Origin of the sequence: Moraxella haemolytica (assembly GCF_030177935.1) — a bacterium.
In the GTDB taxonomy this organism is placed as follows: domain Bacteria; phylum Pseudomonadota; class Gammaproteobacteria; order Pseudomonadales; family Moraxellaceae; genus Moraxella; species Moraxella haemolytica.
The window spans coordinates 634,386-692,056 of the sequence record NZ_CP089974.1; the positions used below are offsets into that span (position 1 = coordinate 634,386).

General features: G+C 42.0%; 54 protein-coding genes and 5 tRNA genes (2 of these 59 cut by a window edge). 23 read left to right on the forward strand and 36 right to left on the reverse strand.

Features of this window, described 5'->3' with window-relative positions; genetic code table 11:
• The 4 genes from rsgA to secB form a co-directional block, all read left to right on the forward strand.
• On the forward strand, positions 1-484 hold the end of the coding sequence (rsgA, locus tag LU276_RS02990) for a ribosome small subunit-dependent GTPase A (RefSeq protein WP_284674187.1). It extends 578 nt beyond the left edge of the window; the window shows 484 of its 1,062 coding nt (coding positions 579-1,062); its start codon lies off the left edge, out of view; it ends in the stop codon at positions 482-484.
• Positions 485-629: 145 nt separating this feature from the next.
• Positions 630-1,049: a rhodanese-like domain-containing protein gene (locus LU276_RS02995; protein WP_284674188.1), complete on the forward strand. Its 420-nt coding sequence runs from the start codon at positions 630-632 to the stop codon at positions 1,047-1,049.
• Between the two features lie 126 nt (positions 1,050-1,175).
• Positions 1,176-1,436: a glutaredoxin domain-containing protein gene (locus LU276_RS03000; protein WP_284674189.1), complete on the forward strand. Its 261-nt coding sequence runs from the start codon at positions 1,176-1,178 to the stop codon at positions 1,434-1,436.
• A gap of 89 nt (positions 1,437-1,525) precedes the next feature.
• Positions 1,526-1,963 carry a protein-export chaperone SecB gene (gene secB, locus LU276_RS03005; protein ID WP_284674190.1) on the forward strand — a complete coding sequence of 146 codons (438 nt, stop codon included), beginning with the start codon at positions 1,526-1,528 and terminating at the stop codon, positions 1,961-1,963.
• 146 nt (positions 1,964-2,109) lie between these two features.
• Here the strand turns inward: secB and LU276_RS03010 are convergent, their stop codons facing one another.
• The 11 genes from LU276_RS03010 to LU276_RS03060 form a co-directional block, all read right to left on the reverse strand.
• Positions 2,110-2,841, reverse strand: a complete 732-nt coding sequence (locus tag LU276_RS03010) for a YdcF family protein (protein ID WP_284674191.1) — start codon at positions 2,839-2,841, stop codon at positions 2,110-2,112.
• A complete protein-coding gene (murB, locus tag LU276_RS03015) occupies positions 2,838-3,926 on the reverse strand; it encodes a UDP-N-acetylmuramate dehydrogenase (protein WP_284674192.1) in 1,089 nt (362 codons plus the stop codon). Before murB ends, LU276_RS03010 begins: the two co-directional genes overlap by 4 nt.
• Entirely contained in the window at positions 3,907-4,377 is a 471-nt protein-coding gene (locus tag LU276_RS03020) for a low molecular weight protein-tyrosine-phosphatase (RefSeq protein ID WP_284674193.1), read from the reverse strand. Before LU276_RS03020 ends, murB begins: the two co-directional genes overlap by 20 nt.
• A gap of 300 nt (positions 4,378-4,677) precedes the next feature.
• Positions 4,678-5,103 carry an RNA-binding S4 domain-containing protein gene (locus tag LU276_RS03025; protein WP_284674194.1) on the reverse strand — a complete coding sequence of 142 codons (426 nt, stop codon included), beginning with the start codon at positions 5,101-5,103 and terminating at the stop codon, positions 4,678-4,680.
• A gap of 32 nt (positions 5,104-5,135) precedes the next feature.
• Entirely contained in the window at positions 5,136-5,555 is a 420-nt protein-coding gene (locus tag LU276_RS03030; protein ID WP_284674195.1) for an ASCH domain-containing protein, read from the reverse strand.
• Positions 5,556-5,613: 58 nt separating this feature from the next.
• On the reverse strand, positions 5,614-7,341 hold the full coding sequence (gene argS / locus LU276_RS03035) for an arginine--tRNA ligase (RefSeq protein ID WP_284674196.1): 1,728 nt from the start codon (positions 7,339-7,341) through the stop codon (positions 5,614-5,616).
• A gap of 283 nt (positions 7,342-7,624) precedes the next feature.
• Positions 7,625-9,166 carry a threonine ammonia-lyase, biosynthetic gene (gene ilvA, locus LU276_RS03040; protein WP_284674197.1) on the reverse strand — a complete coding sequence of 514 codons (1,542 nt, stop codon included), beginning with the start codon at positions 9,164-9,166 and terminating at the stop codon, positions 7,625-7,627.
• 325 nt (positions 9,167-9,491) lie between these two features.
• Positions 9,492-10,664 carry an RNA-guided endonuclease InsQ/TnpB family protein gene (locus LU276_RS03045; protein WP_284673747.1) on the reverse strand — a complete coding sequence of 391 codons (1,173 nt, stop codon included), beginning with the start codon at positions 10,662-10,664 and terminating at the stop codon, positions 9,492-9,494.
• The gene (locus LU276_RS03050) at positions 10,661-11,275 is read right to left on the reverse strand and encodes an IS607 family transposase (RefSeq protein ID WP_284673746.1); all 615 of its coding nucleotides are present in this window, start codon (positions 11,273-11,275) and stop codon (positions 10,661-10,663) included. Before LU276_RS03050 ends, LU276_RS03045 begins: the two co-directional genes overlap by 4 nt.
• 383 nt (positions 11,276-11,658) lie before the next feature.
• Complete coding sequence (locus LU276_RS03055) at positions 11,659-12,408, reverse strand: YebC/PmpR family DNA-binding transcriptional regulator (RefSeq protein WP_284674198.1); 750 nt, start codon at positions 12,406-12,408, stop codon at positions 11,659-11,661.
• 42 nt (positions 12,409-12,450) lie between these two features.
• Complete coding sequence (locus tag LU276_RS03060) at positions 12,451-13,365, reverse strand: LysR family transcriptional regulator (RefSeq protein WP_284674199.1); 915 nt, start codon at positions 13,363-13,365, stop codon at positions 12,451-12,453.
• Between the two features lie 101 nt (positions 13,366-13,466).
• Between LU276_RS03060 and LU276_RS03065 the strand changes: the two genes are divergently transcribed.
• The 4 genes from LU276_RS03065 (at position 13,467) to LU276_RS03080 (ending at position 16,556) form a co-directional block, all read left to right on the forward strand.
• The gene (locus LU276_RS03065; RefSeq protein ID WP_284674200.1) at positions 13,467-14,156 is read left to right on the forward strand and encodes a pirin family protein; all 690 of its coding nucleotides are present in this window, start codon (positions 13,467-13,469) and stop codon (positions 14,154-14,156) included.
• A 140-nt stretch (positions 14,157-14,296) separates the two neighbouring features.
• Positions 14,297-14,842: an NADPH-dependent FMN reductase gene (locus LU276_RS03070; protein ID WP_284674201.1), complete on the forward strand. Its 546-nt coding sequence runs from the start codon at positions 14,297-14,299 to the stop codon at positions 14,840-14,842.
• Positions 14,843-14,939: 97 nt separating this feature from the next.
• A complete protein-coding gene (locus LU276_RS03075; RefSeq protein ID WP_284674202.1) occupies positions 14,940-15,773 on the forward strand; it encodes an ion transporter in 834 nt (277 codons plus the stop codon).
• 60 nt (positions 15,774-15,833) lie between these two features.
• Positions 15,834-16,556 carry a rhomboid family intramembrane serine protease gene (locus LU276_RS03080; protein ID WP_284674203.1) on the forward strand — a complete coding sequence of 241 codons (723 nt, stop codon included), beginning with the start codon at positions 15,834-15,836 and terminating at the stop codon, positions 16,554-16,556.
• On the opposite strand, the gene LU276_RS03085 is transcribed toward LU276_RS03080, so the two are convergent.
• Together LU276_RS03085 and LU276_RS03090 are read right to left on the reverse strand one after the other, a co-directional pair.
• Complete coding sequence (locus LU276_RS03085; protein ID WP_284674204.1) at positions 16,540-17,334, reverse strand: UDP-2,3-diacylglucosamine diphosphatase; 795 nt, start codon at positions 17,332-17,334, stop codon at positions 16,540-16,542. The genes LU276_RS03080 and LU276_RS03085 overlap by 17 nt on opposite strands.
• A 102-nt stretch (positions 17,335-17,436) precedes the next feature.
• On the reverse strand, positions 17,437-17,946 hold the full coding sequence (locus tag LU276_RS03090) for a peptidylprolyl isomerase (protein ID WP_373627474.1): 510 nt from the start codon (positions 17,944-17,946) through the stop codon (positions 17,437-17,439).
• 231 nt (positions 17,947-18,177) lie between these two features.
• Between LU276_RS03090 and LU276_RS03095 the strand changes: the two genes are divergently transcribed.
• The 3 genes from LU276_RS03095 to recJ all read left to right on the forward strand — a co-directional run bounded on the left by LU276_RS03095 (position 18,178) and on the right by recJ (position 22,930).
• The gene (locus LU276_RS03095) at positions 18,178-19,935 is read left to right on the forward strand and encodes a glutamine--tRNA ligase/YqeY domain fusion protein (RefSeq protein ID WP_284674205.1); all 1,758 of its coding nucleotides are present in this window, start codon (positions 18,178-18,180) and stop codon (positions 19,933-19,935) included.
• A gap of 234 nt (positions 19,936-20,169) precedes the next feature.
• Entirely contained in the window at positions 20,170-21,105 is a 936-nt protein-coding gene (ispH, locus tag LU276_RS03100) for a 4-hydroxy-3-methylbut-2-enyl diphosphate reductase (protein WP_284674206.1), read from the forward strand.
• A gap of 55 nt (positions 21,106-21,160) precedes the next feature.
• The gene (gene recJ / locus LU276_RS03105; protein ID WP_418001277.1) at positions 21,161-22,930 is read left to right on the forward strand and encodes a single-stranded-DNA-specific exonuclease RecJ; all 1,770 of its coding nucleotides are present in this window, start codon (positions 21,161-21,163) and stop codon (positions 22,928-22,930) included.
• 252 nt (positions 22,931-23,182) lie between these two features.
• Here the strand turns inward: recJ and LU276_RS03110 are convergent.
• The 8 genes from LU276_RS03110 to leuS all read right to left on the reverse strand — a co-directional run bounded on the left by LU276_RS03110 (position 23,183) and on the right by leuS (position 31,493).
• A tRNA-Asn gene (locus LU276_RS03110) sits at positions 23,183-23,258 on the reverse strand.
• Positions 23,259-23,294: 36 nt separating this feature from the next.
• A tRNA-Lys gene (locus tag LU276_RS03115) sits at positions 23,295-23,370 on the reverse strand.
• A gap of 71 nt (positions 23,371-23,441) precedes the next feature.
• Positions 23,442-23,517 (reverse strand) — tRNA-Lys (locus LU276_RS03120).
• 126 nt (positions 23,518-23,643) lie between these two features.
• The gene (locus tag LU276_RS03125; protein WP_284674207.1) at positions 23,644-25,650 is read right to left on the reverse strand and encodes a MacB family efflux pump subunit; all 2,007 of its coding nucleotides are present in this window, start codon (positions 25,648-25,650) and stop codon (positions 23,644-23,646) included.
• A 59-nt stretch (positions 25,651-25,709) separates the two neighbouring features.
• Entirely contained in the window at positions 25,710-27,011 is a 1,302-nt protein-coding gene (locus LU276_RS03130; RefSeq protein ID WP_284674208.1) for an efflux RND transporter periplasmic adaptor subunit, read from the reverse strand.
• A 322-nt stretch (positions 27,012-27,333) separates the two neighbouring features.
• On the reverse strand, positions 27,334-28,362 hold the full coding sequence (gene holA, locus LU276_RS03135; RefSeq protein ID WP_284674209.1) for a DNA polymerase III subunit delta: 1,029 nt from the start codon (positions 28,360-28,362) through the stop codon (positions 27,334-27,336).
• Between the two features lie 9 nt (positions 28,363-28,371).
• Positions 28,372-28,854 carry an LPS-assembly lipoprotein LptE gene (locus tag LU276_RS03140; RefSeq protein ID WP_284674210.1) on the reverse strand — a complete coding sequence of 161 codons (483 nt, stop codon included), beginning with the start codon at positions 28,852-28,854 and terminating at the stop codon, positions 28,372-28,374.
• A gap of 41 nt (positions 28,855-28,895) precedes the next feature.
• Positions 28,896-31,493: a leucine--tRNA ligase gene (gene leuS, locus LU276_RS03145; protein WP_284674211.1), complete on the reverse strand. Its 2,598-nt coding sequence runs from the start codon at positions 31,491-31,493 to the stop codon at positions 28,896-28,898.
• 104 nt (positions 31,494-31,597) lie between these two features.
• Between leuS and LU276_RS03150 the strand changes: the two genes are divergently transcribed.
• Positions 31,598-31,954 carry a Spx/MgsR family RNA polymerase-binding regulatory protein gene (locus LU276_RS03150; protein ID WP_284674212.1) on the forward strand — a complete coding sequence of 119 codons (357 nt, stop codon included), beginning with the start codon at positions 31,598-31,600 and terminating at the stop codon, positions 31,952-31,954.
• 223 nt (positions 31,955-32,177) lie between these two features.
• Here the strand turns inward: LU276_RS03150 and argB are convergent, their stop codons facing one another.
• Both argB and dut read right to left on the reverse strand, forming a co-directional pair.
• Positions 32,178-33,083, reverse strand: coding sequence for an acetylglutamate kinase (gene argB, locus LU276_RS03155; RefSeq protein ID WP_284674213.1), 906 nt, complete (start codon positions 33,081-33,083; stop codon positions 32,178-32,180).
• Between the two features lie 107 nt (positions 33,084-33,190).
• Positions 33,191-33,655 (reverse strand): dUTP diphosphatase, encoded by a 465-nt coding sequence (gene dut, locus LU276_RS03160; protein WP_284674214.1) that lies wholly within the window; start codon positions 33,653-33,655, stop codon positions 33,191-33,193.
• A gap of 335 nt (positions 33,656-33,990) precedes the next feature.
• Here dut and LU276_RS03165 point away from each other — a divergent pair, with 335 nt between their 5' ends.
• Together LU276_RS03165 and LU276_RS03170 are read left to right on the forward strand one after the other, a co-directional pair.
• Entirely contained in the window at positions 33,991-34,359 is a 369-nt protein-coding gene (locus tag LU276_RS03165; protein ID WP_284674564.1) for a CidA/LrgA family protein, read from the forward strand.
• On the forward strand, positions 34,352-35,077 hold the full coding sequence (locus LU276_RS03170; protein ID WP_284674215.1) for an LrgB family protein: 726 nt from the start codon (positions 34,352-34,354) through the stop codon (positions 35,075-35,077). The genes LU276_RS03165 and LU276_RS03170 overlap by 8 nt, the downstream gene beginning before the upstream one ends.
• A gap of 243 nt (positions 35,078-35,320) precedes the next feature.
• Here LU276_RS03170 and htpX read toward each other — a convergent pair whose 3' ends face one another.
• The 4 genes from htpX to lptD form a co-directional block, all read right to left on the reverse strand.
• Entirely contained in the window at positions 35,321-36,226 is a 906-nt protein-coding gene (gene htpX / locus LU276_RS03175) for a protease HtpX (RefSeq protein ID WP_284674216.1), read from the reverse strand.
• Positions 36,227-36,471: 245 nt separating this feature from the next.
• Positions 36,472-37,218 (reverse strand): lytic transglycosylase domain-containing protein, encoded by a 747-nt coding sequence (locus LU276_RS03180; protein ID WP_284674217.1) that lies wholly within the window; start codon positions 37,216-37,218, stop codon positions 36,472-36,474.
• A gap of 215 nt (positions 37,219-37,433) precedes the next feature.
• Entirely contained in the window at positions 37,434-38,747 is a 1,314-nt protein-coding gene (locus tag LU276_RS03185; RefSeq protein ID WP_284674218.1) for a peptidylprolyl isomerase, read from the reverse strand.
• A gap of 156 nt (positions 38,748-38,903) precedes the next feature.
• A complete protein-coding gene (lptD, locus tag LU276_RS03190; RefSeq protein ID WP_284674219.1) occupies positions 38,904-41,555 on the reverse strand; it encodes an LPS assembly protein LptD in 2,652 nt (883 codons plus the stop codon).
• 217 nt (positions 41,556-41,772) lie between these two features.
• Here lptD and LU276_RS03195 point away from each other — a divergent pair, with 217 nt between their 5' ends.
• The 4 genes from LU276_RS03195 (at position 41,773) to LU276_RS03210 (ending at position 43,955) form a co-directional block, all read left to right on the forward strand.
• Positions 41,773-42,789, forward strand: a complete 1,017-nt coding sequence (locus LU276_RS03195; protein ID WP_284674220.1) for an aminoglycoside phosphotransferase family protein — start codon at positions 41,773-41,775, stop codon at positions 42,787-42,789.
• 138 nt (positions 42,790-42,927) lie between these two features.
• Positions 42,928-43,635, forward strand: coding sequence for a nucleotidyltransferase family protein (locus tag LU276_RS03200; protein WP_284674221.1), 708 nt, complete (start codon positions 42,928-42,930; stop codon positions 43,633-43,635).
• Positions 43,636-43,797: 162 nt separating this feature from the next.
• A tRNA-Val gene (locus LU276_RS03205) sits at positions 43,798-43,873 on the forward strand.
• 5 nt (positions 43,874-43,878) lie between these two features.
• A tRNA-Asp gene (locus LU276_RS03210) sits at positions 43,879-43,955 on the forward strand.
• Between the two features lie 358 nt (positions 43,956-44,313).
• On the opposite strand, the gene metG is transcribed toward LU276_RS03210, so the two are convergent.
• The 9 genes from metG to rsmD all read right to left on the reverse strand — a co-directional run bounded on the left by metG (position 44,314) and on the right by rsmD (position 52,497).
• The gene (metG, locus tag LU276_RS03215; RefSeq protein WP_284674222.1) at positions 44,314-46,353 is read right to left on the reverse strand and encodes a methionine--tRNA ligase; all 2,040 of its coding nucleotides are present in this window, start codon (positions 46,351-46,353) and stop codon (positions 44,314-44,316) included.
• A gap of 125 nt (positions 46,354-46,478) precedes the next feature.
• Positions 46,479-46,868: a stringent starvation protein B gene (locus LU276_RS03220; RefSeq protein ID WP_284674223.1), complete on the reverse strand. Its 390-nt coding sequence runs from the start codon at positions 46,866-46,868 to the stop codon at positions 46,479-46,481.
• Positions 46,869-46,870: 2 nt separating this feature from the next.
• The gene (locus tag LU276_RS03225) at positions 46,871-47,518 is read right to left on the reverse strand and encodes a glutathione S-transferase N-terminal domain-containing protein (protein WP_284674224.1); all 648 of its coding nucleotides are present in this window, start codon (positions 47,516-47,518) and stop codon (positions 46,871-46,873) included.
• A 192-nt stretch (positions 47,519-47,710) separates the two neighbouring features.
• On the reverse strand, positions 47,711-48,433 hold the full coding sequence (locus LU276_RS03230) for a cytochrome c1 (protein ID WP_284674225.1): 723 nt from the start codon (positions 48,431-48,433) through the stop codon (positions 47,711-47,713).
• On the reverse strand, positions 48,433-49,650 hold the full coding sequence (locus LU276_RS03235; RefSeq protein ID WP_284674565.1) for a cytochrome b: 1,218 nt from the start codon (positions 49,648-49,650) through the stop codon (positions 48,433-48,435). The genes LU276_RS03230 and LU276_RS03235 overlap by 1 nt, the downstream gene beginning before the upstream one ends.
• Before the next feature lie 23 nt (positions 49,651-49,673).
• Complete coding sequence (petA, locus tag LU276_RS03240; protein WP_284674226.1) at positions 49,674-50,258, reverse strand: ubiquinol-cytochrome c reductase iron-sulfur subunit; 585 nt, start codon at positions 50,256-50,258, stop codon at positions 49,674-49,676.
• Between the two features lie 552 nt (positions 50,259-50,810).
• Positions 50,811-51,197 (reverse strand): 30S ribosomal protein S9, encoded by a 387-nt coding sequence (rpsI, locus tag LU276_RS03245; protein ID WP_284674227.1) that lies wholly within the window; start codon positions 51,195-51,197, stop codon positions 50,811-50,813.
• Positions 51,198-51,207: 10 nt separating this feature from the next.
• Entirely contained in the window at positions 51,208-51,639 is a 432-nt protein-coding gene (gene rplM / locus LU276_RS03250; RefSeq protein ID WP_284674228.1) for a 50S ribosomal protein L13, read from the reverse strand.
• 273 nt (positions 51,640-51,912) lie between these two features.
• Complete coding sequence (rsmD, locus tag LU276_RS03255) at positions 51,913-52,497, reverse strand: 16S rRNA (guanine(966)-N(2))-methyltransferase RsmD (protein ID WP_284674229.1); 585 nt, start codon at positions 52,495-52,497, stop codon at positions 51,913-51,915.
• 251 nt (positions 52,498-52,748) lie between these two features.
• Between rsmD and LU276_RS03260 the strand changes: the two genes are divergently transcribed.
• The 5 genes from LU276_RS03260 to ccmI form a co-directional block, all read left to right on the forward strand.
• On the forward strand, positions 52,749-54,059 hold the full coding sequence (locus LU276_RS03260; protein WP_284674230.1) for a DUF445 domain-containing protein: 1,311 nt from the start codon (positions 52,749-52,751) through the stop codon (positions 54,057-54,059).
• A gap of 190 nt (positions 54,060-54,249) precedes the next feature.
• Entirely contained in the window at positions 54,250-56,262 is a 2,013-nt protein-coding gene (locus tag LU276_RS03265; RefSeq protein WP_284674231.1) for a heme lyase CcmF/NrfE family subunit, read from the forward strand.
• Positions 56,263-56,267: 5 nt separating this feature from the next.
• Positions 56,268-56,846 (forward strand): DsbE family thiol:disulfide interchange protein, encoded by a 579-nt coding sequence (locus LU276_RS03270; protein WP_284674232.1) that lies wholly within the window; start codon positions 56,268-56,270, stop codon positions 56,844-56,846.
• Positions 56,847-56,855: 9 nt separating this feature from the next.
• Positions 56,856-57,359, forward strand: a complete 504-nt coding sequence (locus LU276_RS03275) for a cytochrome c-type biogenesis protein (protein ID WP_284674233.1) — start codon at positions 56,856-56,858, stop codon at positions 57,357-57,359.
• Positions 57,356-57,671, forward strand: the 5' end (the start) of a protein-coding gene (gene ccmI / locus LU276_RS03280) for a c-type cytochrome biogenesis protein CcmI (RefSeq protein WP_284674234.1). Its footprint extends 944 nt past the window's final position; the window shows 316 of its 1,260 coding nt (coding positions 1-316); its start codon is at positions 57,356-57,358; the stop codon falls past the right edge of the window. The genes LU276_RS03275 and ccmI overlap by 4 nt, the downstream gene beginning before the upstream one ends.

Here is a 57,671-nt window from a genome sequence, read left to right on the forward strand (position 1 = left end):
TGTTACTTTGGGTGGATTAAGTGAGTTAAATGCTTACCTACAAGGTAAATTAACCATTTTTGCAGGTCAGTCAGGTGTGGGAAAATCCAGTCTCATCAATCAGTTATTGCCCAACGCCAATCAGTCCACCAACATCATCTCTGTGGGTTCTCGGTTAGGACAGCACACCACTACCACCAGTCGTTTACTGGCTTTTGATGATAGCGAGCTATCAAAGGGCGGTATCATTGACACACCCGGCATTCGTGAATACGGTATTTGGCATTTATCGGACAATGACATCATGGTGGGGTTTGATGAGCTTTATGAACGGCGAGGTCAGTGCCAATTTCGAGATTGTAATCATGCTCAAAATGCCAAAGGTTGTGCGTTTTGGCAGGCGGTATTGGCAGGCGAGATACTTGAACGCCGTGTTGAGAGTTTTAATGAATTGGTAAAAGAAGCAAAAATGAATGCGTCATCTGCCAGAAATCAATTCAAATAACTTGATAATAAAAAGTGGGGTGCTGAACTAAGCATGGCACTGGCTGTGCTAAAAGCCATATAGACATAAAGCACTTAAAAGTAAGTGCAATTTAATGTGGTTATCGGTATAATAAGACTTTTGATTCATTAAATTTGGAGTAACTGTGGAGCGTTGGCTGACTTTTATGGGTAATCACCCAGTATTATTCGGTATTTTGGCGGTACTGATTGTGGCATTTTTTATGGTGGAAGGCAAGCGTAATGGCAAGAAGGTCTCTCCTAATGAGCTTGGGCTACTGGTTAATAACCAAAACGCACACATCATTGATATTCGCCCTGCCAATAAGTTTGCGGTATCGCACATCGCAGGCAGTCGCAACATTCCTTTTACTGAGCTAAAAAATCACCTTGATGAACTAAAAGCCATCAATGAGCCTGTGGTCATCGTCTGTGATTTGGGTATGCAATCAGGGGCTGCGGTCAGCTTAGTAGGGAAACCAAACTTCATGCGTCTAGCAGGCGGTATTCAGGGTTATCAGGCGGCAGGGTTGCCTTTATCAATGGCGAATAAAACCAAAAAATAAGAGAGTTAATGGGTGATTCAATCAATAGTTGCTTGAAAAATCAACGACCATCCCAATATAACTTTTATCTATTGAGGCGGGATTGCCTAAATAGATTGAATTTTTTATCAATACAAGGTTGGTATTATGACCCAAGTAACCCTATACATTAAAGAAGAATGCCCTTATTGTCGTGCCGCTGTACAATTATTGGCAAACAAAGGGGTGTTATATAACGCTATTAGTGTCTATGACATGACCGCTGATGAGAAAGAAGCACTGGCTGTAAAGACCAATCGTTATCGCACTGTGCCACAGATTTTTATTGGTGAGACATTCATCGGTGGCTTTGATCAACTAAACAAGCTAAACCAAAGTGGCGAGCTTGATGCCATGTTGGCAGAGTAATAATATCTCGATGGCGAGTTGATGACTTTTTAGTCTTTTAGTAACCCACTTATCATCTATATTTTGTAATTCTGTAAAAGGAAAATATCATGACAGAACAAACCCAACCACAACTTGGTCTTGAGCGTATCTATATTAAAGACCTATCTTTTGAAGTGCCAACAGCTGAAGTATTTACCAAAGAGTGGCAACCAGAGCTTGATATCAGTCTTGCTACTGCATCGATAGACTTAGATGAAGACCATAAAGAAGTCGTACTTACTGTTAATGTTACTGTAAAAAATGGCGGTTCAACAGCGTATATCGCCGAAGTGCAACAAGCAGGCATTTTCTTATTAAAAAATATTCCAGAAGGGGATTTGGAACACTTGCAACAAGCATACTGCCCAAATATCCTATTCCCATATGCTCGTGAAGCGATTAGCGATTTGGTGTCTCGTGGCAGTTTCCCACAGTTGCTCCTTGCCCCAGTTAACTTTGACCAAGCCTACCTACAAGCCCAAGCAGAAGCAAAGGATAATGCCTAAGCTAGGTATCTAGAACGGGTTTTAAAAATAAGCAGTCTTATGATTGCTTATTTTTTTATTTAGTGTTTGAAGATGGGCCTATCTTGGGTAAAAGACTTTGTATCTGAGTAATTAATCAAATAATTAAAATGCCCATGTAGAGAGTACTAAGAGAAGATTTTTGCCTTGCGTCTAGGGGTGCTGATTTCTTCTAGGGTGATTTGATTAAAACTTCGGCAGTTTGGCTGTGGGCGAAAAATATCACGGGTTAAGGCGGCGATTTCATAGATGGCACGGCGAGAATGTATTAGATTGTTATCAATATTTGTCCAGCTAAGTGGCACAGCAAGCGGTGCAACAGCAGGGGTGGTTGAAATATTCATGCGGGCAAACTGGCGGCGAGCCCGAGCCATGTGGTAGCGGTCGGTGATGAGATGTACATGAGCAGGAAGTTCGTGATAAGAGAGTAGTTTGGCAGTAAAGACGGCATTTTCACAGGTGTTCATGCTGGCATTGTCACTGATGATGATGGGTCTTGGTTTGGCACTAGAGAGTGATAGCTTAAGATAATCTTGTAGCCATGGTGACTCAACACCACTTGTAATGATGGGTAAGTGGGTTTGCTGATAAGTGGTGGCGGTAGCATCAGCACGGCTTTGGCTATAATGGTTTAAGATGATGTGATTATTTTTTTTGGTGAGACCACCACCAAGCACTACCAAAGCCGATGATGCTTGGTGGTCGTCAGACAGCGTAATGGTACTAAAAGCATTAAGAAAAAGCACGCTTAGATTGGCAAAAATTGGCGTAAATGGTGAGATAATAGCAAAGATAACCACCAGTGCCACAATAATGAATGTTCGCCAAATGATTTTTAGTGTTTTTTGCCGTACTGTCATGGAGAGCTTTGACCGTCGGCGGTTATCCATACAGGTTCACGCACAAGTTGAATGCCAAATTTTTGTAAAATGGTGTCAATGATCAAAGATTGTGTCGCCTTGATATCATCTTGACTGGCAGTGTACGGAGTATGATTGGTTAGTACTAGTGCTTGTTTTTCGTGAGTGAGTATTGGAAAAATCCCCTTGCCTTTAAGTCCTGCTTGGTCAATGAGCCAACCTGCAGGGATTTTTATGTTGCCATCATCAATGGGGTAGCTTGGCAGGGTGGGATACTGTGCTTGCAATGTCTTAAAATCACTCATGGCGATGATGGGATTTTGAAAAAAAGAACCGCAGTTTGCTAATATGTTGGGGTCGGGTAATTTATCAGAACGAATCTGCACAACAGCATCAAAGACATTTTTGGGGCTTGGGGTGTCTTTGTACTGAGCTTTGGCAAACTTATGCGATATGACAGCTAGGTCGCCATAGTTGGTGAGTACTTTATCGTTACTTGTATGCAGTTTGAACACAACATGACTAATCAGGTAGCGATTGGGGCTGTCCTTAAAAACACTGTGCCGATACTCAAACTGACAAGCAGTGTTGTCAAATTCAAGTTGCTCACCTGTCGTTAAATCAAAAGCGATAACGTTGATAATAAAATCAGAAACCTGTACGCCATATGCTCCAATATTTTGCACAGGGCACGCCCCCACAAGACCTGGTATGAGTGCCAAGTTTTCAAGTCCATACCAACCTTGATGTAAGCAGTGCTGAATAAAGTGATGCCAATTTTCCCCGCCTGCCACCTTGATATTGACGCCATCGTCATCATACGCAATCACCTCAATGCCTTGGTATCTAGGTAGTAAGACTAGACAGTCCAACCGGCTTGGTAGTAGCACATTACTACCCCCAGACAGCACAAAAATGGCTAGGTCTTGTTGTTTGGCGAAGTTGATGGCATGGGTAATGTCATCTTTTAATGTGTTGGCATCATCTAAAATCATCGCATGACTGGCGATACAGGATAATGCCATGGTGTTATTTTTGGTGAGATTGTACTGCTTGATGATTTTATCATGCGTTGTTTCGGTCATGATTTACCTCTTGTTGCCAGCGGTCTAACCAACGATGGCTGACTTGTTCAATATGCTTGAACATACTTTTAAAATCACTCATGTCGCCATAGTAAGGGTCGGCAACTGCTACATCATCAAACATGGTTACTTGTGCGGTCGCATCGGATGGCATGATTTTTTGCAGGTCTTTTAGATTGTTATGATCCATCGCAAAAATTATATCAAAATCGTAAAAATCATGTTGCTGAACCTGTCTGGCTCTTAGAGTGGATAGGTCATAACCTTGTTGGTTGCCCGTAGTGATGGCTCGTTCATCAGGCGGGCTGCCGATATGATAACTGGCAACGCCTGCTGAATCAAAGCGTATATCAAGCCCTTGTTTTTTGGCGTGCTTAGCCATGACGGCTTCAGCAGTAGGACTGCGACAGATATTACCAAGACAGACAAATAAAATAGATGTTGGATACATAGATATTTTTGCTCAAAAAACCTGCAAAGCAGTATCTAAATTAAGTAGTGGATAATAAAAGTGGCACAAAACCATTAAATGTTCATTTTAACACAAAAAACCCAATCATACAGGTGCTATTGTCGGTATTGAGTGATATGAACCGCTAAATTGCCTAAATATTTTTATGTTTATAAAGTAAAAGATAATCTTGAGTGATTGGCTGTGTCAATCATCCATCTTTTACGCTAACCTAATTTTTGGAATTATATGGCTAGGTAAAAGTATGCTAGTAGGATACACGCATGCTAATTTTATGGCTTACCAACCACTCTTAAAGCGTGCTAAATCTTTGCGTTGTTTCTTGTCAGGCTTGGTGTCGGGGCGAGCAAGGTTTTGTAGTTTTCTTTGCTCGGCAAAAAACTCTCTTGTTGCTATGCTTTCTTGTGTCTCTTCGTACAGCGTGGCGGCCATGGTGGCATTACCACGATTTTCTGATAATGCCTTAATGACTACAATTTTTTCTTCTAACCGAGTGGCATGTCCTTGCCTGATGGCTAAGGTATCGCCCACTTGGAGTTCACGGCTTACTTTAATTTTTTGTCCATTCATGTGTACTTTGCCAGATTCGATGGCTTCTTTGGCAAGAGTGCGGGTCTTAAAAAACCGAGCCGCCCACAGCCATTTATCGGCACGGACTTTGTGTGGGGTGTTTTGGTCGGTGTTTGGGTTTGGTGTTTTTGTCATGGGTTATTATCTTTGATTGACTTGCGATATGGTCATAGGATTTTGATGACTTTAAATATTTCAAACAGTAGCCACATTTTATCATCAAACACCTCAAACTGTTCAAAAAATTGCTGATGAGTATCTTGCCAGTAGGCTAACGACAAATCACCTTCACCCTCTTTTTGTGCCAATTTTTCATCCACATCACAAAAGCGAATGATGAATTGGGCGGTGTTTTGAATAACACAGCGTGGGAGTCCATCTCCATCTGTAATAACCTGTAGACTGCCAACAGGACAAACAGGATCGTCTAAATGCCATTGTAAGGCGGTGCAAGTGGCGGTTTTTGTACCGCTTATTACCAGTTGGCATAACTCATCTGCCATTTGTGGACTGTTACCAAATGACCAGTGGGGCAGGGAGGAGATATCTAGACAGTCTGCTTGAGTGCTATTTAGTTTGTCAAACATGATTTACTCTTATTTTAAAAAATTACCATTAAGGGTTTCTTAATGGTAATTGATGAGTTTACATTTTCTCAACGGTCTTAATGCCCAATAAATCCAATCCTAATTTTAGGGTGTCAGCGGTGAGTTTAGCAAGCAAAAGACGGCTGGTTTTGATGGGTTCATCGGCAGATAAAATCGGACAATGCTCATAAAATGATGAGAAAATCCCTGCCAGTTCATACAGATAAAGTGCTAGAACATTAGGTGTGCCGTCTTTAGCAAGCGTGCGTAACGCATCTTCAAATTGCAGTAGCTTAAGGGTAAGCGTCCGTTCGTGTTCGTCATTAACTAAAATATCGCCTGTCAACTCATCAGGATTGAGTTCTGCTTTAGAAAAAATCGACCGTACACGAGTGTAGGCATACTGCATATAAGGGGCGGTATTGCCTTCAAATGATAGCATATTATCCCAATCAAACACATAGTCAGTGTTGCGGTTTTTGGATAGGTCAGCGTATTTGACCGCACCGATTGCAACCGCCTTAATAAGAGCCTGTTTTTCGCTTTCGCTCAGTTTGGTTTGGCGTTCACTCATCAATGTTGTGGCTCGCTCAATGGCTTCATCAAGTAGGTCGGCAAGTTTTACTGTGCCACCTGTGCGAGTCTTAAAGGGTTTGCCATCTTTACCTAGCATCATACCAAAGGTAAAATGATTCATCTTAAAATCATCAGGAACAAATCCGCCAAGTCTAGCGATTGCCCACGCCTGCTTCATGTGTTGGGCTTGGCGTGCATCAGTAAAGATGATGACTTCATCAGCTCCTAGTGTCTTGTAACGATAATGAGCGGCAGCGATGTCGGTGGTGGTATATAAGAAACCGCCATCATTTTTTTGGACAATCACCCCCAAAGGATTGCCTTCTTTATTTTTGTATTCGTCCATATAGACGACTGTCGCCCCATCATCTTTGGTGGCAATGCCTTTTTCAATTAGGCTATCAACCACGCCTTGTAGTATTGGGTTGTATAGACTCTCGCCCATAATGTCTTTTTTGGTTAAAGTAACATTGAGTCTGTCATAGGTGGCTTGACACTGATTCATGGTAACATCTACCAGTTGCTGCCAGAGTTTTAGGCTGTTTTCATCACCGCTTTGGAGCTTGACGACATTTTGGCGAGCGGTAGTGGCGAAGTCTTCATCGCTATCAAACTTAGCTTTGGCGGAGCGATAAAATTCTTCAATATCGGACAATGCCATCTCGTCAGTGTCGCCAGTTTGTACAAGCTCAAGGTAGGCAATCAGCATGCCAAACTGTGTACCCCAGTCGCCAATGTGGTTGGCACGAATGACGGTATTGCCTAAAAATTCTAAGGTACGCACCATGCTATCGCCAATAATGGTGGAACGCAAATGTCCAACATGCATTTCTTTGGCGACATTGGGAGCAGAATAATCCACGACAATTTTTTTACCGCCTGTGGTATCAATGCCAAGCGTAGGGCTGTTTAGGGCGACTTGAGCAGATTTTTCAAGAAAGTCATTGGCAAGAAAAATATTGACAAAGCCTGGATCTGCAATTTCGGTTTTAGCGATAAGCTCATTGGCAGGTAGATTGTCTAGCACGCTTTGGGCAAGTTCTCTTGGGTTTTTGCCTAGTTTTTTGGCAACTCCCATCATGCCGTTGGCTTGGTAGTCGCCAAATTCTTTTTTGCTTGATGGCTTAATGACGGGGTCGGCACCCATGTCTGCCCCTGCACTGGTCATGGCGGTGGTAAATAGGTCGTGTAGCTTAGATTGAATGTTCATGATGACTCTTATGGTTTATCAAAGTGAATAAAATCAATAATAATGAAAAATAGGAATAAACAGATAATAATACCAAAAAACAATCAATTTTTGGAAAAAATTTATCACATAAATATTGATACGGTCATGATGGTGTTAGATGATTTTTATTTGTCTTAAAGCTGTTGTTGTATCGGTTTTGAAGGGGGTTGGCTGATTTTTGGGTGTGATGATTATTGAGTATCATGATTAAAAGTCTCTTGCAAAAAAAGACGAGTTTTAATAAAGCTCGTCTTTTTGTTGGCTACTTTAAAAACACTCCGTAGCCAATATTGTTCGTTAAATCCTCACATTCATAGCCAATCTCGGTCAAAGCATCTACAATGTGTCGCAATGAGTTTTTACTGGCCTGTAAGCCAACCAGTACTCGACCTTCAGCAGCACCGTGATTGCGGTAGTGAAATAGCGTAATGTTAAAATCTTGCCCTAGCTTTTCAAGGAAATTTAATAATGCCCCAGGGCGTTCAGGGAACATGATGCGAAATAGGCGTTCATCGGTCAGTCGTCCATGCCCACCAATCAGATAGCGGATATGTGTTTTGGCAACTTCATCATCGGTTAGGTCATAAGCTTCATAATTGTCTTTATCAAAAATCCGCATTAAAGTGGTTCGTTCAGCTTGCCCTTCTTTTAAGCCAATACCGACAAAGACTTGGGCGACTGCTGGGTTGGTGGCATCTAGCCGATAGTTAAACTCGGTGATGTTTCGCCCCTCTAGAACACGGCAAAAATCCAAAAATGCCCCTGTCTGTTCTGGTAATCGCACCGCAAAAATTGCCTCTTTGTTCTCACCAATCTCGGTGCGTTCGGCAATATAACGCAAGCGATCAAAATTCATGTTCGCCCCTGATATGATTGCTACGCAGTTTTTGCCTGCTAGGTTATGCTCTTTGGCATATTTTTTAAGACCTGCCAGTGCTAATGCCCCAGACGGTTCAACGATATGGCGATTTTCCTCAAAGATGTCTTTGACGGAGGCACAAATTTCGTCATTATTACAGGTTATCACATCATCAACAACCTTGCCTTGACCATTTGATTTGGTCAAATTGACGACATCAAAAGGAATCTGACCGATTTGGGCGACCGCCACACCATCGGCAAATAAGCTAACCTGTGGCAGTCGAGTTCGCTCGCCATCGGCTAAGGCGACTTTTAGGCAAGCAGAGCCTTCAGATTCTACTGCAATGACTTTGACATGAGGGGCAACCTCGCCTAAAAATGCTGCTACGCCTGCAACAAGCCCACCACCACCGACAGGCACGAAGACATACTCCATCTCTCTCCAGTCTTGCGATAGCTCTAATGCTACCGTGCCTTGACCTGCAATCACAAGCTCATCATCATAAGGGGCGATGTAGGTCATGCCATCGGTATTTGCCTTATCCATAGCAAATCGGTTGGCTTCATCAAAGCTATCGCCATGCAGATAGACATTGCCTCCAAAAGCCTTGACCGCCTGCACCTTGATATCAGGGGTGGTTTTTGGCATGACAATTAGGTTGTTAAGTTTTAAGCGATTTGCTGAATAAGCAACCCCTTGAGCGTGATTGCCAGCAGAGGCACAAATAATCCCCTTTACCTTTTGTTCGTCTGATAGCTGACTGATTCGGTTGTACGCCCCACGCAGTTTAAAGCTAAATACAGGTTGCAAATCCTCTCGTTTTAGGCGAATGTTATTACCAAAGCGAGTGGATAACTTTTCTGCTTTTTCAAGCGGTGTACGAACGGCAACATCATAGACGGTGGCTGTGATGATGGCACGGACATAGTCGGATAGGGTCATAAGGTTTCCTTAGTATCTTATTTTACAAATTTTGGTTAGCGATTTGGCTTGTTGGGTTTTTGTGATGAACTTGCTTGTTTTGACTGATTGGGTTTAAACATGGCTGTTAAAAGTGTGCTTTTAGGACAAATGACAATCTGTAAATTTTGCCTGAGTGTTTATCAATCACTACCGTTCCTTAAAACCTACCTAAACCTACCCAAAGGCAAATTTAGCGTTTAATTCCTACTTCAATGTTGTTTGCCTTATTCGTTTGAACTTGGACTGACATCAACTCCATAGGCGTTTTTAGTTGGGGATAGAACTTACCCACCAACGATTAATATTAAGATAAAGTTAAAACCTTATCTGCCTGATTTAAAATATTGATACTTGCATTAATATCACGGTCATGATTGGTATGGCAACTAGGACAAATCCAATGTCTAACCGCAAGTGTCAAGTTTTCTTTTGTCATCATAAAACCGCAATTTGAACAAGTTTTAGAGCTTGGATAAAACCTGTCCAATTCTTTGATGGTCTTACCCCATTGGTTGGCTTTATAAATCAGCTGTCGCTTAAACTCATAAAACCCTAAATCGCTAATGGCTCGGCTTAAGTGACGGTTTTTAACCATACCTTTAACGTTAAGGTTTTCAATGCAAATCACGCCATAACTTTTGACAAGTTGTGTTGTGAGCTTATGAGTAAAGTCTTTTCTGATACAACTGATTTTGTCATGCAATCGTGATAGCTTGGTTTTCGCTTTTTCACGATTTTTAGAGCCTTTTTGTTTTCGGCTGAGCTGTTTGCTTAGTCGTTTTAATTGTTTGAGTTTGGTTTTTAATGGCTTGGGAGCTTGTGCTTTTGTGCCGTCTGATAATACGGCTAAATCACTTATGCCTAAGTCTATGCCAACTTGTTCGCCTGTTTTGTTTAATGGTTTGTTCATTTCACCAAGTTCAACGGCAACTGAGACAAACCATTTTTCGCCTTGTTTAAAGACTTTGGCGGATAAAATTTTCCCTTGATGGCGTAAGTTTTCACGCATTCTTACCAAACCTAAATTTGGGATTTGAATGTATGGTTTGTTATTGATGGTTTTGAGTTTAAATTGGTCGTTGGATAGGCTAAAACGGTCATTTACACCTTTTTTGCGAAATTGGGGATATTTGCTTTCGCCTTTAAAAAAGCGTTTAAAGGCATCGCCTAGTTGCATAATAGCAAGTTGTGGACTGCACTTGGTTACTTCTAGCATGAATGGGTATTTTTCATGTTTTATGGCGTTAAGTTGTTTTCTTAGTTTACCTTGTGATGGTTTGTTAAGTCGGTTTTCGTCAATGGTTATGCCGTTTGCTTGACAGTCATCACGGTAGTTTTTGTCTTGTTCATATTGCTTTTTCCATTCTGCCAACGCCCAATTATAGGCTAGACGTGCGATACCGCACGCCTTGCTAAAATGTGTGGCTTGTTTATTGGTTGGGTCAAGTCGGATGATGTGTCCACGAATAATCGTCATTCCAATGCTACCTTAACGGCTTCAAGCAGTTTTTTATTCTTTTTACTTCGTGAGCCATATAGTCTTGCTGAAAATACCGTAATGATTTCTAGCACATCTTGAGCAAGCTCTTCTTCAAAGGATAGGTTTTCGCCTTGATTGATGATGATAACTTCAACATTTCTTGCTTCACAGATAGCAAAGACAAGTTCTGCACCAAAGCGTAATAGGCGGTCTTGATGGGTTAAAACCAATCTGCCGATTTCATTGTTTAATATACCGTCAAGCAGTTGTTTAAGTCCTTTTTTATGGTAGCTCATGCCAGAACCTAAATCATTGATGACCTCATAAGTCCAGCCTTGTTTGGCACAGTAGAGTTCTAAAACTTGGATTTGACGCTCTAAATCGTCCTTTTGGTCGTGGCTTGATACTCGTGCATAGGCAATGGTTTTTCGGTCTTTGTTGCCTATGCCATGCAGTAGGTTTGGGTTGATTGTACTAATATCGTACCGTCTGTGTCCTTTAGGTGTTCTTTCGGCAACAAGCACACCACTTTCGTCCCATCTGCGTAATGTTGAGATGGACACGCCAAGTTGTTTGGAAGCTTCGTTGATACTAATTAATCTATTCATTTGGATATTATAAGATAGATTTAGTTAGATTTCAAGGAATAGTTCAAGGCCCTTAATCAGCTGTGTCATGAATCTGCACATCAACCATATGGTTGCCAATCAAGCCAATGTTGCTGTCATTATAAGCTTATTGTAGGCGAGTTTAAAACATTTGCCAATCATCAGTTGATAAAAGTTTTTATTTTAATAAGTTTTGGCGGGCGAAATAATCATAAAATCATTAGCCATCACGCCATCAGTATAAGCCAATGATGAACTGTTACGCCTAAGATTGCAAACTGGTGTGTTGTTTTGTGGGTGTGATGGTGATATTTCTATGTACATAGGGTAAAAAATAAGATTGGCAAAAACCAATCTTATTTTATGTGTTAAGTTATGAAGTTTTAAGCATCTAACTGTGCCATCACTTCATCGCTAAAATTGACATTGGTATAGACTTCTTGGACATCGTCCAAGTCTTCTAGCATATCAATCATTTTTAGTACCTTTTGAGCATCGTCAATGTTATCAATATCAGCAGTTGTGCTTGGCGACATGGTAACTTCAGCACTATCCGCTTTTAGACCTGCTTCTGCTAAAGCATCCACCACCGCACCAAAGTCGTTTGGTTCTGTGATGACCAAAAGGCTCTCGCCGTCATTTTCAATATCACTTGCCCCAGCTTCTAGGGCGATTTCCATGACTTTGTCTTCAAGTGTAACATCATCAAATACAATCTCACCACGCTTAGAAAACAAATATGCCACTGAACCTGATGTACCAAGATTGCCACCATGTTTAGAAAATGCGTGGCGTACCTCGCCAACAGTACGATTGACATTATCGGTCATCGTCTCTACAATGACTGCCACACCGCCTACGCCATAGCCTTCGTAGGTAATCTCTTGAACATTGTCTCCCTCGCCACCACCTTGACCTCGCTCAATGGCACGCTTGATGACATCTTTGGTCATGTTGGCAGCATTGGCTTTTTCTAAAACAGCACGAAGACGGGGGTTGTTGGCTGGGTCTGGATCGCCACCTTTACTTGCAGAGACGATTTCACGGATAATTTTGGTAAAGATTTTGCCTTTTGCGGCATCTTGCTTGGCTTTGCGATGCTTGATGTTCGCCCATTTACTATGACCTGCCATATTACACCTTTAAAAATAAAAATTGAAATGAAAATGGCGACATTATACAACAGTTGTGGGATTTTTTCTATGGTCATTGTGTCCTAGTGCTTCTAATTGCCCAACATTTTCTTTCAAAAAATCAATCATGTATCGCACCTTAATTGGCAGAAGACGAGTGGCGGTCAAAATGATAATTGGCACAGGTTTGCCCTGCCAATCAGGCAATACTGGTATAAGCTCTGCGTCAGCTGCAATATTGGGTAGTAATGCTATCCCAAGTCCTTGTTTGGCCAGTCCACTTAGTAGGCGAAAGCTGTTGGAATGATAGAGCATTTTGGGGTGGGTGGTTAGCACCTGCGTATCACAAGATAGCTCCCAATCCAAAACCCCCAAAAATGCCAAACCGTGATGATGAGCCAGTTCATCAGGTGTTTTGGGTGTACCAAACTTGTCTAAGTAGGCTTTTGATGCAAATAACCGCAAGCTAGATTGGCTTAAAGGGTGGACAATGTAGTGATTTTCTTTTGGTATGCCTGCCCGTATTGCCATATCCACACCGCCTGCCAAAAGGTCAGTTTTTTGGGCGGAGACATCAATGTGGAGTTGGATTTTAGGATATTTTTGATAAAATTTAGGCAAAATGGTCATGAACCAATCTGCAATTTCGTTATTCACAGATAATTTTAATACCCCTTTGGGTTCTATTTTTAGGCCATTCATCGCCTGATGGGTGCGATTAATTTCATCTACGATGGCTGTTGTGCGTTCAAAATAAAATAGTCCTGCTTCAGTGAGTTCTAATTTTCGTGTGGTGCGGTGAATGAGTTTTAGCCCCAGATGATTTTCAAGTTCATTGATTTTTCTGGATAGGGTGGACTGGGGGATATTTAGAGTTTGGGCAGTTTTGCTAAAACTTTTGTTTTTAACCACTGCCACGAACAAAACCAAATTGGCTAATTGTTGAGGATTCTGCATTATTATACCATATATGGATAAATTTTATCTATTATAGCTATTTATTGGATAATAAGAAAGCTCTATAATATCTCATACTTCATAACATATGAGAAAAAAATATGCTCTATATTAGAAAATCTTCTGAGCGTGGTCATGCTAATTACGGCTGGCTAGATACTCACCATAGTTTCTCCTTTGCAAATTACCATGACCCTGCTTTTATGGGTTTTTCTGACCTTAGGGTCATCAATGAAGACCGCATTGCTCCAACCATGGGCTTTGGCACACATCCGCACAAGGATATGGAGATTTTGACCTATGTATTAGAAGGTGCTATTGCCCATCAAGACAGCATGGGGAATGTCAAAGATTTTCAGGCAGGCGAGTTTCAGATTATGTCGGCAGGCACAGGCTTTACGCATTCGGAGTTTAATCCAAGTGATGATACAACCTTGCATCTACTGCAGATTTGGATACAGCCTAATGTGCTTGGCGTTACCCCAAGATATGATCAAAGACGCTTTGCCGATAAGCAAGGGGGCGTGCTGATTTTATCGCTAACAGCTGAGCATGAGTCATTTCAAGTCTATCAAGACATGAAATTATGGCGATATCAATATGCTAAAAACAGTACTGATACCATCACTTTGGATACCAATCGCCACTACTGGCTACAAGTGGTCAAGGGGAGTTTTTCTGTCAATGGCAATACTGTCTATCAAGGCGATGGCATGGCAGTTGGTGAAGAGAGTGTGCTTGATGTTATAATTAATGAGGATTGTGAGTTTTTGTTGTTTGATTTGCGCTGATGATTGTTAATTTTAATCGCTTAATATTCATCTATTATTTTAGACCAAGTGCTAAGAAATTACTTTTTGTCGTTGGTGATACACAGATGGTGCAACCAATGATGAATTTATCAATATGTTAGTTTTTAAAGAGAAAGGTTATGACAAAACAAGTTGCCGTGCTTGTCGGTTCTGCAAGCAAAAGTTCTTTTAATCATTTGGCGGTAAAGTATTTGCAAAAAATCGCTCCAAGTTCGTTGGTATTAAACATCGTTGAGATTGGTGATTTGCCTTTATATGACCGTGATTTTGATGGTATGGATATTCCTGCTTATACTCGTGTGCGTCAAGCAGTCAAGGCATCAGATGCAGTGATTTGGGTGTCGCCTGAGCATAATGGTGGTTATTCTGCGATGCTTAAAAATGCTATTGATGTGGTGTCTCGTAACCCAGAAGGAAGCCTATGGATTGGCAAACCGCTTGGGTTAATGACGGTCAATGCCAGTGGTAGTACAAAAGCGATTGATGCGTTGCGTGTTATTGCGTCTGCACCTTATATCAATATGCCAACTCTGCCGTTTGGGGCGAGCATTGGTGGGATTTTTGCAGGAGCGTTTGATGGTCATGGCGAGCTGGTTAGTGAGCCTGCTAAAGCCACTTTACAGGGTTTTATGACTGCCTATGCAGACTTTGTAGAGAGCTTCTGATTTTATTTTTTAAAAACCACCAGTCAAACTCATTGGCTGGTGGTTTTTTATGAGAATTTGGGCTAAAATACATCAATTTGAAAAATCAAGAGTATTAATGCGTCCCATTCATTCCTATCGTAAGACACTACCCCTAAAAGAGCACATTCATGTCGTCATTGAAGGCACGGACACTCGTGCAGGTAAATTCTTTGATGTCATTTTGCTACTTGGCATTGTGCTAAGTGTGGCGGTGGTTATGCTTGATAGTGTACTGATTTTTAGGTTGCAGTATGGACGGCTATTTCTCTATGCAGAATGGTTTTTTACGGTATTATTTACCATAGAATATATTTTACGGCTATATTCCGCCCCTGACCGCCGCCGTTATGCCTTTAGTTTTTTTGGTGTGGTGGATTTATTGGCACTATTGCCAACTTATTTAAGTCTATTTTTTGTGGGAACGCAGTATCTTTTGGTGGTGCGAATTTTACGCATCTTGCGTATTTTTCGTATATTCAAATTGCGTTCTTATATGCAACAGGCGGGGTTTTTGGCGGCGGCATTTAAGACTTCTCAGCACAAAATCATTGTTTTTTTCATTTCTTTATTGCTTTTGGTTACCATTTTTGGTTCGGTGTTGTATGTGGTTGAGGGTCCAGAAAATGGCTTTACCAGTATTCCTTTGTCTATTTATTGGGCGGTCGTTACCTTGACAACGGTCGGCTATGGCGACATTTCACCAAAAACACCCATTGGTCAAGCGATTGCAAGCATGGTGATGATAACCGGTTATGCCATCATTGCTGTGCCGACAGGTATTTTTACTGCCGAGCTAACCCGCACGATGCGACCGCAGTTACATCCTATCAGTTGCCCAAAATGTGGTAAATTTGGTCATGCTTCTAATGCTAAATTTTGCGACCGCTGTGGGCATGATTTGCACATCTAATCCATCTTTGTTTTTTGCCATGTATTTTGATTTGATGGCTTATCTTAGGGCTTATGCTTGATGAATATCCAAACTTTATCCAAAAAAGCACCCATCACATTAGTCCTAATCGTCTCTTTTGTGGCGGTGGCGTGCTATCAGCTTCTACAAGGCGTAAGTCTTGATAACCCAAGTTCAAAAGATCTAATCGCTTTTGGTGCCAATTTTTTGCCCTTGAGTTTAACTTATGAGCCGTGGCGATTGGTTTTTAGTGCCTTTTTGCACATCGGATTGATTCATCTGTTGTTTAATGGTTTTGCCATGTATTATTTTGGCATGGTGGTTGAGCAGATAGTTGGCAGGCTACAGTTTTTGGCGTTGTTCTTATTATCGGCAGTGGGTGGTAATCTATTAAACCTTTACATCACTTGGCAGGAAGTCTTAGCAGATGGACGCTTTGGTGTATCGGCAGGAGCATCGGGCGGCATCATGGGTTTTGGTATGTTTTTGTTGGTATTGGCAATCACAAAGACACCCACCATGTTTGTACTAAACACCAAAAGTCTGGCAATCATCATGGGGTTAAACTTTGTGATGGGCTTGACTATTGATGGGATTGATCAGGCAGCTCATTTGGGTGGTGCGTGTATTGGGGCATTGTTCGCCCTATTGATTTGGGCGGTGAGTCGATGGCGACTGTCTGGCGTGTGTTTTTGGTTGTTATCTATGGTGCTGTTACTTGTCTATGGTTTGATATGGTGGTATCTTCATAATGAGATCATGGCGGTTATGCACGCCATTTAAATGTCCATAAATCCACTTGATTGCCCACCATCACCCCAATCACCGCTTGCACGCCACCGTCTTGATGTCGCCAATCACCCAAAACTACTCTTTTTTTGTTGGTCATCTCATGAATGGCGGGGTGGTGCGTATGTCCATGTATGAGTACATCGCAGGTCATCAAGGTTTGTTGTACAGCTTGAGAATTGACATCCATGATGTGCTTGGACTTGCCGGATTTGTCATGAGTGGACTTGGCTTTGATTTTGTTGGCAATTTGTCTTCTTTTGGCAAGTGGTTGTTTTAAAATCAGCCAAGCAATAAGGGGGGTTTGGACAATCTTACGGTAGCATTGATATGCTTTATCATCAGTGCAAAGGCGATCGCCATGCTCTAATCTGTAAAGCTGACCAGACTGTAAAAAATAGGGCTCCTTAATCAACCTGCCTTCAAATTCATCGCAGAGTGTCTGACGAATGGCAAAATCACGATTGCCATGCATGACATGAATCTTGGCTGTTGTTGATAAGTGTTGCAGGGCTGATAAAATGGGTGTTAAAAAATGCTGTTTTTTTTCATTATCGTTTAGACTTAGGTAGTCATCATCGCCAATCCAACCATCAAGCCAATCACCCAAAATATACAAATGCGTTAAATTTGGCAAAAAAGACAAATCTTTTAGGAGTGCCAAAAACGCCTGATTTAAAGCAGGTGTGTCTGCTGATAGGTGTAGGTCGCTGACAAAAACCGTGCTGATATCATGCGGACGAGTGGTGATGAGATGATTAAAGTTTTGCATATCTGATGGGGTGGAAAAAAGAAGGGCGAATTATTTTCGCCCTAGTCTTTAAGATGGATTTGGTGGACTGTATCAATAAAATCACCTTAAAGTATGCTAAAATTATTTTGAAATTACTTTAGCAGAGTTAATCACGATTGGCTCGCGTGGCACATCACTGTGATAGCCATAGCGACCGGTTGGTACACCTTTGATTTGATTGACCACATCCATACCATCGGTTACTTTGCCGAATACGGCATAACCCCAACCTTGTGGTGTTGGGCTGCTATAATTTAAAAAGTCGTTATTTTTAACATTAATAAAAAATTGGGCGGTTGCTGAATGTGGGTCGTTGGTGCGAGCCATGGCGATTGTGCCAATGTCATTTTTTAGACCGTTGTCCGCTTCATTCTTAATTGGTGTGCCAGTACGCTTCTCGTTCATGTCGCTATCCATACCACCGCCTTGAATCATGAAGCCATCAATCACACGATGGAAAATCGTGCCATCATAATGACCGCTTTCAACATAGTCAAGGAAGTTGGCAACGGTAACAGGGGCTTTTTCGGCATTAAGTTCAATTACAATCGCACCATGGGTGGTGTCAAGCTGTACAATCGGCATATCCATAGGTATTCCTATTTAAAATTAACAGTGAAATTGACGATATTATAGCAAAGTTTTGGCACAATGGGAAATGCTCAATAAAAATCAGAGTAATTGCATGGAAAAAAATTGTTGACTGCTTGATAATTCTTTATTTAATAAAAATATGCTAGAATAGTGAGATTGACACGACTTGTTTAATTATTTGATGCTTTTTGTTTGATGCTTTAAAAAAATCACCAATTGGAAACTGTTATGACTGAGATGCTATCTGAAAAAAACGACTTTATTCGCCAAATCATCCGTGATGACCTAGCTGTTGGGAAACATGATGGCATCATCACTCGTTTTCCACCAGAACCAAATGGCTATTTACACATTGGTCATGTTAAGTCCATCTGCCTAAATTTTGGTGTGGCAGGTGAGTTTGGTGGTGTGTGTAATTTGCGTTTTGATGATACTAACCCTACCGCTGAAAAGCAAGACTATGTAGATAGTATCAAAGAAGATGTCAAATGGCTTGGTTTTGAATGGGCGGGCGATGTTCGCTATGCGTCCCATTATTTTGATCGGTTGTATGAATGGGCGGTACAGCTCATCAAGCAAGGTGATGCTTATGTTGATTTTCAGACACCTGATGAGATTCGTGAACATCGTGGCGGTTTTGGCAAGCCATCTGTTGAGTCGCCACAGCGTAACGCTACGATTGAAGAGAATCTTGCTCGTTTTGACGACATGAAAAACGGCAAATACAAAGAAGGTCAGGCGGTACTTCGTGCCAAGATTGACATGAATCATGCCAACATGAACATGAGAGACCCTGTCATCTATCGTGTCATGCACGCCCATCATCACCAAACAGGTGACAAATGGTGTATTTATCCAATGTACGACTACGCTCACCCATTATCGGACGCCATTGAGAATATTACACATTCGCTATGTACATTAGAGTTTGAAGATCATAGACCTTTTTATGATTGGGTAGTAGAAAAGGTGGGCTTTGTTAAACCGCCACACCAGTATGAGTTTAGTCGTCTTAATATTGATCATACGCTAACTTCTAAGCGTAAGCTAAAACGCTTGGTGGATATGGGTGTGGTATCAGGATGGGATGATCCAAGAATGCCAACAGTGGCAGGCATGAGACGCCGTGGCTATCCAGCTGAAGGGTTAAGAGACTTTTGTGAGCGAGTAGGTATTTCTAAAACCGATGGCGTGGTGGATTTTCGCCAGCTTGAATCTAGCATTCGTAATGCCCTAGAGAATACAACCGCTCGGGGCATGGCGGTACTTCGCCCATTAAAAGTTACGATTAAGAATTTTGACGAGGCGGTGGCAGATTTTGAGCATCTTAAAAAAGATACGGTTAAAGCTTGCTTGGATAATGGCGTATTATGGCTAACTCAGCCAAAGCACCCAAATGTGGATATGGGCGAGCGTAAAATCCCGTTCACCAAAGAAATCTATATTGACAGAACCGACTTTGAGGTCAGTCCGCCAGCAGGCTATAAGCGACTGTCGCCAGAAAACCCTGAAATTCGTCTGCGTAATAGCTACATTCTAAAAGTGGAAGAATACATCACTGATGAAAAAGGTGAGGTGGTTGAGCTGATTGCAACCATCGATGCTAAGACTTTGGGCAATAATCCAGAAGGTCGTAAGGTTAAAGGGGTGATTCATTGGGTATCTGCCACACATGGTGTTGATGCGATTGTCCGTATGTATAATCATCTGCTATTAGAAGATGATGAAATTCATCCAGAGGTTACTTTGCATGAAAAAGACATGCTAGATGCTGATACCGATGCCGATACACTATGGATTAAACAACACCTAAATCCTAACTCGCTCACTACTTATCAAGCGGTTGTTGAGCCGTCTTTAGCGAATGTTGTGGGCGGTGAGCGGTTCCAGTTTGAGCGTGAAAGCTACTTTGTAGCAGACACTGTGGAATCTACCAAAGATTTGCCTGTGTATAATCAAATTGTTAGTCTAAAAGATGGTTTTTAATCAATATTTGAATGAATAATTACTAATCAAAAAACCGTCAGTGATTGAACCACGCCCCAAAAGTTAGACACTCAGATTCTAACCTTTGGGGTGTTTTTATTTGACCGTTTGCTTAACTAACCAAATAAAACAGCCATAGGATAAATGAAATAAAAATTCTAGCCAGTTAATGCGTAAATGGCGTAAATGTGGTAAAGTAGTCAGCTAAAATGAAGATAAAATAGAGAAGATGATATGAAGATTCTATTGGCTAATCCACGAGGATTTTGTGCGGGTGTGGATAGGGCGATTGCCATTGTGAATGAGGCATTGCGTCGTTTTAATCCGCCGATTTATGTGCGTCATGAAGTGGTGCATAATAAATTTGTGGTGGAAGACCTTGCCAATCGTGGAGCGATATTTGTTGAAGAGCTTGATGAAGTCCCTGATGGGGCGATTGTGATTTTTTCGGCACATGGCGTCTCAAGGGCGGTAGAAGATGAAGCGACTCGCCGAGACTTGACAGTCTTTGATGCCACCTGCCCACTGGTAACAAAAGTACATATTGAGGTGGGTAAATTTGCCCAAGAAGGCATGGATGCTATTTTAATTGGTCATGCAGGACACCCTGAAGTAGAGGGAACGATGGGGCGTTTTGATACCAGTTTTGGCGGTCGCATTCATCTGGTGGAAGATGCTGATGATGTCGCCGGCTTGAATTTTGATGAGGATAAAGAACTTGCCTTTGTAACACAAACAACTTTATCAATGGACGATACGGCAGTGGTCATTGATGCATTAAAACATAAATTTCCTAAAATCAACGCACCCAGAAAAGATGATATTTGCTACGCCACCCAAAATCGTCAAGATGCGGTCAAATCTTTGGCAGAACAATGTGATGTTGTGTTGGTTGTTGGCAGTCCAAATTCATCAAACTCTAATCGCTTAAGAGAGCTTGCTGAGCGTTTGGGGGCATGTGCTTATTTGATTGACAATGCCGGTCAGATGGATAAGGCGTGGTTTGATGGCGTGGCGTGTGTGGGTGTTACTGCAGGTGCATCAGCTCCAGAGATATTGATTCAAGAAGTATTGGCGACTTTGCAGTCATGGGGGGCAGAAGATCCCCAAGAGATATGTGGCATTGAAGAGAATGTTACTTTTAGTCTGCCTAAGTCTTTGCGTACTTGATGAATATAGCATAAGTAAAGCACAATCAAAGAAACTCAATAAAAAGAAGAACAAAATGACAAAACTTAATTTATCGCCACGCCACATGGGTGAAGTGCCTGAGGAGCTGGTGCAACAGTTTGGTTCATTAACGCTGGCTCGTGTCTTTTTGGCACGAGGTGTTGATGATGTGTTACTGCTTGATACTTCGGTGGGCAGTCTATTGCCTGCAAGTGAGCTAGCAGGACTGGATAAGGCGGCAGCCTTGATTGATCACGCCATTGACGACAAAAGAATCTTAATCGTTGGCGATTTTGACTGTGATGGAGCGACTTCGACCGCCTTGATGGTTCGTTGTTTAAAAGAGATGGGTGCTGATGTGAATTTTTTGGTGCCTGATAGATTTAAGTTTGGCTATGGTTTGACACCAGAGATTGTTGAGTATGGCGTAGCACAATTTGACCCAGAGGTTATTATTACGGTGGATAATGGCATTTCAAGCCATGAGGGTGTTGAGCGTGCCAAAGAGCTGGGTGTGCAAGTCATCATCACCGACCACCACCTTACTACCAAAGCATCGCCAGAGGCTGCTGCGGTGGTCAATCCAAATCAGCAAGGTTGTAATTTTGGTAGCAAGTCTTTGGTGGGTGTTGGAGTGGCATTTTATGTGATGGGGCGAGTGGCTCGCATTCGTAGAGAGACTGGAAAAAAAACCACGAGTGTTGCCAAATATTTGGATTTGGTAGCGTTAGGCACAGTAGCTGATGTTGGTACGCTTGACCAAAATAATAGAATCTTGGTAACGCATGGGGTTAATGCCATTCGTGATGGGCGTGCCTGTCATGGGGTGCTTGCCATTCTTGAGCAATCTGGGCGATACCATGAGAAAATCAGTAGTAATGACTTGGGTTTTGCCATCGCACCACGCATTAACGCTGCAGGGCGTATGGATAATATGCAAACAGGGGTGGAATGTCTGCTTGCTGACGATTGGAGTACGGCATATACGCTGGCACTTGAATTAAATAAACTCAACCACTCTCGTCGTGCCATTGAGACGCAAATGCGTGATGAGGCATCGCAGATTATTCAAGACCTGCACCTAAATTCATCTGACGAACCGACCCTACCACGAGGCATTGTCCTACATCAAGATAATTGGCATCAAGGGGTGATTGGTATCGTGGCAGGGCGAATTAAGGAGCGACTATATCGTCCAACGATTGTATTTGCTCCTGCTGATGCGAATAAAGTTGGTGATGAAGATTGGATCAAGGGGTCGGCACGCTCTATAGCAGGCGTGCATATCCGTGATGCCATTGAGTCGGTGGCAATCACACATCCTGAATTAATTGCTCATTTTGGTGGTCATGCGATGGCAGCAGGTCTAACCATTAAAAAACGCCATTTTAACACCTTTAAAACGGCTTTTTTGGCGGTGTTAGACGGTTTTGATGAATCAGTATTTAACGAAGAGTATTTCACTGATGGTGAGCTTGCTCCTCAGGATTTTAGCTTAAATTTTGCTCATCGGCTCAAAAATGCTAGCGTGTGGGGCAATGGCTTTGCACCACCAAGTTTTGATGGGGTGTTTGAAGTGCTGAATTTTCGTGTCATGAAAGACAAGCATCTAAAGCTAACACTCCGCTTGCCAGAAGTTCAGTACCCCATTGATGCAATTTGGTTTAATTTTGATGCGGATAAATGGGATTATCGTGCCAGTCGTGTGCATATTTTGTTCGCCCTAGATATCAATGAATGGCAGGGTAATCAAAGTTTGCAATTACTCATCAAGGATTTAGCGGTTAATCAGATTGCACCGATGGTTGCACCGCACCGTATGTGATAACACCCCTTGTCTTTGGCAAGGGGTTTTTGGCTTGTTTGGGTTGTGATTTTTTGATGATGCTTGCTTGATAGATGTGTTGTAGGGTTGATGGATTAAAGGTTGCTTGGGCTAAAGTATAGTCATCAAGGTTTAAAGTTAATAAGCTAAATGACTGTTGCGACTCTTATTGATATTGCTGTTTTTTTGTGAGTGGTGATAGATAAAATCAAAAAAACAAAAGCCCTTTCTTATGAAAGGGCTTTTTTAATATGGCTCCCCAACCTGGGCTCGAACCAGGGACACACGGATTAACAGTCCGATGCTCTACCGACTGAGCTATTGGGGAATATTAATTCTTTAAATTATCGGTCTATTTAAAGAATGGTGGGTCGTGCAGGATTCGAACCTGCGACCAATTGATTAAAAGTCAACTGCTCTACCAACTGAGCTAACGACCCAATTTGTGTTGAGTATTATACTAGATAATTTCAACTTTGCAAGTATTTTTTTACTTGAATTATTAGGATAATGGTGGGTCGTGCAGGATTCGAACCTGCGACCAATTGATTAAAAGTCAACTGCTCTACCAACTGAGCTAACGACCCTTATCGCTAATGTGGTGCGTATTATACACCATATTTTTAACTTTGCAAGTGTTTTTTCAATTATTATTTAAAAATAATTAAAATAATGGTTTTTTATAAGTTATCTAAAAAACCATTATTTTGGGATTAGTTATGTGATAGAGCTTCCACAGGGTTTAGGCGTGCGGCATTTCTGGCAGGTAAAAATCCAAATATAATGCCGATTAAAGTTGAGCAGACAAAAGCTACGATGATGGAAGTTGGCGAATAAATCACCCCAATATTATCACTGCCAAGACTGTTAATGACTGCTCCGATGCCAAAGGCAAGTAAAATGCCTAAAATACCACCCAATACGCAAACCAACACCGCTTCTATCAAAAACTGCTGCATGATGTCAGACTGTCTTGCTCCGACCGCCATGCGTACACCAATTTCGCTTGTGCGTTCGGTAACAGAAACAAGCATGATATTCATGACGCCAATACCGCCAACAATGAGTGATATGATGGCAATTGATGAGATGAGTAATGTCATGGTGCTTGTGGCGGATTGGACAGTCTCTTTGATGCTGTCGGTATTCATGATATCAAAATCATCTGTACCATGCCTAGATTTGATGAGGTCAAAGATGGCATTCTCTGCGATGTCAGAGGGTGTGTCGGTATCTACGAGTACCACGAACAAATTGATATGGCTTGTGCCTAGCATGCGGTGCATGACGGTTGTGTAGGGCATATAGATGTTTGGGGTGTTGGTATTGTGTCCAAATGATGAATTTTTGGCAGAAAGTACGCCAACGATTTGCCCTGGCATATTACCCACCATCAGCATTTGACCGATGGGATTGCCTTGTCCGTTAAAAAAAGTTTTATAAGCATTTTGATCAATGATGATGTCTTGAGCAAGAGCGGATATGCTAGCATCATTAAAGCCTTGCCCCATCTCAAGTTTTTCGCCTGTTACCGCCAAATAATCCTGACCAATGCCGTTGATATTGCCTGTGGCTTCGGTATTCTTATAACGGATAGAAACGCTGGTATCCACCTGTGGGCTGACAGACTGAGCATAAGGTTGTGCGGCGACGGCATTGGCATCATCAACAGTTAGATTATCGTAGCCATAGCGACGGCGTGGGTCGCCATAAGGATACCCATCAATAACGGTGATGGTATTGGTTCCTAGTGCGTTAATGTCATTTAAAATTTTGGCTTGCGAGCCTTGACCTAACCCCACAATTGACACAACAGAAGCAATGCCAATGATGATTCCTAGCATGGTGAGTAGCGTCCGCATTTTGTGAGCTTTCATGGCATAGATGGACATTTTAAAGGCTTCTTTTAGGCGGTCTAGCACGCCCAGTAGGGCATTGTTTGAGCCAAAGGACTGCTTGCTGATGGCGGTGTTTTGATGGGTGTTTTGTATCTGATGGCTATTATCTTGTTGCTTGGCATTGTCTGTGTAATAATCAGCGATGACATGACCATCTTTTAATTCAATCACACGCTCAGCTTGGCTAGCCAAACTTGGGTCATGCGTTACCATAATAATGGTATGCCCATCATCTTTTAGACGGTGCAAGATATTCATGACTTCCTTGCCTGAGCCACTATCTAACGCTCCTGTCGGTTCATCCGCCAAAATGATATCACCCCCATTCATTAAGGCTCGGGCAATAGAAACTCGTTGCTGTTGTCCGCCTGAGAGCTGATTGGGTCGATTATTGATTTTATTGGCTAACCCTAACTGGGCAAGTAGCTCGGCGGCACGCTTGCGTCTTTTGGCGGTGCTTGTGCCTGCATAGACTGCAGGAACGGTAACATTATCTAAAGCATTGATGTCGCCAAGCAGATGATAACGCTGAAAAATAAAACCAAAATGCTCACGACGCAACTTAGCAAGCTCTTCGCCATCCATGTTATCAACCGATTTGCCAAAGATGGTATAGCTTCCACTTGTGGCTTTATCCAGACAGCCTAAAATATTCATCAGTGTGGACTTGCCAGAGCCTGACTGACCAATGATGGCAACCATCTCACCTTGATAAAGCGTTAAATTAATGCCATGCAAAATACGCACATGATCATCGCCTGCCTGAAAATCACGAATGAGATTTTTCACTTCAATGAGCGGTTTTTTTGGGTGTGTTGTCATATAGTGCCATGTATATTGTGTTGTTTGGTTGGTGGTTTTGATGTCTTTTGCTTATCGCATCATCGGCGGTCTGTTGAGTTTTTATTTTGACCGCCTTTACCTGATTCTCCAATGACGACTTTATCACCTGCTTGTAGACCTGATTTTATTTCAGCGTTAATGCGGTTATTTAGACCAACTTCTACCTCTACAATCTTGGCATGACCGTCTGCATTCACCACTTGTACGGTGTGTTTATTGCCCACGCTTTGTATGGCGGCAGAAGGAATTGTTAGAACATTTTTGACTGAATCGATAATGATATTGACTTGCGTGGTCATGTCAATGCGAAATTTTCTCTCGGTATTGTCCACATCAAGATAGCCAATATAGTATACAGCCGAATCGGTGCTACTACTGGTGCTAATGTTCTCAGGGGCAGGGTTAATCCCAGTTAATACCGCATCAAACTGTTCGTCAGGCTTACCGATGATATTAAAACGAGCAGGGAGACCTGTCTTGACATTGATGACATCAGCTTCTGATATTTGGGCGTTGATGCGTACACGACTTAAGTCGGCTAATGTAACAATCGTAGGGGCGGACTGCATGGCATTAACCGTTGTCCCTTCTTTTTGGGTAATAGAAACTACTGTGCCATCCATCGGTGCGGTGATGGTGGTATAACTAAGGTCCTCTTGGGCGGTGGATAGATCGTTTTGGGCTTTGTTAATGGCGGCTTTTTGACTTTGAATGTTGGCACGAGCAGCATTGACATCATTTTTGGCATTTTGAATGTTAGCACGAGCAGCATTGACATTCTCCTGTGCAACCTCAACAGCAGCTTTGGCATCGTCGTAGTCTTGATGACTGACTGCATTGATTTCTACCAAGCCAGACAAGCGTTCTAGTGCCTTTTTAGCTTTATTAAGTTCGCTTAGGCGTGCATTTAGGATGGCGGTATTACTAATGATACTGCCTTGGGCGGATTGTAGGTTGCTTTGGGCTTGGGCGAGTGATGCGTTAGCTTGTTGTAGGTTTGCCTGTGCGTTTAACACGGTGTTTTTTTGTCCTACTTGGTTGATTTGAGCGATGATATCGCCTTTTTTAACCTCATCACCAATTTCAACATATAGCTTGACTATTCTGCCCGATACCTGAGCCCCAACATCAATGCTTTTGATGGGTTTAACTTTGGCTGATGACATAACCACGCTTTCGATATCGCCCATCGTTGCTTCGGCTGTTAGATAATTAGGCGGAGCATCTTTGGTCTTAAAGAAATGATAAGCTAAGGCTGATGATAATAAAATAACCAGAATGACGATTAGCCATTTTATCATGGGTGGTAATTTGTGTTGCTTGGTGAATATTATAGTCATGACTCGGCTTTCCAATTATAGTATTTAACTAAAATCAATCTTATGCTACTGATAAAACGATGCAAAGATGATTTGAATATAAAATGATGATTTGATTATAACATGATCATCGGTTTTAAGGTTGATAAAATGCTTGGCTTGAATAACAAAAGAGCGATAAGTCTTTTTTGATAAAATTTATGGGCAATGCTTAAAGTGTATAAGTTTTGATTGAGCTACTTAATTTGGCGGTTACTGGCATAAGAGTGGATATTTAAAATGATGATTGTTGCTAGATTGATTAACTGTGAGTGGTTGGGGGTTTTAGTTAGTTTGCCTTAACTTAGTGTATACGGCTTTGTTGTGATGATAAACCGCACATTGATAGACACAGTTGCCTCATCATTAACCAAACATCGGCATCATAAATACCTTTAATGGCACAGTCAATCTCATAAATCCATCTAAGCCAATTACCACTCATGCCATGTGTGCGGTGGGCGGTTTGGGTGTATGATTGAATTTTGCTTTGCCAAATACCCAGATCACCTGCTGATTTGCCTGATTGTAACTGTAAAATAAGCCTTGCGTCTTTATTTAATGCCCATAATATGATGCTCGGGGCAGTGCCAACATCTTGTAGGTGCTGTAAGATATTCAAGGCTTTGGTAGCATTTGCCATGAGTAGTTGTTCGGACAAATCAAATACGCTAAATTCAGCCCCATCAACCAAGCAGGTATTTAGCATGGCAAGGTCAATAGGTTGTGCGTTATTTGGGTATAATAAAGACAGTCGCCACAGGTTCTGATGAGCGGTCAGTAGATTGTTTTCGGTGTGTGATAATAAAAGTTGCCACGCATCGGGTGTTAGGGTGATCCCTAACTGCTTAGCTTGTACCTGCAAAACATCATGACGCATCTGCTCGTTATAAATATTGGCATCAATAATAAGACCATGCGTGTCAAATAGCTTAACCGCTTTGGTGGCTAGAGACTTTTTATCTTGTTTGGGTAAGTACCAAATCAGATGATGGGGGGTGCTTTGGGCAATACGCTCAAGTGTTGCCATAATGTTGGCAAGACCTTCTTTGTCGGCTTTAGGTTTATGATTGCCACTAATAATGATTGCACTGGTATCACCAAATAGACTTAAGCTATCAAGTTCAGTAACCACCTCGCTCCATGACCTAGAGCTACTAAGCTCAATGCGTTTGATGGTTTGTTCATTGGCACGCCAGATGGGACGACAGGCATCAATCAGCCAAGAAATCATGAGTGGCTCATCAGAATGCACCAACCAAAAACCTGTAATGGGTGGTGCATTTTGTGCAGTTAATAACTGCTTAAATAGTGGTAAAAAACGCTGCTGCATGAGCCTATCTTATTTTGATTTGGCGTAATACTGTTCGGCGATACGCTGTGCCAGATGTTCATACAGCCATTGCTTGGTTTTTTCGCCTTGCTGATCTAGCGTGATGATACTAGCTTCGTTATATTGATAGCTTTGTTCTACTTGGATTGGGTGTTTGTGTGTCTGATTGTTAATTGTATAACTGACATCCGCCATCAATACCAAGCGAACCTCTGTCAATGTACCTACCAGTTCATAACGGCGAAAACGCAAGTTGTCCACCTTAATAGTGTTGGTGGCATCAGCTTGGTTTGTGATGCCAAGTAGCTGTAGCTGTTTTGATAAGGGTTGCTTGAGTGCTAACGCTTCTTGATTGTCCGCCAGTATGATACTTGTGGTGGCATATAAGGGGCTGGCTGATACGCTATTTTGGGTGCCACGCAGGGCAAAGCCACAAGCACTAAGGCTTGTTGCTATTGCCATAACTAGGACGGGTGCTAGGGTTTTTTTCATAAAGTTTTCCTAAGCAAATATGACCTACAGTGTGGTTTGTGTTATCCTGCAACAACAAAGCTGACCAGTTTGTTTGGTACTACGATGGCTTTTTTGATGTCGCCTGTTATGAATTTATCCACACCTTCAGCTGATTTGGCAAGTTCAATCAAGCTGTCATTGTCTAAACCAGTAGCAACTTCCATCTTGCCACGCACTTTACCATTGACTTGAATGACCATTGTCATGGTGTCACTTACTAATGCTGATGTGTCAAGTGCTGGGAAGGTAAGTGTGCGACTATCAAAACCAAACGCTTCTAATAGATGCTCTCCCACATGAGGTGCGTATAAAGACAGTATGGTTAGTAGGGCGATGAGTGATTCGTGGCGAGTTGCCAAATCACCATCATCTTTTACTGCAAATGCTCCAATGTCATTAGCAAGTTCCATCAATGATGATACAGGTGTGTTGAGAGTCAAATGTTCACCTAAAGCTGTATCAATCTTAGAGATGGTCTCGTGCGTCTTACGGCGTAGGTCTTTGGCAGGTTTTGATAAATTGGTAGTATCAATGACAAGGGCTGACTTATCCACGCCTTTGATGGCAGTTAGATGCTCATCGCTAAGTCGCCATACTTTCTTGACAAAATTGTAAGGACCTTTTAGGGCAGAGTCCGACCACTCTAGCGTTTGGTCGGCAGGAGCGGTAAACATGGTATAAAGTCGTACTGTGTCCGCTCCGTACTCATTCATGATGGTCTGTGGGTCCACACCATTGTTTTTGGATTTGGACATTTTTTCTATTTTGCCGATGATGACAGGCTTGCCATCTGCTATCAGTACTGCTTCATTGCCACGCACTTCTATCTCGTGGGGGAAGTAATAAGTTTTTGAACCATCATTATTTTCACGGTAGAAAGTCCCTGCTAGTACCATGCCTTGTGCCAGTAGGTTCTCAAAAGGTTCTGCCCCTTTAACCAATCTTTCATCACGCATGACTTTATGGAAAAAGCGAGCATACAACAGATGTAAGATGGCGTGTTCAATACCGCCTACATATTGGTTGACAGCTAGCCACTTGTCTGCACCTTCTCGACCGACCATTTGGGTGTCATCATGGGGAGTGGTGAAACGCTGAGCGTACCAACTACTTTCCACAAAAGTATCAAAGGTGTCGGTCTCACGCTCGGCAGATTGACCGCATTTAGGGCAGGTGCAGTTGACGAATTCTGGCATGGATTTTAAGGGGTTGCCTCGACCATCAGGTACGACATCAGTTGGCAGTACGACAGGCAAATCGCTCTCTGGCACAGGCACTGTTCCGCAATACTGGCAGTTGATCATTGGAATAGGGCAACCCCAATAACGCTGACGACTCACGCCCCAATCACGCAGGCGGTATTGAGTGGTAATCTTGGCTTTCTCTCCCACTAATTCTAGGATTTTGGTGGTGGCGGTGTCTTTGTCCATGCCATCAAGCACGCCAGAGTTTATGCACACACCGTCTTTGTCAGAATACCACTCTTGCCATGCGTCTGTGCTGTACTCTTTATCTTTGAAAGTAATGACTTGTTTGATGGGTAGGTCATACTTTTTGGCAAATTCAAAATCTCGCTCATCATGAGCGGGCACACCCATTACCGCCCCTGAACCATAACTCATCAGGACATAGTTGGCAACCCAAATAACCACAGGATCACCTGTTACAGGATGCGTGGCAGTTAAGCCTGTATCCATGCCGACTTTTTCAGTCTTGGCAAGTTCTGCCTCTGCCACAGAGCCTTGTTTGCATTCGCTGATAAAGGCTTGTAAAGCGAGGTTGTCTTGGCTAGCATAGGTGGCAAGGGGGTGCTCGGCAGACACTGCAAGATAGCTTACCCCCATTATGGTATCAGGGCGAGTGGTAAAGACAGTGAGTTTGTCTACTTGTCCGTCTAATTCATAAACAAAATCAAGCTCCATGCCATGGCTTTTGCCAATCCAGTTATGTTGCATGGTAAGTACTTGTTTTGGCCATTTGTTTTCTAGCAGTTTTAAATCGTCAAGCAACTCGTCTGCATAATCTGTGATTTTAAAATAATACATTGGGATATCATGCTTTTCAACAAGTGCACCTGAACGCCAACCACGACCATCGATGACCTGCTCGTTGGCAAGTACGGTATTATCCACAGGGTCCCAGTTTACGGTGGAAAGTTTTTTATAAACCAAGCCTTTTTTATAAAGTTGTAAAAACAGCCATTGCTCCCATTTGTAGTATTCAGGGGTGCAAGTGGCAAACTCACGAGACCAGTCAATTGATAGACCTAGCGACTTTAATTGACCACGCATATGCTCAATATTTGCCATTGTCCATTTATAGGGAGCGACTTTATTGTCAATGGCGGCATTTTCGGCAGGTAAACCAAAAGCATCCCAGCCCATCGGTTGCATGACATCGTAGCCCTTTTGACGATAATAGCGACTTAGCACATCGGTGATGGCGTAGTTGCGTACATGCCCCATGTGTAGCTTGCCACTAGGGTAAGGGAACATTGAGAGCATGTAACGAGTGGGTTTGCCGTTATCACAGTTATCCGTGTGGTAGCGGTTATCGGCTTGCCATTTGGCTTGTTGTGTCTGTTCAATGGATTTAAAATCGTAATCGTTTAGGCTCATGGCTATCTCAGATAATTATTGGGTAAAATGTTGGAAAATTAACAGGTTATTATAGCGTAATTTTGATATAATTTGCCAATATTTTTATATCTTAAGGGGAAGTCATGCTGACCATTTATGGCATCAAAAATTGCAACACCATGAAAAAAGCATTTGATTTTTTAAATCAAAATGGCATAGCGTATGAATTTTTTGATTATAAAAAGTCGGTACTTAGCCTAGAGCAGTTTAAAAAATTCGTGGCGACTTTTGGTGAAAAGACCATCAATAAACAAGGCACAACTTATCGTAAGTTTGATGACACCATCAAAAATACACTCATGAGTGGTGATGTCTCTGCCATGTATGAGATGGTTAAGAATCATCAAAGTGTGTTAAAACGCCCAATTATCATGGGTGATGATGTGGCTTTGATTGGTTTTGATGAGCATGAATGGGGCAAAGTGCTTGGCGGAGAGTGAGATTGGCCATTATGCTGATTAAAATAAGCATAATGGCAAAATGTATAAAGACACTAGTCATAACAAGATTTTGTGAGTTTTTGACTTTGGTGGTATTTTGGCATTAACCATCAATAGCAATGTTGTCGTCTGTGTGAATCTGTGTGAAGGTGAAGTTTGCCTAATTCATCATTTATTGGAGTTTTTGGTCATTAGCCACCTTCACACAAATGACTTTGTTAAATTAATTGATAAAGTCTGATTCTCTTAAAATCTGTGTGCCTACACCTTCATCGGTAAAGATTTCTAGTAAGCAGGCGTGCGGAACTCGCCCATCTACGATGGTGGCACTTCTAAGCCCTGCTTTAACAGCATCTAAAGCTCCTGCGATTTTAGGTATCATGCCACCACTAATCGTGCCGTCAGCGATGAGATTATCAACATCGGTGGGCGACAAACTGGTCAATACACTGCCCTCTTTATCAAGCACGCCTTTAATGTTGGTCAGTAGCAATAAGCGTTCAGCATTTAAAAACTCTGCCACTTTGCTTGCGACAAGGTCGGCATTGATGTTGTAGGTCTCGCCTTTTTCATCTACGCCAAGTGGGGCAATGATAGGAATAAAATCGCTATGGATTAGCATATTGATTACTTCTGTATTGACATGAGCCACTTCGCCCACAAAGCCCAAATCAATGGCATTGCCATCTTTATCGGTCATGGCAAGTTTGGTTGCTTTGATGAGATTGGCATCTTTGCCAGTCAAGCCAATTGCTTGTCCGCCATGCTTATTGATTAGGTTGACAATGGATTTGTTCACACTGCCACCTAGTACCATCTCTACCACATCCATCGTCTGTTTGTCGGTGACTCGCATGCCGTCTATGCGGTCAGATTCACGACCAAGTTCATTCATGAGATTATCCACCTGTGGACCTCCGCCGTGTACTACCACAGGATGAATGCCTACGGTTTTTAGCAGGACAATATCACGGGCAAATGAGCTTTCTAGCACAGGGTCGGTCATGGCATTACCGCCGTATTTGATGACAATCAATTTATCTTTGTAACGCTGAATATAGGGTAGGGCGGTGGTGATGACCTCACTGGTGTGTTTGGCTTCGTCTAAGGTTAGGGATTTGTGTTGCATGGCTATTCCTTTGAAAGTATTGGTAAATGGATTGGTATCCGCTTTGCTTGATTGAATTGGGATAAATAAAAATTACTACTGGGTAACCAAGTCAATGTCATCATCAATCATTTAATCCCAGAGCTACCAAACCCCCCTGTGCCACGCTCACTATCATCACTAAACTGATCTACAATTTCAAAAGAAGGACGAACGACAGGCACGACCATATACTGAGCCATGCGTTCGGCAGGATTTAGGATAAAATCAGCATCACTTCTATTCCATACTGATACCATAAGTTCGCCTTGATAGTCAGCATCAATCAGACCCACCAAGTTACCAAGTACAATACCATGCTTATGCCCAAGTCCTGAGCGAGGCAGGATAATCCCTGCATAATTTGGATCTTTGATATAAATCGCCATGCCTGTGCCGATGAGTTTGGTCTCGCCTGCACGGATGATAACAGGCTCATCAATGCAGGCACGCAAATCAATGCCGGCCGAACCGTCTGTAGCACGAGTAGGTAGTGGAAAGTTTGGGTCTGTACCGATTTTGGGATTTAGGAGTTTGACTTGGACTGTGTTCATGAGCTGTCTTTTGCTATCTGTTAAAATGAGTTTGAAAAATAATTGACCAAATGGATTGGGTGAAACATAAAAAGCAAGTACATAAAGCAATCTGACAATATGCTAATAACCTGCCTATTATGTGGTTAATGTGGCGTTCAGTGCCATTAGGTTTGCTGTTATTATGAGGTATTTATATACTGATTTACCCCAAAATAAAAAGATGAGCTGATGATACGAGTGATTGACAATGAAATCAAGTAAAAAACACTAAAAAATTGTAAAAAATCCCATAAAGTTTGGTGAATTGATGCCTTTGCGATACAATAGGTGTGTTTTGATTTTGAGAAAATGTGATGCTACTAAAAGCGTTCTTGGTTATCTTTGCGTGTTTATTCCTTGGTCAGGTGATTGTCATGGGATTTGATTTGCCCTTACCTGCCAGTGTAATTGGGCTGCTACTATTATTTATTTCATTACAGATTGGATTGGTTAAGCTAAAGACGGTGGAAAAACTTGCCAAAGTGATGCTTGATCATTTGGTGCTGTTGGTCATTCCTGCGTGTATTTCTATCATGCAATACCTTGATGTCATCGCTGATGATGCGTGGATATTGATAGTAGCGACGGTTATCAGTACTTTAGCTGTGCTGGTGGTTACAGGCAAAAGCTATGAATGGCTAAGGCATCTACAAAAATCAACAAAAGGGGTGAAAAATGGCTGAAAGGTCGGTATTGATGCTGTTTTTTGAGCTAAAAAACAGCCCGTTTTTGTTGATTTTTATAATGGTTGGTGCGTTTGAGCTGAGTGTTTGGTTAAGACAAACCTTAAAGCAACCACTCATTAACCCCACGCTCATCACGACTGTGGTAGTCATCGCATTTTTAAAGCTGTTTGGTATTTCTTGGGAGAGTTTTGAGCGAGCCAGTGGTTATCTTAGTTTTTGGCTACAGCCTGTGGTGGTGTGTATGGCGGTGCCTTTATACATACAGTGGCAAAAAATCCGAGCCCAATGGCTGCCTATTATTGTTTCTCAGTTCATCGGTTCTGTGGTCGGTATCATAACGGGTGTGTGCCTTGTACAGCTTTTAGGTGGTAGTGAGGATAGTGTCATTGCCATTGCCGCTAAGTCTGTTACCATGCCGATTGCTATTGAAGTTACTAAAGTGTTAGATGGGGTGGTGGGTATCAGTGCGGCAATGGTGTTAATTGCAGGTGTGGTAGGGCAGATCATGGGGGTGTATGTGCTACATCAAGCACGCATCAGACGGGCAATGGCTCAAGGGTTATCATTAGGGACGGCGTCGCACGCTTTAGGGACGGTGCGAGCCATGCAGATGAGTTCTCATCATATGGTATATGCAACAGTAGGGCTGATTTTAAATGGGGTATTGACAGCTTTTATCGCCCCTGTGATTGTACCGTGGCTGATTGGATTATAGATAACAAAAGGATAGCAACCTAATATTAAAAACACTTTGGGTGAACCTAAGAGATTTTTTGTCGGTGGTATCAAAGGTTTTAGATTGGCTTTTTTAATACCTAATAATAGACGACCTAAAATAAGTCGTTTATGAGCAATGGGTGTATTTGATTGATGGCAGGATTTTTAGTGGCATTGCATAATACAAGACAAAAACACCGCCAATGACGGTGTTTTGGTTGGTTTTGATGAATACTGCCGATCAATGTGGCAACTTTTGTAAAGAAGCAATGCGATCATCAAGCGTTGGGTGGCTGCGGAACAAGCTGGCAATGCTAAAGCCTTGTGATTGACCGCTTGAAATGGCAAAGGCTTTCATGCTCTCTGGCATTTGGTCTGGGTGGGATTGAGCAGGGCGAAGAGCATTTAGTGCGGCGATCATATTATCACGACCTGCTAGGCGAGCCCCCATTTCATCGGCACGATATTCACGCAGGCGAGAGAACCACATAACAATCGCACTTGCCAAGATACCCAACAAAATATCCATGACAATACTGGTAACAAAGTAAGCGATGCCAGGAGAATCACTTTCGTTCTTAAATATCGCCCGATCGACAAAATTACCGATAATGCGGGCAAAGAACATCACAAAGGCATTGACGACACCTTGAATAAGTGCCAGTGTTACCATATCGCCATTTGCCACATGACCGATTTCATGAGCAAGTACCGCTTCAACTTCTTCTGCTGTCATGGTGTGTAATAGTCCCGTTGAGACAGCAACTAGGGCGTTATTTTTGTTCCAACCTGTCGCAAAAGCGTTTGGCTGTGGGTTATCAAAAATACCAACTTCAGGCATGCCGATACCAACGGCCTTTGCTTGCTTGGCAATGGTATCAACAAGCCATTGTTCTGTACCATTTTTTGGGCTTTTGATAACGAGCGTGCCTGTGGATTTTTTTGCCATCCACTTTGACAAAAATAACGAGATGATAGAACCTACCATGCCATATACAAGACACATAACAGCGAGGCTGACATAGTTTAATCCATTTGAGCCATGCACACTGCCCAAGCCAAAGACGCTAGATAAAACACCAAAAACAATGCTAAATACGATTAGAACCGCTATGTTGGTTAATAAAAACAAACCAATTCGCATCATAGCTAATTTTTCCTTTTTAAAAGAATTTAAAATTGGATGATAAAATTACTGAATAAAAAATCAGATAAACATGAAAAAATCTGATTAATGTTATTATAAGGATAAAACTAAAAATTAAAAGCCTTTTACCACCTGATGCACAAAAAATAAACACAATAAGTTGGTATAATTCACAAAAATGGGTAGTGAATCAAAAGTTTTGGCTTGCATTTGGTTCATTGCTGTGCTTGGCGTTGATGTATGGTTTATTCACCGTCTGTAGTGGTGTTAATGTTAATGCCTGTGGGCCGTTCAATCTTTTTGATGGTGGTTGTCATGCTTAAATCCATATTCATCGCTAGCTGATATCCGCCTTGAGATAGATTGGTGTCGTGAGCATATAGGTTTTGATGGCGACTATTAACCTTGTGTACATAGTTTCGTGTTTCTTTAAATGGTGGAATGCCACCATATCGCTTGACATTGGCATGACCTGCGTTATAGGCGGCGATGATGTGGTCTTGATTTGAAAATTTTTGGCTAAGCCATGCGATATATTTAACCCCACCTTCGATATTATCAGCCGGATCCCAAACATTGACCACGCCCATATCACGAGCGGTGCCAGGCATGAGCTGCATAAGTCCTTGAGCTCCCATGGGTGATTTGGCGTATGGGTTAAATGATGATTCGGTATGTATGATTGCTTTGACTAAGGCGGGATCTACGCCATGACGAGTAGCAGACTCTCTGATGAGAGTATCATAGGTATTATTGCCAATGCTTCCAATATTTTGGCTGTACGGTATGCTATATTGGATGGGTTTGGTGGGCTTTGTGCCATAGTGAATGTCGGAATCGTATTGACCACTGCTGATATAAGTAAATTTACTTGCACCGCTACCGTTAGACTGAATGATTGTTAATAATTTATCATCAATCTGTGCATAAGCAGAAAGGGTGGATGTGCTAAGTGATAAGGCGGTAAGGATAAGCGAAAGGGTTTTTTGCATGATATTTGTTTGGTCAAAAATTGCGTGCATTGTAGCACAGACTTGGTAAATACGCCCAAGCTTCTTTTGTGTGCTTTGGTAACCAAAGTGGGTCATTCTTGCACTCATCTTGATGGCATGATGCAGGCCTTGCTGTATTGTCTTGAAAATATCTAAAAATAAAAGGGTGTTAATAAGCACCCTTTTATTTAAATCATCATCAAAAATCTTAATGCTTACTCAAAAATTTTGATGTAAGCAGAGGCTTTCATTTCTTGAATCCAGTCTTCTTGGGCTTGCGGAGCGATACGCTCAAAGATGATCTCACGAGCAATATTTTTGTGAACTTGTGAGGTAACATCACGCTCTCGTATATTATCTACCTTTAGAATATGCCAACCAAACTGTGAGCGAAAAGGTGTGGAGTAGTCGCCTTTTTCGGTGTTTTTCATCACCGCTTCAAATTCTGGTACCATCTGGTTTTCACTTACCCAACCTAGGCTACCTTGTTGCTGTGCTGAACCTGTATCGTCAGAATAGGTGGCCGCCAATTGAGCAAAGTTTGCCCCTTTTTGTAGTTCATTGTACAGTGCGTTGATTTTTTGTTCAGCAAGTGCGGCATTTTGGTTGTCATCAACGCGTACTAGAATGTGGCTGGTTTGCCATTCTGGCATGATGACTTTTGAGCCATCAGATTTTTCTACCACTTTGACGACATCAATGCCTGTGCTACTAACAATAGGATTGGTTGTTTCGCCTGCTGCCAAAGTGGTGATTTGTGGTGCTAGCTGGCGTGGTATGGCGTTTTGATTGATTAGCCCTGTATCCGCCCCTTGTAATTGTGGCTCATGGTCTTTGAACTGATTGAGTATCATACCAAGTGATTTACCACTTTGTAGAGCGACAGCAACTTCTTTGGCGACATCGTGAGCTTTGGCTTTATCTTGACTGTTGGCATTGTCCCTGTAGGGAATACGAATATGCACGAGATGATATTGCGACTGTTTGATGCTGGCAGCCTCAGGCGACTTCAAAAAAGCTTCAATCTCTTGGTCGCTGATATTGATGCGGTTTGACATTTGGTGTTGCCACAAAGCGGTAATCGCACCATCTTCGATGAGCTGATTGCGTAAAGCGGCATAGCTACCTTTTTGCTTGGCGTCAAGGGTGGCTTGTAGTTCAGATAGTGATTTTAGACCTTGTGCATGAGAGATTTCAAGCAGTTGGCGGTTGATGACTTCTTCATTAGGAGTAACGCCTGCACGATTGATGATACCCATTTGTAGTTTACGGACAATAAGAGCATCTAGGGCGGCGTGTTGAATTTGAGTAGAAGTGGCATTGATGTTATTGGCTCGGTATTGTGCATTTAGAGCGGCGATAGCGGCAACCAATTCACTCTTTAAGATGATTTCGTCATTCACCACGGCGATGATACCATCGGTGCTTTGAGAGATGCTGATATTAGCGAGTGCCATCGGAGTAACACCAAGTGTCGCTGTGGCAAGCATACCCATCAATAAAGGGCGGATTAAAAATTTGCCTTGCATGAAAGTTCCTTTAATTTTTAAAGTAGTTGCTAAAAGGTTATTAACAAAAAATCTCATTAAGTGTAGCATTTGCCACGCTCATCGTCAAACCCATGAGATAAATTTTACCAAAGTGTTTGAATGGGTAACGATTGGGCAAGATAAATCATTTGGTGTTTAGTAAGATTGTTGCCATACAGATTGGGTGCTGTCATAGCCAATTACTTTATCGCTCATTAGGCGATTTAACCGACCGCCACTGGTTATGCCGTTTAGGCGAATCTCCGCCATGATGGCGTTGTTTGCTCTGGCTTCTGGGTTTAGACTATTTCTATAGCGGCGTACATAGACCGACAGCCCATAACAGCAATCTTCGTAGTTGATACCGACTAACGCATCTAATAATCGGTCGTTGCGATAGTCGTACTGAGCTTGGCTTAGGACACGCCAGTGATTGTTGATGGGAAAAATAGCAGCGGCAGTATAAGCGTGCAAAGGCAGTTGATTAAAAGCCGGAGTTTCTTTGCGATTGATGACACCTAGGCTATATAGGCTATGCTCTTTTGGTTGATAGCGTAGTTGTGCATTGATGTGATTTAGGTCATAATTGGGCGTGAATGAACCATCTGATTCTACCCATAGGTTGTTTATTGGTTGTGCACTAACCTGCCAAGCCAATCCTGAGTTGCCATTGTGCTTGGCGATGTTATCCTTTAAACCAACTTTTAAGTTATCCAAATAAAACTGCTGTGCCACACCAGTATGCAGGCGAGTATTGCCATCTTTATCAATGTAGCGATAACTAAGAGCAGGTGTGATGGCATGCAAGTCTTGAATGCGGTCATGACCTAGTAACCATGAGTCAGACAATAGCTGGTCGTAACTGATGGCGGCATAAGCAGCTTTAAAATTTGGAATATTGCGTTGGTCTTTATAGGGGGTATGGTTATATTTGATGCGAGGGGATAGCACCTGATAACCATCCAAGCTACCATCAAACCAACCAAAAGGTGAGCCTGATTTTTCAAAGAAAGTTGCGGTATCTAGGCTAAATTGTGGGGCGAAGACTGAATAAGTGCCTTTTTTGCCTATTAAATTTTGTGCTGTCAAGCTATCTTCATCGTAAGAGGCGTATAGATGGTTAAGGCTTAGTTTTGGCGTAAGATAGCCCCACGAACGCAGCATTGGATAGCTTGCTGAGAGCTGATTGTACATACGCAAACCGCTTTTTTCGCTTTCTGAATTATCATTGATGGATTTTTTGAAATAAGCAATATTATGCGTACCTGTAATATCAAGTTTATCTAGTGAGCTTGGGATACGAAGTTTTTGACCTAAGGCATCATCAGACTTGGGTAGGGTGTAATCTACCATCAGTTGTGGCAATTTTGAATAGGGTTTATCCTTATCGGCAATGGGCGTACCGTTATGATTTGTACCGCCTAGCGTCTGAAAGGTCTCTGCACGAAAATCAGCATTGAGATGTTCGTTATAATAATTCACCCCAATGCGTCGTGGCAGGTTTAAAGGATTGTTTTTAAGCCCTAGTGTGTCAAAGTCATTTAAATAATCAGTATCTGATACATGGCGATAAGTGGCATAGGCAGAGAGATTATTGATGTTTTTGGCATGCCATTCATGATCAAAGAATACATGATAGCGGTCTTTATTGTTGCGTTTGCGGTCGTTGGGTAAATAGGCGACATCAAAAGTACCTGAGCCATATTTTTTGGTCAAATAACGAAATTCAGCACCAAGCATGGGGTTTTTGTTACTAAACAGGGTTGGTGTTAGCGTTGCATCAAAGTTGGGGGCCAAATTAAAATAGTAAGGAGTATCAACCTGCACGCCATCACTAGAATTGATTCCCACATTAGGTAATAAAAATCCACTGCTACGGCGAGCATCAATAGGAAAATTAAAATACGGCAAGTAAAATACAGGTATGTCTTTGATTTTGAGTGTGCTGTTTTTGGCAATGCCACGACCTGTGTTGGTGTCAATTTCAATGCTGTCTGCATTTAGATGCCATTTGCGTTCAGTGGGCGGACAAGTAGTAAACATGACTTCGTCCATCTGATAGTTGGCGTCGTTGATTTTTTTTAGCTCTTTGGCGTGACCGTGTGCACCGATAGTAGTGCTAGCAAAGGCGACATCTTGGGCTTTAGCGGTTTTGTCTTTAGCATTATATTGCAGTTTATTTGCCACGCCAATGATGCCTGCACTGCTTTGATTGGTTTCATTTAGCTTTTGCTGACTACTGGATTGATTGACTGGAGTGTGAGTGGGTGTATCGCCAAAGATGACTTGACCTGTTGCTGTAGATTCGCCTGTTTTTGGGTTGAAAGTGATTTTGTCGGCAAAAACTTGTTGACCATTTTGTTCTAAGATGACATTGCCTGACAATTCGGCATATTCGTCATTGCCATAATAGCCATAGTCTGCTTGGGCGTAATAAGTACCATCAGTAGCGTCTGGCTTGATTTGCCCATAAGCGTTTTGTTCTGATGAGTGCATGATTTGTGCCTGCGACTCATTCGTTACTTGTCGGTCGGCTGGTTGCTCGTGTCCTAGCTCTTGAGTAAGAGATGTGCGTTCTTGTCTTGGGTGCACCCATACACCTTGGCAGCGTGCTTCATCATTAGACTTGGTATGATAGTAGCTAGATAGGCGCTCAAGGCTACTGTTTTTTTTGATAGGCTGACCGGATTGTGGTGTGTAAGCCAAAGCGTTGGTTGGCGACAACGCACCAAATAATGCCATGTGAATGCTGACAGCCAAGCATAGTTTGGCGTGCTTTGGTTTAAGTAGGGTGCTTTTTGGTTTCACAGTCAAAAACCTTGTATGTTGTCTTTTGATGATAAAGTGTCGTGATGATAAAGCATCGTCATGATTTTTTTGGTTATTTTACACCATTTTTTATGAAAGGTTGTAAGATTTTCATCATGAAATATGGCGATTTTAGCAGAAATTTACAGTACGATCACCAAGAAACATGGTAAAATCTGACCCATCTTTACCAATTTTTATGAGTCTGGGGGCTTATATGACAACACGCCATGATGAGATGATGGTTTTTTTGAATGCCAACCTTGCTACAGGGTTTAGAGTAGAAAGTCTAGCAGGCGATGCCAGTTTTCGCCGTTATCATCGCATATATCTGCCAAATGTCGATGAAAATGGCGTACCTGTAACTTACCTGCTCATGGATGCACCACCTGATAAAGAAAGTGTGGCAGAGTTTGTTAATGTCGCTGACATGATGTCGGACACGGTGAATGTACCGCAGATTATTGTTCGTGATATTGAGCGTGGCTTTTTGTTATTACAAGACTTTGGCACGGTTGAATTTGCTCACCTTATCCGTGATGATAAGGCAAATGTTGATGCCTATTATACCAAGGCTTTGCAAACCTTAGTTGGGTTGCAAAGTTTACCCACTAAAGTAAACCTGCCTGAATATAGCAAACAAAAACTGTCTGACGAAATGGCGTTATTCACCGAGTGGTTCTTGCCTTATGTTGGGGTTTTGCTCAGTGATGAAGCTAGAGATATCATGCGTGACTTTACCGCCTATCTGCTAGAGAATATCGTAGCACAACCAAAAGTTGTTGTGCATCGAGATTATCACAGCCGTAATTTGATGGTGGACAAAGGCAGTGATGCCTTGGGAGTGATTGACTTTCAAGATGCGGTCATCGGAGCGTATACTTATGATTTGGTGAGCTTGGTGCGTGATGCTTATGTGGATTTTGATGAATCTTGGGTGAATGCTAAGATTGCCGAATTTCATCAGCTAAAACAGCTTCATGGCGACATTGATGACTTTATCAAGGAAGTAAACATCATGGGTGTACAGCGTCATCTTAAGGTGCTAGGTATTTTTGTGCGCCTCTATCAAAGAGATGGCAAGGCTCGCTATTTGGCGAATATTCCTAAAGTCATGAAAGATTTACTAAATGAGCTTGACTGGCTACAAACACATGGTGAAACAGCGGTTGTGCCATTTAAGAGTTGGTTAAACTCGGTGGTTCTGCCTGCTTATCATGCCAAGTTTTCCTAGCAGACTATACGATGGTGAGAAAGTCTAATGGTGGTTGGCTTTATGGCACATTGATGCAAGAACAGCCATTACAAAAACAACCATTATAGGCAAGTTTGTTTTATCAAAATATTTATTTCATTGATTAAAAAGGAAGTCATGAGCATTACACAAGCGATGATTTTAGCGGCAGGCAAAGGTACTAGAATGCGTCCTTTGACTTTAACGACCCCCAAGCCTTTGGTTCCTGTGGCGGATAAGGCACTGATTTTGTGGCACATTGAGCGACTTCGTAGCGTGGGAATCTGCGATATTGTCATTAATGTGGGATATCTTGGTCGGCAGATTATTGCTGTGCTATCAGGCATGGATTTAGGGGTGAATCTGCGGCTTTCTGATGAAAGCGTGCTTGATGAGCCACTTGAGACAGCAGGGGGTATTAAGTATGCTTTGGCAAATGGGCTATTAAGAGATGAGCCGTTTATTTTAATTAATGGTGATGTGTGGACAGAGTATGATTTTTCTGGCTTGATTAACCATAAACTGTCTGAGCATTTGGCACATTTGATGCTTGTTGAGAATCCAGAACATAATCTGGCAGGGGATTTTTCCCTAACTGGTAATTTAGTACAGCCAAAAAGCGATGATGCACCTAGCCACACTTTTGCAGGCATTAGCGTGCTGTCGCCTAGACTGATTGATGCGGTGGAGGTAGGCGAGATAGCTCCGCTTGCTCCGTTTTTAAAAACAGCCATGCTAAACAATGCGGTAACAGGGGATATCATGATTGATAAATGGGTTGATGTCGGTACTCTGGAGCGGTTGTCTTATGTTGATGCCTATGCCAGAAAACTAAAGATTGATTAAATAGTTAATAAAATCATAATCTTACAAAATATTTTAGATTTTTATGAAAAAAAGAATTGACACTCTGATAAAAATCTATATAATACGCACCACAACGAACGAACAATGAAGTTGCTTAATATAGTATTTACTTAATCAATTTCAAGTAGTTCAACAGAACATGGGCGGTTAGCTCAGTTGGTAGAGCGTCTGCCTTACAAGCAGAGGGTCAGCGGTTCGAATCCGTTACCGCCCACCATGTTCGCAGCGGTAGTTCAGTTGGTTAGAATACCGGCCTGTCACGCCGGGGGTCGCGGGTTCGAGTCCCGTCCGCTGCGCCATCTTATTTCAAACTTATATGAGTTTGACTTTTTTACCCCAAGTCTCCCCTGTCTTGGGTTTTTTTTGTTTATGTTTTTTGTTTGCAAGTTGTGTTTTCTTTGCTGTCGCATATTTGAAGAAAAAAGCATTGCTCAAGTCGTACAAGGCCTGCTTGTTGGGTTAAACCGATGTAGGTAAGTGAGGCGTCTATGGTGGCTGTGTATTTGGTGTGGATGGGCTATAATATAAACTTTTACTGTGCTTGTGGTGTGATGAGCGGTGGTTATCATCAGATATGCAAGGTATGAGTAATTGAAACCTTACTGAATAAATATCCTAAAAAAATCGCTGATGTTTTATCAGCGATTTTTTAAATGCTTAGGCTAGTACTGCTCCTGCGGTCATGCTATCAGGCAATAAAACAACTGTCAGTTGCCCATCTTTTTCGGCCGATAAAATCATGCCTTCGCTGATGCCAAATTTCATCTTGCGGGGAGCAAGATTGGTAACGCAGATGACGGTTTTGCCTTGCAAATCTTCAGGTTTATAAAATTTAGCAATGCCACTAAATACATTTCGTGGGTTATTCTCACCGACATCAAGAGTGAATTGTAATAGCTTATCCGCTCCTTCTACCGCATTGCACTCAAGTACTTTGGCGACTTTCATCTCAACTTTGGCAAAATCGTTAATGCCGATAAAATTGTTTTGGTTGGTATTTTCCATAGCTTTACTTTCTTTTTTGTCTTTTTTGCTGTCAGTGGATTGTAGGTTTTCTTTCGAGTCATCAACCATTGCTTGTACTTTCTTGGGGTCAATGCGTTGTAGAAGCGGTTTAAACTCGTTGATGGTGTGGGTTAATACATTAAAACGGGCATCAAAATTTAAGCTCTCTACATTCAAGAATGCTTGTGATTCATTTGATAATGTTGGTAATACTGGCGATAAATAGACCATGATTTTATGGAATAGATTTAGCCCAACCGAACAGATATCTTGAACATCTTGGCTGTTTGGGTGTTCTTTGGCGATTGCCCATGGTTTTTTGTCGTCAATATACTGATTGGCAAGATCGGCAAGTGCCATAATTTCACGAATGGCGGTGCTAAACTCACGGTTCTCGTAGTGCTTAATAATGCTGTCGCCTGCTTGGATAAATCGGCTTACCAATTCAGGTTCTACGCAAACATCGGACAGCTTATTGTCAAATTGAGTGTTGATAAACTTGGCACAGCGACTGGCAATATTAACGACTTTACCGACCAAATCAGAGTTTACTTTGGCGATAAAGTCATCAAAATTTAAATCTGAATCCTCTACTTTATCGGATAATTTGGACGCAAAGTAATAACGCAAGTACTCAGGGTTTAGGTGTTTTAAGTAGGTCTCAGCTTTGATGAATGTGCCACGAGATTTACTCATTTTTTCGCCATTGACGGTCAAAAACCCGTTGACAAACAGCGAAGTTGGCGTGCGGTAATTTGCTCCAGATAGCATGGCAGGCCAGAACAAGGCATGGAAATAAACGATGTCTTTGCCGATAAAATGATAGACTTCAGCAGTGCTATCAGCTTTCCAATAATCATCAAAAGACAGTTCGGTTCGTTTGGATTTGATATAATTTTCACAGCTAGACATATAGCCAATGGGGGCATCCACCCACACATAAAAGTACTTGTCCTTAGTGTCAGGGATTTTAAAGCCAAAATACGGTGCGTCTCGACTAATATCCCAGTCATTAAGCCCTGCTTCAAACCATTCATCTAGCTTGTTGGCGATAGAGATGGGTAGTCTGCCTTCGTCTCTTGTCCATTTTTGCAAAAATTCAGCAAAGTTTGGTAGGCTAAAAAAGTAATGGTCGGACGATTTTTCCACAGGAGTTGCACCACTTAGGGTGGAGCGTGGATTGATGAGTTCGGTGGCATTATAGGTTGTGCCACACACTTCACATGAATCGCCATATTGGTCGTCTGCCTTGCATTTTGGGCAAGTGCCTTTGATGAAGCGATCAGCTAGGAACATTTGTTTTTCAGGGTCAAAAAGCTGAGTTACAGGGCGAATGGCGATATTGCCTGCTTGCTTATTAGCAAGATAAATCTCTTCTGAACGCTTGCGGTTGGCATCAGAGTGGGTGCTGTCATAGTGGTCAAATGACACACTAAATCCTGCAAAATCTCGTTCATGCTCAACCTGCACGCCTTTAATTTGCTCTTCTGGGCTAATGCTGTTCGCTTCAGCTCGGAGCATGATGGCGGTGCCGTGAGCATCGTCAGCACAGACATAAATGACATCATGACCCATAGACCGCATGGCTCTTACCCAGATGTCGGCTTGGATATAACCTAAAAGATGTCCCATGTGGATTGAGCCGTTGGCATAGGGCAGGGCATTGGTAACTAATATTTGGCGTTTTGTCATGGCATACCTGTTTTTTCGTTTATCAAAAGAAATGGGTAAATTTTACTATAAATGTTTTATAAAATCACATAAGCAATCAAGATAATAGTTTGGTCGCTTCATAATGACAGTCGTTGCTTGATTGTTTAATCCACAAATTTTAAGCCATTGTGTTTTGATGGCTTGGTATCTGACTGGGTCGGTGTTGTATTTGTGTATTCGTTTGGATCAAAAAATAAGCCTTCGTTAGGATTTTCTTTGGCATAAATACCAATAACAGCTGCCATAGGAATCCACAAATTCTGAGAAACACCGCCAAAGCGTGCTGAAAAAGAAATGACATCGTTATCAATGCGTAAATCTTTGGTGGCCTGATAGGATGCAGCAAGTACTAAGCGTCCATCAATGGCATATTCTAATGGGGCAACCAAATCAGGGTGGGTGGCATCGATGAGTAGGTAGGCGGTCAAATCATTGTCTTCCATCCATTCATGTAAGGCACGAACCAAGTGAGGGCGTTTTGGGGTGAAAGTCATGGCTACTCCGTGTATTTATCCAGATAGTTGGGTAGAGGTTTTAGGCTATTTTTGAAACTTTGGCGTAAAAATAGTCGTTGTTGATAGTTGATTAGTGGTTTGCAGATATGAGCTGGCAAATGCACACCCATTTTGGGCAGTCGCCAAAAGAGTGGTGCTAATAAGATATCACACCAGCCGAACTGTTCGGATAAAAAATACTCGTGCTTATTAAATAGAGGTGAAAGCGTAATTAGGGAGTTGGATAGACTTTGTCTGGCAATTTTGGCTTGCATCTCGTCAAAGCTATCAGGATGAGTAAGGAGCGTTCTTCCAAGTGATAGCCAATCTGTCTGCAACCGCCACGCAAGTTGTCTGGTTGAGGCACGCTCTTTTGGTGTGGCTGGTAGCAGTTTGGCTGCTCCGTGCCGTTCTTCTAGATACTCAAAGATGGTATTTATCTCATATAGTGCCAAATCACGATTAACCAATATGGGTAAGGTTGCATAAGGATTTAGTTGTGCCAGTTCTTCAGGTCGTTCGTCTTGGATGTAGGCAAGTTCGTATGACAGCTGCTTTTCTTCAAGCAATAATCTAACCACATGGCTATCATAGCCATCATTACCATACAGAAGGAATTGCGACGGTAAAAGATGAGAAAAGTCTGCCATATGGTTAATTAACAATAAAAAAAGAAGCCCTAGTTTATCAAATTTTATGCTGAAAGTCTTGGGAAATTCTTAGTTTTGTATTTTAATAATCTAAATCGCTCTTTTGATTGATGCTTCTATAAAAACGATAATAAGGTTGGCTGATATAAAAAATGCCAGTGATAAACACTGGCATTTTGGGTTATTGTTAAATTACTTAACATCTTTCCAGAATTCTTTGTTGAGTAGATAAACTGGAATAAGCAGGATAAGTAAAAATAGAATCACCCAAGCACCATAGACTTTGCGGTCGTGGCGGACAGGTTCAGCCATCCATGCCATAAAGTTGACCAGATCGCCTACACGGTTCTTGTACTCTTCTTCACCAAGTTCTTGCTGAAGGTTGTGTAGAACATGTGGCATGGCTGCATTGGCAAGCACCAAGTTGTTTGCACCCCAAGGGCGACTTGGGTCTTCGTAGAATGACAGTAGGTAGGTATATACCCAGTCATCACCACGCAGACGAGTTACCAATGATAGATCTGGTGGTGCTGCACCAAACCAAGCACCTTGCACTTCAGGATCGATACCTGCAGTGATGTGGTTGCCAATTTGATCTGTACTTACCATCAAATATTTTTCAACCAATTCTGGCGGTATATCCAAGTCTTTTGCAATGCGTGAGTGGCGTACATATTGAGCAGAATGACAGCCAACACAATAGTTCATGAACATGGTAGCACCACGCTGCAATGAACCTTTGTTGGTTAGGTCAATGGGTGCTGTACTGCATTCTAGTGTCGTTTTTGTGCCATCGGCTTCGGTATACTCACCACAGCCATGACCACCACCAGCCATCGCTGATGGGCTTGCTACGATACCAGCACCTGCTAAAAGCAGACCTGCACCTAGAGTTTTTAGGTTAAATGCTTTCATTAGTGACCTCCCGTAACACGCTCTGGCGGTTGCTTGCACTTCTCAATTGATGTGTAGAACGGCATCAAGATGAAATACAAAAAGTATAGAATGGTACAAATACGACCCACAATAGTTCCTGTTGGTGTAGAGGAGACGCCACCTAAGTAACCTAAAACCAAGAAGCTGACTACAAAAATAGCAAGAGCAATCTTAGATAGGGTGCCTTTGTAACGCATAGAGCGAACAGGTGAGCGGTCTAACCAAGGTAGAACGAACAAGATAGCGATTGCACCAAACATTACAATGACACCAGGCAAGGCAGAGCCAAACATAGAAGGTGTTGCACGCAACATCGCATAGTAAGGCATGTAGTACCAAACAGGGGCAATGTGTGCCGGTGTTTTCAGGGCATTTGCAACTTCAAAGTTTGGTTTTTCTAGGAAATAACCACCACCTTCAGGGGCGAAGAATACTACTGCAAAGAAGAATATTAAGAATACCACGATACCAACCATGTCATGCACAGTGTAGTAAGGGTGGAAAGGTACGCCGTCTAATGGTACACCATTTTTGTCTTTTAGTTTTTTGATGTCAATACCATCTGGGTTGTTTGAACCAACATGGTGTAGGGCAACCAAGTGCATGAATACAAGTCCAACCAAGATAAGCGGGATAGCGACAACATGCAATGCAAAGAAACGGTTTAGCGTAATGCCTGAGATGATGTAGTCACCTTTTACCCATTCACCTAAAGCATCGCCAATAAATGGAATGGCGGCAGGTAGATTAAGGATAACCTGTGCACCCCAAAATGACATATTACCCCAAGGTAGCAAATAACCAAAAAAACCCTCAGCCATTAAGCATAGGTAGATTGCCATACCGATAATCCACACCAATTCACGAGGTTTTTGATAAGAGCCGTATAGCAAGCCACGGAACATGTGCAAATAAACAACCACAAAGAATGCAGAAGCACCAGTTGAGTGCATATAACGAATTAACCAACCGCCTTTAACATCACGCATGATGTATTCTAGCGAGGCGAATGCACCTTCAGCACTTGGGTTAAACATCATGGTGAGCCAAATACCAGTAACAAGCTGATTGACTAACACCACCATAGATAGGACACCGAAGAAATACCAGAAGTTAAAGTTCTTTGGTGCATAATACTTTGACATATGATATTCATAAGTCTCAGTAGCTGGGTAGCGTGCATCAATCCAGTTCATCAATTTTTTAGCGATACTCATGATTACGCCTCCCCAACAGTCAAGATGCTGCCATCAATGCTGTATTCTGGAATAGGTAGATTTAACGGTGCTGGCATACTGCGATAAACACGACCTGCTAAATCATACATCGAACCGTGGCAAGGGCAGAAGAAACCACCCATCCAATCTGCCCCACCCAAGTCAGCAGCACCGACCTCGGGTCTAAATATTGGTGCACAACCTAAATGCGTACAAACACCCTCAACAACCAAGATATTTGGTTCTCTTGAGCGAGTTTCATTCTTGCAGTATTCAGGCTGAACAGACCCATCAGAATTTGGGTCGGCAAGTTTTGGGGTAACTTTACTTAAGTTTGCCACCATTTCATCGGTACGCTTAACCACAAAGATGGGTTTGCCACGATATTTTACGGTAATCATTTGACCGTTTTCAATACCACTGATGTCTGTAACAACAGCGGCACCCGCAGCTTCCGCCTTTGCACTTGGATACCAAGAACGCACAAATGGGGTAGCGATTGCACCAACACCAACCGCACCAATGGCGGCGGTTGTTGCAATTAGGACTCTACGGCGTTTAATATTCACGCCTTCGGCATGGCTCATTAAAACTTCCTCCAGAATAAAGAATGGGAAAAATCCCATACTGGGTGTGTGGATATGGTAGGAGTTATTCAACGATACCATGTCCACATTTGCTGTGCCTATTTTACTAGTTTCTAAACATGTCTATTTTAAGCTATTTTTGTCATAAAATAAATTGTTCTGTTGCTAAGTTGTGAAAAAAAGTCGCAAAATTTTTAATGAATTAACAAAAAAGTCATTTTTTGGTAAAAATTGCGCAATATCCAACCATTTTGGTGGGAATTAATATGATTTTATTTTTAATTAGATTTAACTTATATTTAAAATAATTTTAATAATTATCAAAAGTGTACTTATATTTTATCTTAATGGGTGCAAGATAGAAGCGAGCGATGATTGGCGATGAACTTTTTTGAGTGACTTGTATGACGAAAGTTATGTAGTTATTAAAAGATTGTTTTTAAGATTAGGTTATCTTAGAAACAATCTTTTTAGTATCACTAGGAGCATAGGACATAAAATATCGGCATAAAAAACTCTCGCGGAACGAGAGTTTTTTTGGGTATTGCGAGATTAACGCTTTGAGAACTGTGGACGACGACGAGCTTTGCGTAGACCAAGTTTCTTACGTTCAACTTCACGAGCATCACGAGTAACGAAGCCAGCTGCTTTAAGAGCAGGTTTTAGGCTTTCATCAGACTCGATAAGTGCACGAGTGATACCATGACGAATTGCACCTGCTTGACCACTTGCACCACCACCAGTAACGGTAATGTATAGGTCATAGTCATTGGTTACTTCTAGTAGTTCTAGTGGTTGACGAACAACCATACGAGAAGTTTCACGACCAAAGTATTCATCTAGGGTTTTGCCGTTGATAACGATGTTGCCAGTGCCTTTAGACAGAAAAACACGGGCAGTAGAAGTCTTGCGGCGACCTGTACCATAATTGCGTTCCATGTTGTTCTCCTTAGATGTCTAAAACTTGTGGCTGCTGAGCTGCGTGTGGGTGTTCTATACCCGCATACAGTTTTAGCTTTTTAATCATCGCGTAGCCCAAAGGACCTTTTGGTAGCATGCCTTTTACCGCTTTGTGTAGCACATCTTCTGGCTTGTGGGCTAGAAGTTTGGTAAAGTTGGTCTCTTTGATGCCGCCTGGATAACCAGTGTGGCGATAGTATTTTTTGTCCTGAGCTTTTTTACCAGTAACGGTAATTTTGTCAGCGTTGATAACGATGATGTAATCACCAGTATCAACATGTGGGGTGTACGATGGCTTGTGTTTGCCACGCAGACGAGAAGCGATTTCGCTCGCTAGGCGACCCAATGTTTTACCTTCAGCGTCCACGACATACCAGTCATGTACAACTTCAGCGGGTTTGGCACTGATAGTAGTAGTCATATAAAACCTATTTAGTTGAGTTTGAGAGTTGACAAATAAAAAGCCGAAGCCTTGATTTTACTTGCTTTAAGAGTTGGGAAACGAAGGGCTCTCAAAAAACAGCGGTAATTATAGCTTAAATTCTAATGATGTGCAATAATAAATTGCGTATTTAATGAATTTGGTTGCTTTGTTAGTATTGGTGATGCTTGCTTGGATTATTAATATTTAGTCTGTTTTATATAATAAAACCTTGAGCGTAGGTTGATATATTGCATTGATGGTGGACTGATATCAATTCATGGTATTGGATTTTATACTAACAAGGTATGCCAAGGCTTGTCCAACTTTGGTATGTTTGATGATGGTGATGGGCGTATTGATGATGTGTTCAATGGGTTTATCGCTTTCTACATATAATTGTGTGCCATGTGTGATAAGCTTATGTTCTATGAGCTTATCAATAATGGGTTGCCATAGATTTAGAGCGTAGGGCGGATCAATGAAAACCACATGAAAAGGCGTGGCTAATGTCGGAATGACGGATAAGCAGTCGCCTTGAAAGATGGTGGTGTTATGAAGTGCTAATTGAGCGGCAGTTTGTTTTAATTGTGATGCTTGTTGTTTATGAAACTCAATAAAAGTAGCGAAAGCAGCCCCTCTTGATAGGGCTTCAAATCCTAATACCCCTGAACCTGCACAGACATCAAGTATATGAGCGGACTGAATGTCAGCCATCAGCCAGTTAAAAATCGTTTCACGCAAGCGGTCTGGTGTGGGTCGCAAACCTTCAGCATCAATAAAGCTAATACTACGGCGTTTATGCTGACCGCCGATGATTCGTATTTGATTGGTTTTTTTTGGGAATTTTGCTTTCATTGATCTATTGATTTGATATAGTAATCTGATAATAAATAAAATAAGATTCGGTGGGTTTTGGAGTTATTATAACATAGTGCTTAGGGTATTATAAAACTGTTTGAAGCTAATTTTAGTTGAATGAAATGCTTAAAAGAGAAGATGATTAAAAATATTAATCATAATGACAACAATTGCAAGATTAAGAAAAACTGACACCCAGTACAAAATATGCTAAAATAATCAACGCTTTTACTGACAATGATTGACCTATGTTTAGTTCCATTTGGCAAGCCCTTGCAGAACACCCAGAATTCATCGCCATGCTTACCATTCCGCCTGTTACTGCTTTTGTAACTTGGGCTCATGTATGGATGGCACTTGAGATGTTATTTTACCCCATTAAGTTTTGGGGTATTCGCATTCGTGGGCTACCATTTGGACTACAAGGCTTGGGTTGGCAGGGTATTGTACCCACCAAAGCAGGTAAAATTTCAGGAATTATTGTTGATCAGACTTTATCTAAATTGGGTAATTTGGATGAGTTTTTTCAGGCGATGGAACCTGAAGAGATGGCACAGTTCATTGCTGATGCAGTGGATAAAAATCTAGAGCATCTGATTGATGAGATTATGCTAGAACGCCATCAAGGATTATGGAATGGTATGCCTTACGCCATTCGTCGTCGTATCTATGCATACACTCATAAAGAGCTATCAAATATTATGAAATCTTTGGTACTGGATTTGACGCATAATGTTGAAAATCTTGTGGACATGCGTCAAATGATTGTACAAAAGATGGAAAATGATCGCAAACTGATGGTGGATATGTTTTTAAGAGTGGGTAGAAAAGAAATTAACTTCATTTGGAAGATTAGTGCCTTAATTGGCTTTGTTTTTGGTATTCTTCAGATGGGGATTTTTTATTTTGTGCCGCAGCATTGGACTGTGCCTTTTTTTGCGGCGATCTGGGGGGCTTTGACTAACTGGATTGCCATTTGGATGGTGTTTAACCCTGTTGAGCCAAGACGCATATCATTTGTACGAGTGTTTAGTCGTGATGAATCGGGTATTCGTTGGCGGTTGCCACACATTCATTGTTATTCTTGGCAGGGCGGTTTTATGAAGCGTCAAGATGAGGTGTCTAGCGTCTTTGCAGAGATTGTTGTTAATGAATTGGTTACCCTAGAAAATATCATGCATGAGATGATGTATGGAATAAAAGCGGATAAAACTCGAGCGTTAGTCAAAAAACACTTGTATGATTTGCTTGAATCACCTGTGGTGTCAGCCAGCCTAAAAATCGGCATGACCAGCCGTGAGCTTGATGAGTTTAAAGATACCATCATTGACAAATCTATTGACGCAACCATGATACCAATCCGAGATCCTAAGCTGAATGTCTCAAGAGCCAGTAAGATTTTTGGATTATTTGAGAGTCGGATTCGTGCCTTATCCCCACAAGAATTTCAAAATCTGCTACGACCCGCCTTTAAAGAAGATGAGATGACCTTGATTGTGCTTGGGGCAGTTACAGGGCTTTTGGCGGGTTGGCTACATCTGATGGTGGTATTTTTTTGACAAGAGCAGGATTAGAGCAGTTGGTTGATGATTGGCAATAAATATTCATCAGCCATCACGATTTACCAGTCTATTAAATATTCGTCTTAGCCAGTGTTCATTAGATTGCCAGCAAAGATGTCTTTCATTTCACTGTTTATTTTGTGCCAATTATCAATACCAAAAGATGGTATATAGAAGGTATGTTGTTATGCTAATTACAGAATTGGGCTATTTTGCCCTGATTTTAGCGCTGGTTATTGCGATTTTGCAAGCCATTTTACCCGCCATCGGCGTTATTAAAAACCAAGTGCAGTGGCAACGCCTAGCACCAAGTTTGGCAACGGCATTGTTTGTGGCAATGGCAGTGTCTTTTGGGGCATTGATGATAGGCTTTCTTTATAATGATTTTAGTTTGGTGTATGTAGCAAGCCATTCTAATAGCTTGCTACCTTGGTACTATAAATTGTCGGCAACTTGGGGTGGTCATGAAGGCTCGCTACTGCTTTGGATGACGATTTTGGCAACTTGGTGTATGTTGGTTGCGGTATTTAGTCGTGGCTTACCACTTGATATGCGTGCTCGTGTGCTGTCAATACTTGCGATGGTGCAGGTCATGATGTTGCTTATGTTGATTTTTACTTCCAGTCCTTTTGAGCGTACCTTGCCAAACATTCCTGTGGATGGTGTGGATTTAAATCCATTATTACAAGACCCTGGTTTAATTTTTCATCCTCCGATGTTGTATATGGGTTATGTGGGGTTGGCAGTGCCTTTTGCTTTTTGTATGGCGGCACTGTGGGCAGGGCGTCTTGATGCGGTATGGACTCGTTGGTCTCGCCCTTGGACGGTAGTGGCTTGGGGGTTTTTGACGCTAGGGATTGCCCTTGGCTCTTGGTGGGCTTATTATGAGTTAGGCTGGGGTGGCTGGTGGTTTTGGGATCCTGTAGAGAATGCGTCTTTGATGCCATGGTTGGCCGTAACCGCTTTGATGCACTCTTTGGCTGTTACCGAAAAACGAGGTGTTTTTAAGGCATGGACAATCATGCTGGCGATTTTTGCCTTTGCTTTATCGCTATTGGGTACATTCTTGGTGCGTTCTGGTGCGATTACTTCGGTGCACTCGTTTGCGGCAGACCCAACTCGTGGCTTGGCGATTTTGGCGATTTTGGGTGCGGTGATTGGCGGTGGTTTGTTGATGTTTGCCTTGCGTGGGTGGCGATTGACCGTTGAGAGTACTTATCAGCTTAAATCTCGTGAAACTGCTTTGGTGGTTAATAATCTTGTCCTGTTAGTGGCGACTTTAGTGGTTCTGCTTGGTACTTTATACCCCATGCTTGCCGATGCCTTTAAATGGGGGCAGGTATCAGTAGGCCCCCCTTATTTCAATGCGTTGTTTGTGCCTGCAACTTGGATCTTACTTGCCTTTATGGGCATTGGTGCGAATCTGCGTTATAAATACGACAGTCGACCACTGTTTGGTATGATGATGACAGGTGCGATGAGTGCTTTGGTGCTTGGTGCAATCATTGCTTACATGATGAGCCTGCTTGAAGAAAGCGTACATTTTGACCATGGTATGTACATTACTGCCATCTTATCAGCGTGGGTGCTTGTCTTGATGGTGCTAGATATCAAAGACAAAACTCGTCATGCCAAAGGGTTTGTGAATGGTCTTAAAAAACTAACACCAAGCTATTATGGTATGCAACTTGCCCATGTGGGTCTTTTGGTTACTGCATTGGGTATTGCAGGGGTCTCTGCCATGAGTCTAGAAAAAGATGTGGCAATGACGGTCGGCGATAGTGTGCATGTGCAAGGCTATGATTTTTATTTGCAGGACTTTGATGTCATAAAAGGATCAAATTATGATGCCACTCGTGCTACCGTACAAGTTAAGAAAAATAATCAGCTTATCGCAACATTATATCCAGAAAAGCGTAACTATGTTGTCTCAATGATGCCAATGACCGAAGTGGGATTGCACCCAAGCCCTTTAAATGAGCTATACATTGCATTGGGTGAGCCGATTGTCAGTGATGATGGCAAAACAGACTTAGATACATGGGCGGTGCGTGTCTATGTGAAGCCGATGATTCGTTGGCTATGGTTTGGGGCGATTTTGATGTCGTTGGGTGGTCTAATTGCCATATTGGATAAGCGTTATCGCATCAAAAAAATAACAACCCATTCTAGTTCTAATCTGAAATCGTTTGTGGAGTAATGCTCATGGCAAAGTCAAATAAGCGTGTGTTTTTTATCATACCTTTGGTGGTGTTTTTGCTTGCGATGGTAATGTTTTATTTTCGTCTAGGAAAAGAAACGGATATTAAAATTAGTACTTCAATGAACAAACCCTTGCCTGAGTTTAGTTTGCCATTGTTGTCAGATACTTCACGCATGATGACCAATCAGGATTTACCCAAAACACCATTTTTGCTTAATATCTGGGGTTCTTGGTGTCCAACCTGTAAAGTGGAGCATCCATTTTTGATGCAGCTGCATGAAAAAGGCGTGCCACTTGTCGGTGTGAATTATAAAGATGAACTCTCTGACGCATTAGGATATTTAAATCAGTATCAAGACCCATTTATCTACTCGGTGCAGGATTTAGATGGGCAGTATGCCATTGATTTGGGATTGACAGGTGCACCTGAGACATTTGTGGTTGATGGTGCAGGCGTGGTATATAAGCATATTTTGGGTGAGGTTAATCAGACAAACTGGACAAATGAGATTCAGCCGTGTTTGATGGCGGTAGGTGATACAACATTATCTGAAGATGCCAAAGTACAGGCGTGTAGCTAAGAGGGTGTGATGAAAAAAATTATATTGGCGGTCATATTGGCGGCAGCGGTCGGTTCGGCATGGGCGGATATTGATGTTCTTGAGTTTAAAACGCCTGAAGATGAAACTCGTTATCGAGCACTGATTGAAGAGTTGCGTTGCCCTAAATGCCAAAATCAAAATTTGGCAAGCTCTGATGCCCCCATCGCTTTAGACTTAAAACAAAAAACCTATCAGATGATCAGTGATGGCAGAAGTGATGCTGAGATTCGTGGTTATATGTTTGAGCGTTATGGCGACTTTATTAGTTACAAACCACCCATTCGCCCATCAACATGGATTTTATGGTTTTTCCCACCAATTTTGTTGATATTGCTTGTATTGGGCTGGGTAATTAAGGCGAAGAGGCAACGCAACCAAGTAATGAATGTATCTGATGAAGATATTGACACCCTAAATAGCCAAGAAGAAGCAGAGTTATCAAGGATTTTAAATACGCACAGCACGCCAAATGATAAGAAGGGTAAGTCATGAGTCAAAGTTTATTATTGTTTTTTACCTTATGTGCTGTTTTGGCGGTGTTGGTGGCTTTGGTGGTGATTTTCCCATGGTTAAAAAGTCGCCGAGCGATGGATAACCGTTTGATGGCGGTTAATGTGGAGGTGTTTCATCATCGTATTGCGGAGCTTGATGCTGATAAGCAAGCAGGTGTGATAGATGAAGCGTATTATCATGCTCAATCTACCGAGCTAAAACGCCAGCTGATAGCCGCCCAAAAACATGAGGATCGATATGCACCTGTAGGCACTAAGTCAAGGCTGATTGTCATGGTGTGGATTCCGCTTT

Excerpts from the sequence above, each read along its gene's own strand:
- LU276_RS03000 (WP_284674189.1), top strand. The coding sequence starts at position 1,176 with ATGACCCAAGTAACCCTATACATTAAAGAAGAATGCCCTTATTGTCGT.
- secB (WP_284674190.1), top strand. The coding sequence starts at position 1,526 with ATGACAGAACAAACCCAACCACAACTTGGTCTTGAGCGTATCTATATT.
- LU276_RS03010 (WP_284674191.1), bottom strand. The coding sequence starts at position 2,841 with ATGACAGTACGGCAAAAAACACTAAAAATCATTTGGCGAACATTCATT.
- murB (WP_284674192.1), bottom strand. The coding sequence starts at position 3,926 with ATGACCGAAACAACGCATGATAAAATCATCAAGCAGTACAATCTCACC.
- LU276_RS03020 (WP_284674193.1), bottom strand. The coding sequence starts at position 4,377 with ATGTATCCAACATCTATTTTATTTGTCTGTCTTGGTAATATCTGTCGC.
- LU276_RS03025 (WP_284674194.1), bottom strand. The coding sequence starts at position 5,103 with ATGACAAAAACACCAAACCCAAACACCGACCAAAACACCCCACACAAA.
- LU276_RS03030 (WP_284674195.1), bottom strand. The coding sequence starts at position 5,555 with ATGTTTGACAAACTAAATAGCACTCAAGCAGACTGTCTAGATATCTCC.
- argS (WP_284674196.1), bottom strand. The coding sequence starts at position 7,341 with ATGAACATTCAATCTAAGCTACACGACCTATTTACCACCGCCATGACC.
- ilvA (WP_284674197.1), bottom strand. The coding sequence starts at position 9,166 with ATGACCCTATCCGACTATGTCCGTGCCATCATCACAGCCACCGTCTAT.
- LU276_RS03045 (WP_284673747.1), bottom strand. The coding sequence starts at position 10,664 with ATGACGATTATTCGTGGACACATCATCCGACTTGACCCAACCAATAAA.
- LU276_RS03050 (WP_284673746.1), bottom strand. The coding sequence starts at position 11,275 with ATGAATAGATTAATTAGTATCAACGAAGCTTCCAAACAACTTGGCGTG.
- LU276_RS03055 (WP_284674198.1), bottom strand. The coding sequence starts at position 12,408 with ATGGCAGGTCATAGTAAATGGGCGAACATCAAGCATCGCAAAGCCAAG.
- LU276_RS03060 (WP_284674199.1), bottom strand. The coding sequence starts at position 13,365 with ATGCAGAATCCTCAACAATTAGCCAATTTGGTTTTGTTCGTGGCAGTG.
- LU276_RS03065 (WP_284674200.1), top strand. The coding sequence starts at position 13,467 with ATGCTCTATATTAGAAAATCTTCTGAGCGTGGTCATGCTAATTACGGC.
- LU276_RS03070 (WP_284674201.1), top strand. The coding sequence starts at position 14,297 with ATGACAAAACAAGTTGCCGTGCTTGTCGGTTCTGCAAGCAAAAGTTCT.
- LU276_RS03075 (WP_284674202.1), top strand. The coding sequence starts at position 14,940 with ATGCGTCCCATTCATTCCTATCGTAAGACACTACCCCTAAAAGAGCAC.
- LU276_RS03080 (WP_284674203.1), top strand. The coding sequence starts at position 15,834 with ATGAATATCCAAACTTTATCCAAAAAAGCACCCATCACATTAGTCCTA.
- LU276_RS03085 (WP_284674204.1), bottom strand. The coding sequence starts at position 17,334 with ATGCAAAACTTTAATCATCTCATCACCACTCGTCCGCATGATATCAGC.
- LU276_RS03090 (WP_373627474.1), bottom strand. The coding sequence starts at position 17,946 with ATGGATATGCCGATTGTACAGCTTGACACCACCCATGGTGCGATTGTA.
- LU276_RS03095 (WP_284674205.1), top strand. The coding sequence starts at position 18,178 with ATGACTGAGATGCTATCTGAAAAAAACGACTTTATTCGCCAAATCATC.
- ispH (WP_284674206.1), top strand. The coding sequence starts at position 20,170 with ATGAAGATTCTATTGGCTAATCCACGAGGATTTTGTGCGGGTGTGGAT.
- recJ (WP_418001277.1), top strand. The coding sequence starts at position 21,161 with ATGACAAAACTTAATTTATCGCCACGCCACATGGGTGAAGTGCCTGAG.
- LU276_RS03125 (WP_284674207.1), bottom strand. The coding sequence starts at position 25,650 with ATGACAACACACCCAAAAAAACCGCTCATTGAAGTGAAAAATCTCATT.
- LU276_RS03130 (WP_284674208.1), bottom strand. The coding sequence starts at position 27,011 with ATGACTATAATATTCACCAAGCAACACAAATTACCACCCATGATAAAA.
- holA (WP_284674209.1), bottom strand. The coding sequence starts at position 28,362 with ATGCAGCAGCGTTTTTTACCACTATTTAAGCAGTTATTAACTGCACAA.
- LU276_RS03140 (WP_284674210.1), bottom strand. The coding sequence starts at position 28,854 with ATGAAAAAAACCCTAGCACCCGTCCTAGTTATGGCAATAGCAACAAGC.
- leuS (WP_284674211.1), bottom strand. The coding sequence starts at position 31,493 with ATGAGCCTAAACGATTACGATTTTAAATCCATTGAACAGACACAACAA.
- LU276_RS03150 (WP_284674212.1), top strand. The coding sequence starts at position 31,598 with ATGCTGACCATTTATGGCATCAAAAATTGCAACACCATGAAAAAAGCA.
- argB (WP_284674213.1), bottom strand. The coding sequence starts at position 33,083 with ATGCAACACAAATCCCTAACCTTAGACGAAGCCAAACACACCAGTGAG.
- dut (WP_284674214.1), bottom strand. The coding sequence starts at position 33,655 with ATGAACACAGTCCAAGTCAAACTCCTAAATCCCAAAATCGGTACAGAC.
- LU276_RS03165 (WP_284674564.1), top strand. The coding sequence starts at position 33,991 with ATGCTACTAAAAGCGTTCTTGGTTATCTTTGCGTGTTTATTCCTTGGT.
- LU276_RS03170 (WP_284674215.1), top strand. The coding sequence starts at position 34,352 with ATGGCTGAAAGGTCGGTATTGATGCTGTTTTTTGAGCTAAAAAACAGC.
- htpX (WP_284674216.1), bottom strand. The coding sequence starts at position 36,226 with ATGATGCGAATTGGTTTGTTTTTATTAACCAACATAGCGGTTCTAATC.
- LU276_RS03180 (WP_284674217.1), bottom strand. The coding sequence starts at position 37,218 with ATGCAAAAAACCCTTTCGCTTATCCTTACCGCCTTATCACTTAGCACA.
- LU276_RS03185 (WP_284674218.1), bottom strand. The coding sequence starts at position 38,747 with ATGCAAGGCAAATTTTTAATCCGCCCTTTATTGATGGGTATGCTTGCC.
- LU276_RS03195 (WP_284674220.1), top strand. The coding sequence starts at position 41,773 with ATGACAACACGCCATGATGAGATGATGGTTTTTTTGAATGCCAACCTT.
- LU276_RS03200 (WP_284674221.1), top strand. The coding sequence starts at position 42,928 with ATGAGCATTACACAAGCGATGATTTTAGCGGCAGGCAAAGGTACTAGA.
- metG (WP_284674222.1), bottom strand. The coding sequence starts at position 46,353 with ATGACAAAACGCCAAATATTAGTTACCAATGCCCTGCCCTATGCCAAC.
- LU276_RS03220 (WP_284674223.1), bottom strand. The coding sequence starts at position 46,868 with ATGACTTTCACCCCAAAACGCCCTCACTTGGTTCGTGCCTTACATGAA.
- LU276_RS03225 (WP_284674224.1), bottom strand. The coding sequence starts at position 47,518 with ATGGCAGACTTTTCTCATCTTTTACCGTCGCAATTCCTTCTGTATGGT.
- LU276_RS03230 (WP_284674225.1), bottom strand. The coding sequence starts at position 48,433 with ATGAAAGCATTTAACCTAAAAACTCTAGGTGCAGGTCTGCTTTTAGCA.
- LU276_RS03235 (WP_284674565.1), bottom strand. The coding sequence starts at position 49,650 with ATGAACTGGATTGATGCACGCTACCCAGCTACTGAGACTTATGAATAT.
- petA (WP_284674226.1), bottom strand. The coding sequence starts at position 50,258 with ATGAGCCATGCCGAAGGCGTGAATATTAAACGCCGTAGAGTCCTAATT.
- rpsI (WP_284674227.1), bottom strand. The coding sequence starts at position 51,197 with ATGGAACGCAATTATGGTACAGGTCGCCGCAAGACTTCTACTGCCCGT.
- rplM (WP_284674228.1), bottom strand. The coding sequence starts at position 51,639 with ATGACTACTACTATCAGTGCCAAACCCGCTGAAGTTGTACATGACTGG.
- rsmD (WP_284674229.1), bottom strand. The coding sequence starts at position 52,497 with ATGAAAGCAAAATTCCCAAAAAAAACCAATCAAATACGAATCATCGGC.
- LU276_RS03260 (WP_284674230.1), top strand. The coding sequence starts at position 52,749 with ATGTTTAGTTCCATTTGGCAAGCCCTTGCAGAACACCCAGAATTCATC.
- LU276_RS03265 (WP_284674231.1), top strand. The coding sequence starts at position 54,250 with ATGCTAATTACAGAATTGGGCTATTTTGCCCTGATTTTAGCGCTGGTT.
- LU276_RS03270 (WP_284674232.1), top strand. The coding sequence starts at position 56,268 with ATGGCAAAGTCAAATAAGCGTGTGTTTTTTATCATACCTTTGGTGGTG.
- LU276_RS03275 (WP_284674233.1), top strand. The coding sequence starts at position 56,856 with ATGAAAAAAATTATATTGGCGGTCATATTGGCGGCAGCGGTCGGTTCG.